The sequence below is a fragment of the Streptomyces sp. NBC_00663 genome (assembly GCF_036226885.1).
In the GTDB taxonomy this organism is placed as follows: domain Bacteria; phylum Actinomycetota; class Actinomycetes; order Streptomycetales; family Streptomycetaceae; genus Streptomyces.
In genome coordinates, this window is the sequence record NZ_CP109027.1 from 9351506 (window position 1) to 9409176 (window position 57671).

General features: G+C 70.1%; 47 protein-coding genes and 1 pseudogene (2 of these 48 running past the window's edge). 26 read left to right on the top strand and 22 right to left on the bottom strand.

Annotated features, from left to right (window positions below; translation table 11 throughout):
- The 14 genes from OG866_RS42445 to OG866_RS42510 all read left to right on the top strand — a co-directional run.
- Positions 1-1301: the 3' portion of an MMPL family transporter gene (locus tag OG866_RS42445; RefSeq protein ID WP_329343165.1), read on the top strand. Its footprint begins 925 nt before the window's first position; 1301 of the gene's 2226 nt are visible here — the last part of the coding sequence; the start codon falls outside the window, past its left edge; its stop codon occupies positions 1299-1301.
- An 89-nt stretch (positions 1302-1390) separates the two neighbouring features.
- Complete coding sequence (locus OG866_RS42450; protein ID WP_329343166.1) at positions 1391-2572, top strand: sensor histidine kinase; 1182 nt, start codon at positions 1391-1393, stop codon at positions 2570-2572.
- Entirely contained in the window at positions 2569-3252 is a 684-nt protein-coding gene (locus OG866_RS42455) for a response regulator transcription factor (RefSeq protein ID WP_329343167.1), read from the top strand. Before OG866_RS42450 ends, OG866_RS42455 begins: the two co-directional genes overlap by 4 nt.
- Before the next feature lie 180 nt (positions 3253-3432).
- Entirely contained in the window at positions 3433-3897 is a 465-nt protein-coding gene (locus tag OG866_RS42460; RefSeq protein ID WP_329343169.1) for a phosphatase PAP2 family protein, read from the top strand.
- Positions 3898-4215: 318 nt separating this feature from the next.
- On the top strand, positions 4216-5904 hold the full coding sequence (locus OG866_RS42465; RefSeq protein WP_329343170.1) for an FAD-dependent oxidoreductase: 1689 nt from the start codon (positions 4216-4218) through the stop codon (positions 5902-5904).
- 231 nt (positions 5905-6135) lie between these two features.
- Positions 6136-6645: a hypothetical protein gene (locus tag OG866_RS42470; protein WP_329343172.1), complete on the top strand. Its 510-nt coding sequence runs from the start codon at positions 6136-6138 to the stop codon at positions 6643-6645.
- A gap of 119 nt (positions 6646-6764) precedes the next feature.
- Positions 6765-7418, top strand: a complete 654-nt coding sequence (locus tag OG866_RS42475) for a class F sortase (RefSeq protein ID WP_329343174.1) — start codon at positions 6765-6767, stop codon at positions 7416-7418.
- Positions 7419-7580: 162 nt separating this feature from the next.
- Positions 7581-8732 (top strand): SchA/CurD-like domain-containing protein, encoded by a 1152-nt coding sequence (locus tag OG866_RS42480; protein WP_329343175.1) that lies wholly within the window; start codon positions 7581-7583, stop codon positions 8730-8732.
- A gap of 92 nt (positions 8733-8824) precedes the next feature.
- On the top strand, positions 8825-9262 hold the full coding sequence (locus OG866_RS42485; RefSeq protein ID WP_329344555.1) for a cupin domain-containing protein: 438 nt from the start codon (positions 8825-8827) through the stop codon (positions 9260-9262).
- Positions 9259-10527 (top strand): beta-ketoacyl-[acyl-carrier-protein] synthase family protein, encoded by a 1269-nt coding sequence (locus tag OG866_RS42490; protein ID WP_329343177.1) that lies wholly within the window; start codon positions 9259-9261, stop codon positions 10525-10527. Before OG866_RS42485 ends, OG866_RS42490 begins: the two co-directional genes overlap by 4 nt.
- On the top strand, positions 10524-11771 hold the full coding sequence (locus tag OG866_RS42495) for a beta-ketoacyl synthase N-terminal-like domain-containing protein (RefSeq protein WP_329343178.1): 1248 nt from the start codon (positions 10524-10526) through the stop codon (positions 11769-11771). Before OG866_RS42490 ends, OG866_RS42495 begins: the two co-directional genes overlap by 4 nt.
- A gap of 56 nt (positions 11772-11827) precedes the next feature.
- Positions 11828-12085, top strand: a complete 258-nt coding sequence (locus OG866_RS42500; RefSeq protein ID WP_329343180.1) for an acyl carrier protein — start codon at positions 11828-11830, stop codon at positions 12083-12085.
- Position 12086: 1 nt separating this feature from the next.
- Positions 12087-12566, top strand: a complete 480-nt coding sequence (locus OG866_RS42505; RefSeq protein WP_329343182.1) for an SRPBCC family protein — start codon at positions 12087-12089, stop codon at positions 12564-12566.
- 20 nt (positions 12567-12586) lie between these two features.
- Positions 12587-12919: a TcmI family type II polyketide cyclase gene (locus OG866_RS42510; RefSeq protein WP_329343184.1), complete on the top strand. Its 333-nt coding sequence runs from the start codon at positions 12587-12589 to the stop codon at positions 12917-12919.
- Positions 12920-13008: 89 nt separating this feature from the next.
- Here the strand turns inward: OG866_RS42510 and OG866_RS42515 are convergent, their stop codons facing one another.
- Positions 13009-14079, bottom strand: a complete 1071-nt coding sequence (locus OG866_RS42515) for a methyltransferase (RefSeq protein WP_329343186.1) — start codon at positions 14077-14079, stop codon at positions 13009-13011.
- Between the two features lie 42 nt (positions 14080-14121).
- Positions 14122-15183, bottom strand: a complete 1062-nt coding sequence (locus OG866_RS42520; RefSeq protein ID WP_329343188.1) for a right-handed parallel beta-helix repeat-containing protein — start codon at positions 15181-15183, stop codon at positions 14122-14124.
- A 297-nt stretch (positions 15184-15480) separates the two neighbouring features.
- Here OG866_RS42520 and OG866_RS42525 point away from each other — a divergent pair, with 297 nt between their 5' ends.
- The gene (locus tag OG866_RS42525; RefSeq protein ID WP_329343190.1) at positions 15481-18675 is read left to right on the top strand and encodes a glycosyl hydrolase family 95 catalytic domain-containing protein; all 3195 of its coding nucleotides are present in this window, start codon (positions 15481-15483) and stop codon (positions 18673-18675) included.
- Here the strand turns inward: OG866_RS42525 and OG866_RS42530 are convergent.
- A pseudogene (locus OG866_RS42530) lies at positions 18639-19130 on the bottom strand (cholesterol oxidase); the annotation flags it as partial. The gene OG866_RS42525 and the pseudogene OG866_RS42530 sit on opposite strands and share 37 nt — an antisense overlap.
- Before the next feature lie 417 nt (positions 19131-19547).
- Here OG866_RS42530 and OG866_RS42535 point away from each other — a divergent pair.
- On the top strand, positions 19548-21602 hold the full coding sequence (locus OG866_RS42535; protein ID WP_329343191.1) for an alpha-L-fucosidase: 2055 nt from the start codon (positions 19548-19550) through the stop codon (positions 21600-21602).
- Positions 21603-21722: 120 nt separating this feature from the next.
- Here the strand turns inward: OG866_RS42535 and OG866_RS42540 are convergent, their stop codons facing one another.
- The 9 genes from OG866_RS42540 to OG866_RS42580 are packed head-to-tail and all read right to left on the bottom strand — an operon-like array spanning position 21723 to position 29727.
- Entirely contained in the window at positions 21723-22358 is a 636-nt protein-coding gene (locus OG866_RS42540; protein WP_329343192.1) for a LutC/YkgG family protein, read from the bottom strand.
- Entirely contained in the window at positions 22355-23869 is a 1515-nt protein-coding gene (locus OG866_RS42545) for a LutB/LldF family L-lactate oxidation iron-sulfur protein (RefSeq protein ID WP_329343194.1), read from the bottom strand. Before OG866_RS42545 ends, OG866_RS42540 begins: the two co-directional genes overlap by 4 nt.
- Complete coding sequence (locus tag OG866_RS42550; RefSeq protein ID WP_329343196.1) at positions 23866-24606, bottom strand: (Fe-S)-binding protein; 741 nt, start codon at positions 24604-24606, stop codon at positions 23866-23868. The genes OG866_RS42545 and OG866_RS42550 overlap by 4 nt, the downstream gene beginning before the upstream one ends.
- Positions 24597-25445, bottom strand: coding sequence for an amidohydrolase family protein (locus tag OG866_RS42555; protein ID WP_329343197.1), 849 nt, complete (start codon positions 25443-25445; stop codon positions 24597-24599). Before OG866_RS42555 ends, OG866_RS42550 begins: the two co-directional genes overlap by 10 nt.
- Positions 25442-25756 carry an L-rhamnose mutarotase gene (locus OG866_RS42560; RefSeq protein ID WP_329343199.1) on the bottom strand — a complete coding sequence of 105 codons (315 nt, stop codon included), beginning with the start codon at positions 25754-25756 and terminating at the stop codon, positions 25442-25444. The genes OG866_RS42555 and OG866_RS42560 overlap by 4 nt, the downstream gene beginning before the upstream one ends.
- Complete coding sequence (locus OG866_RS42565; RefSeq protein WP_329343200.1) at positions 25753-26763, bottom strand: aldo/keto reductase; 1011 nt, start codon at positions 26761-26763, stop codon at positions 25753-25755. The genes OG866_RS42560 and OG866_RS42565 overlap by 4 nt, the downstream gene beginning before the upstream one ends.
- Positions 26760-27518, bottom strand: a complete 759-nt coding sequence (locus OG866_RS42570; RefSeq protein WP_329343202.1) for an SDR family NAD(P)-dependent oxidoreductase — start codon at positions 27516-27518, stop codon at positions 26760-26762. The genes OG866_RS42565 and OG866_RS42570 overlap by 4 nt, the downstream gene beginning before the upstream one ends.
- Positions 27515-28864 (bottom strand): L-fuconate dehydratase, encoded by a 1350-nt coding sequence (locus OG866_RS42575; protein WP_329343204.1) that lies wholly within the window; start codon positions 28862-28864, stop codon positions 27515-27517. Before OG866_RS42575 ends, OG866_RS42570 begins: the two co-directional genes overlap by 4 nt.
- A gap of 11 nt (positions 28865-28875) precedes the next feature.
- Complete coding sequence (locus OG866_RS42580; protein WP_329343206.1) at positions 28876-29727, bottom strand: fumarylacetoacetate hydrolase family protein; 852 nt, start codon at positions 29725-29727, stop codon at positions 28876-28878.
- A 798-nt stretch (positions 29728-30525) separates the two neighbouring features.
- Between OG866_RS42580 and OG866_RS42585 the strand changes: the two genes are divergently transcribed.
- From OG866_RS42585 to OG866_RS42600, 4 genes are all read left to right on the top strand, one after another.
- Entirely contained in the window at positions 30526-31575 is a 1050-nt protein-coding gene (locus OG866_RS42585) for a sugar ABC transporter substrate-binding protein (protein WP_329343208.1), read from the top strand.
- Between the two features lie 104 nt (positions 31576-31679).
- Positions 31680-33260: a sugar ABC transporter ATP-binding protein gene (locus OG866_RS42590; protein ID WP_329343210.1), complete on the top strand. Its 1581-nt coding sequence runs from the start codon at positions 31680-31682 to the stop codon at positions 33258-33260.
- A 2-nt stretch (positions 33261-33262) separates the two neighbouring features.
- Complete coding sequence (locus tag OG866_RS42595) at positions 33263-34309, top strand: ABC transporter permease (RefSeq protein WP_329343211.1); 1047 nt, start codon at positions 33263-33265, stop codon at positions 34307-34309.
- Positions 34310-34391: 82 nt separating this feature from the next.
- A complete protein-coding gene (locus OG866_RS42600) occupies positions 34392-35093 on the top strand; it encodes a FadR/GntR family transcriptional regulator (protein ID WP_329343213.1) in 702 nt (233 codons plus the stop codon).
- Between the two features lie 257 nt (positions 35094-35350).
- Here OG866_RS42600 and OG866_RS42605 read toward each other — a convergent pair whose 3' ends face one another.
- Both OG866_RS42605 and katG read right to left on the bottom strand, forming a co-directional pair.
- Positions 35351-37096 carry an esterase gene (locus tag OG866_RS42605; RefSeq protein WP_329343215.1) on the bottom strand — a complete coding sequence of 582 codons (1746 nt, stop codon included), beginning with the start codon at positions 37094-37096 and terminating at the stop codon, positions 35351-35353.
- Between the two features lie 241 nt (positions 37097-37337).
- On the bottom strand, positions 37338-39530 hold the full coding sequence (gene katG, locus OG866_RS42610) for a catalase/peroxidase HPI (RefSeq protein ID WP_329343216.1): 2193 nt from the start codon (positions 39528-39530) through the stop codon (positions 37338-37340).
- Positions 39531-39832: 302 nt separating this feature from the next.
- Between katG and OG866_RS42615 the strand changes: the two genes are divergently transcribed.
- Complete coding sequence (locus OG866_RS42615; RefSeq protein WP_329343218.1) at positions 39833-40624, top strand: class I SAM-dependent methyltransferase; 792 nt, start codon at positions 39833-39835, stop codon at positions 40622-40624.
- 66 nt (positions 40625-40690) lie between these two features.
- Here the strand turns inward: OG866_RS42615 and OG866_RS42620 are convergent, their stop codons facing one another.
- A complete protein-coding gene (locus OG866_RS42620) occupies positions 40691-41437 on the bottom strand; it encodes a phosphotransferase family protein (protein ID WP_329343219.1) in 747 nt (248 codons plus the stop codon).
- Here OG866_RS42620 and OG866_RS42625 point away from each other — a divergent pair.
- Entirely contained in the window at positions 41408-46312 is a 4905-nt protein-coding gene (locus OG866_RS42625; protein ID WP_329343220.1) for a DUF4062 domain-containing protein, read from the top strand. The two genes, OG866_RS42620 and OG866_RS42625, sit on opposite strands and share 30 nt — an antisense overlap.
- 29 nt (positions 46313-46341) lie before the next feature.
- Here the strand turns inward: OG866_RS42625 and OG866_RS42630 are convergent, their stop codons facing one another.
- Positions 46342-47988 (bottom strand): ADP-ribosylglycohydrolase family protein, encoded by a 1647-nt coding sequence (locus OG866_RS42630; protein WP_329344557.1) that lies wholly within the window; start codon positions 47986-47988, stop codon positions 46342-46344.
- An 80-nt stretch (positions 47989-48068) separates the two neighbouring features.
- Between OG866_RS42630 and OG866_RS42635 the strand changes: the two genes are divergently transcribed.
- A complete protein-coding gene (locus tag OG866_RS42635; RefSeq protein WP_329343222.1) occupies positions 48069-48803 on the top strand; it encodes an SDR family oxidoreductase in 735 nt (244 codons plus the stop codon).
- A gap of 7 nt (positions 48804-48810) precedes the next feature.
- Here OG866_RS42635 and OG866_RS42640 read toward each other — a convergent pair whose 3' ends face one another.
- Positions 48811-49932, bottom strand: a complete 1122-nt coding sequence (locus tag OG866_RS42640) for a bifunctional class I SAM-dependent methyltransferase/NUDIX hydrolase (RefSeq protein ID WP_329343224.1) — start codon at positions 49930-49932, stop codon at positions 48811-48813.
- A gap of 94 nt (positions 49933-50026) precedes the next feature.
- Positions 50027-50878 carry a LysR family transcriptional regulator gene (locus OG866_RS42645; protein ID WP_329343227.1) on the bottom strand — a complete coding sequence of 284 codons (852 nt, stop codon included), beginning with the start codon at positions 50876-50878 and terminating at the stop codon, positions 50027-50029.
- 81 nt (positions 50879-50959) lie between these two features.
- Between OG866_RS42645 and OG866_RS42650 the strand changes: the two genes are divergently transcribed.
- The 3 genes from OG866_RS42650 (at position 50960) to OG866_RS42660 (ending at position 53041) form a co-directional block, all read left to right on the top strand.
- Positions 50960-51454, top strand: a complete 495-nt coding sequence (locus OG866_RS42650; RefSeq protein ID WP_329343229.1) for a cupin domain-containing protein — start codon at positions 50960-50962, stop codon at positions 51452-51454.
- Positions 51455-51496: 42 nt separating this feature from the next.
- On the top strand, positions 51497-51856 hold the full coding sequence (locus tag OG866_RS42655; RefSeq protein ID WP_329343231.1) for a DoxX family protein: 360 nt from the start codon (positions 51497-51499) through the stop codon (positions 51854-51856).
- Positions 51857-52051: 195 nt separating this feature from the next.
- Positions 52052-53041 carry an aldo/keto reductase gene (locus OG866_RS42660; RefSeq protein ID WP_329343233.1) on the top strand — a complete coding sequence of 330 codons (990 nt, stop codon included), beginning with the start codon at positions 52052-52054 and terminating at the stop codon, positions 53039-53041.
- A 157-nt stretch (positions 53042-53198) separates the two neighbouring features.
- Here OG866_RS42660 and OG866_RS42665 read toward each other — a convergent pair whose 3' ends face one another.
- The 4 genes from OG866_RS42665 to OG866_RS42680 all read right to left on the bottom strand — a co-directional run.
- Positions 53199-54467, bottom strand: a complete 1269-nt coding sequence (locus tag OG866_RS42665; protein ID WP_329343235.1) for a diaminobutyrate--2-oxoglutarate transaminase — start codon at positions 54465-54467, stop codon at positions 53199-53201.
- Positions 54468-54544: 77 nt separating this feature from the next.
- Positions 54545-55546, bottom strand: a complete 1002-nt coding sequence (locus OG866_RS42670; protein WP_329343237.1) for a TauD/TfdA family dioxygenase — start codon at positions 55544-55546, stop codon at positions 54545-54547.
- A 50-nt stretch (positions 55547-55596) separates the two neighbouring features.
- Positions 55597-55806 carry an MbtH family protein gene (locus OG866_RS42675; protein ID WP_329343239.1) on the bottom strand — a complete coding sequence of 70 codons (210 nt, stop codon included), beginning with the start codon at positions 55804-55806 and terminating at the stop codon, positions 55597-55599.
- 81 nt (positions 55807-55887) lie between these two features.
- Positions 55888-57671, bottom strand: the final stretch of a protein-coding gene (locus tag OG866_RS42680) for a non-ribosomal peptide synthetase (protein WP_329343241.1). It continues 14563 nt past the right edge of the window; 1784 of the gene's 16347 nt are visible here — the last part of the coding sequence; its start codon lies off the right edge, out of view; the stop codon is at positions 55888-55890.

The following is a 57671-nucleotide window of genomic DNA, read 5'->3' on the forward strand; positions in this document are numbered from 1 at the left end:
CCGCGGGCGCCGTGGTCGTCGCGGTCCTGGTCGCCCTGACCCTGGTACCCGCCCTGCTCGGCCTGTGGCCGAACGCGGTGCTCTCCCGCGCTGCCCGCAAGCGCGGCCGGCTGAACCGGCCCACGGACAACGCTGGTTCACGCTGGGCGCGCTTCGTGCTGCGCCGCCCGGTGACCGTCCTGGTCGCGAGCGTCGTGGGCCTGGGCGTGCTCGCGCTGCCCGCCGCGCAGCTGGAGATGGGCATGCCGGGAGCCGAGTCCAAGCCGGTCTCGTCGACGGAACGGCGCGCCTACGACGCGCTCGCGGAGGGCTTCGGCGCGGGCTTCAACGGACCCCTCACCGTCGTCGCGGACGTCAAGGGCGTGGACGACCCCGAGGCCGCCCTCGCCCGGATCACCGACGCGATCGGCGACACCGAAGGCGTCGTGTCCGTGTCCGCGGCCCGGCTGAACCCGGCAGGCGACGCCGCGTTGTTCTCGGTGGTCCCCGCCACCGGTCCGAACGACGAGAGGACCAAGGACGTCGTCCAGACGATCCGTCAGGAACGCGCCGGACTGGAGCGGGAGACCGGGGCGACCTTCGACGTCACCGGCAGCACCGCGATGAACATCGACATCGCGCGGGCCCTCCAGGACGCGCTCGTGCCCTACCTGGGCGTCATCGTGATCCTCGCCCTCCTCCTGCTGCTGGTCGTCTTCCGTTCCCTGCTGGTGCCCGTCAAGGCGGCCTTCGGATTCCTGCTGTCCGTGCTGGCCGCTCTGGGCGCGGTCGTCGCGGTCTTCCAGTGGGGCTGGGGCGCCGAACTGCTGGGCGTGGAACAGCCGGGGCCGATCATGAGCCTGATGCCGATCTTCCTGGTGGGCATCGTGTTCGGCCTGGCCATGGACTACGAGGTGTTCCTCGTCGCCCGGATGCGGGAGGCGTACGTCCACGGGGACAGCGCCCCGCAGGCGGTCGTCACCGGTTTCCGGCACAGCGCCCGCGTGGTGGTCGCCGCGGCGGTCATCATGATCGCGGTCTTCTCCGGATTCATGAGCGCGGGGGAGGCGATGATCAAGACGATCGGCTTCGGGCTCGCCGTGGCGGTTCTGTTCGACGCGTTCGTCGTCCGCATGGCGCTCGTGCCCGCGGTCCTGGCGCTCCTGGGTGACAAGGCATGGTGGCTGCCGAAATGGCTCGACCGGCTGCTGCCCCACGTCGACGTCGAAGGCGCCGGGCTCACCACGGCTCACGTGCCGGATGCGCGGATGGCGGACGGCACGGCCGGGACGCCCGGCACACAGGAGCCGGCGCGCCTCTGATGCGTGGCCGCGGTCCGCGGGGTCGGCCTTCGGGCCCCGCGGACCGCGGTATGTGACGATGTCTGCCCTTGTACTTCCCTCGGAGCGAGATGAACACGAGCTGGCGGCGCTGGGCGGCGAGCCGTCCCACAGCGGCTGAAGCCGTGACGCTGGTCCTGCTGTTCGCGATCACGACGGCCAGTGTCCTGGTGACGTGGGCCGTCTTGTCCGATGCCGCCCTGTGGCCGGGTGTCGCGCTCACGGTCGTCGGCTGCGCCGCCCTGCGCTGGCGACGGACACGGACCGTTCCCGTGATGGCGGTGACCCTGCTGTGTGTCCTGGCCGAAGGGGCGTTCGGCTACCTTCTGACTCCCGGCGTGATGGCGCCGTTGCTGGTCGCGCAGTACCACCTGAGCGTCCAGAGCCGCCGCCGAACGACGTGGAACAGCGCGTGCGTCGCCGTGGCCGGCATCGTGGCGACCGGGTTCTTCGTCGCCCCGTTTCACGACTCGCCCGTACTCGTCGTCGTCAATCCGACGGCATGGGTGCTGCTGTCCGCCGCCCTGGGCAGCTATGTCCGCGTGCGCCGCGAGTACGGGGCGGCCCGTGCCGAGCATGCCGTCCGGGAACGCGAGGCCGAGGCACATCGCCGGGTGATCCAGGAACGTATGCGCATCGCGCGCGAACTTCATGACGTGGTCGCCCACCACCTGACCCTGGCCGACGCTCAGGCCGGCACCGCCGCCCATCTCGCACGCACCCATCCCGACCAGGCGCTCGACATGATCGCCAGGCTGCCGCAGACGACGTCGGCCGCGCTGCGCGAGCTGAAGGCGACCGTCGGACTGCTGCGCCAGGAGTCCGATCCGGAGGACGGCCTGGCCCCCGCGCCGGGACTGCGGGACCTGTCAGAGCTGGTCGACACATGCGCCGCGGCCGGTCTGGCGGTGACCGTCACCGTCGACGGCGATGCGCGGCGACTCCCTCCCGTGCTCGACCTGACGGCCTATCGGATCATCCAGGAGGCGCTGACCAATGTCAGCAAGCACGCGGCCACGCGCTCGGCCGCGGTGCGCCTGGCCTACACCCCGCACTACGTGACGCTTACCGTCACCAACGACGCGTCACCGGCCGCCTCATCCGATTCCACGGGCGGCTTCGGCCTGCTGACGATGCGTGAACGTGCCACAGCCGTAGGCGGCACCTTCCACGCGGGCCACCGTCCGCAGGGCGGCTTCGAGGTCGCCTGCACCCTGCCGCTCGAAAGCCCCGACGAAGGCTCCGCCCCATGACGATCCGTGTCCTGCTCGCTGACGATCAGGCCCTGCTGCGCGCCACCTTCCGCATCCTCATCGACTCCGTCGAGGACATGACCGTGGTCGGCGAGGCCGCCGATGGACGGGAAGCCGTCGACCTCGCCGCCGAGTACCGTCCCGACGTCGTGGTCATGGACCTCCGCATGCCGGGCGTCGACGGAGTGGCCGCCACTGCGGCGATCTGCGCCCGGCCGGAGCTCTCACAGGTCCATGTACTCGTCCTCACCACCTTCGAGAACGACGAGAACGTGGCCAGAGCCCTGCGCGCCGGCGCGAGCGGGTTTCTCGGCAAGGGCGTCAGCCCCGAGGTCCTGCTGTCGGGCATCCGCACCGTCGCGGCGGGCGAGGCCCTCCTGTCGCCCACCGCCACCAGGGCCCTCATCACCCGGTTCCTCACCACCCCCGACACCGATGACCTCCTCGACCTGCCCGACGACGTCAAAACCCTCACCGACCGCGAACGCGAGGTCATGGCGCTGGCCGCGCTGGGGAAGTCCAACACCGCGATCGCCGAGCACCTCGTCCTGAGCCCGATGACCGTACGCAGCCACATCCAGCGAGCGATGACGAAACTCCACGCCCGCGACCGAGCGCAACTCGTCGTCATCGCCTACCAGAGCGGCCTGGTGAAACCACACCCAGGTCCGCAGGCCTGAGAGGAAGCCGGTGGCGAAGAGGCTCGTCCTCGGGGGCCGAGCCATACGGGTTCCCGTGCCGGGCATGATCGGTGATCTGAGGGATACTCGCAGGCCATGGACGTGATGGCGGGGGCTCGGGAGACAGACCGGAGGGTGACCAGGCGGCTCGCTGTCAGTGTTCCGCCCCCCCTTCACCGGATGCTGTCCGCGGTGGAGGAAGCGGCGGAGGGAACCAAGCTGTGGTGCGGCGCGGCCGTGGCGATGGCCTGGACGGGCGGCCGTCGTGGCCGCAGGGCTGCCGCCGCGGGCCTGGCCGCCGTTGCCCTGGCACAACTGGTGTCCAACGCCCTGTGCAAGCAACTCGCCGACCGTCCCCGGCCCCCCAAGGAGTGGTTCCCGCACGACGAGGCCGAGGACCGTCCGGACTCCTCCTCGTTCCCCTCCGGGCACACCGCCGCCGCCGTCGCCTTCACTGCCGCGGTTGCCCCGGCGTGGCCTCCGGCCGGCGTGCTGTGCACGGTGCCGGCTGCCATGGTCGCCTTCGAACGCGTGCAAAGCGGCGCCCACTACCCCAGCGACGTCGCCGCCGGCGCCACCATCGGCCTGGCCAGCGCCTGGTTCACCCGCCGCGCCCCGCGCCTGTTGTTGCGCGCTTGGGCATAGGGCCTGTCCGGCGGATCATGCCGCGGACGCGGGGGCCGGCACGTCGGCCTGCCGCGTTGTCGTGGTGAGTACGCCCATGAGGTCACACCTGTGGGCGCGGAGCCGGCGGCGTCCGGGGCCGCGTACCCCGAAGGAGTCTTCCGGCGACGTACCGCGGTGGTTGTCCGTGGGACACGGACCGTGGACGTGTCCGCTGACTCGGCGAACCCGGCGCGTTGAGTGGGTGAAGCTTGGGCCCGCGCTGATGCCGGGGGGCATGCATGAGGCTCGCGGCCGAATCAGGCCGGGTCGACAGACACCACGAGCTGGAGGCGGGTCATGGACCGAAGAACGGAACGAAGCGACGACCAGACCGACCACACCATTCATCACGTCCCTGTCCTCATCGTCGGCGGTTCTCTCGTCGGCCTCTCGACCTCGTTGTTCCTGAGCCGGTTGGGCGTACGGCACACGCTGGTGGAACGCCACACCGGCACCTCCATCCACCCGCGTGGGCGGGGCAACAACGTGCGGACGATGGAGCTGTTCCGGGCGGCCGGAGCCGAGCCGGGGATCCGGGAGGCCGCCGCCACACTGGACGACAACCACGGGATCCTCCAGACGCCCACCCTGGTGGGCGACGAGGGCGAGTGGCTCTTCAAGGAGATCGACGCGGGCGGGGCACTGGCCCGCTTCAGCCCCAGCTCATGGTGTCTGTGCAGCCAGAACGACCTGGAGCCGGTGCTGCTCGACCATGCCGAGCGGCTCGGTGGCGATCTGCGTTACGGCACCGAACTGCTGTCGTTCGAGACCGACCCCGACGGCGTCACCGCGGTGGTCAAGAGTCGCGAGACCGGCGAGCACACCACCATCCGCGCGGACTACCTCGTCGCCGCCGACGGCCCCCGCAGCCCCGTGCGCGAGCAACTGGGCATCGCCCAGAACGGTCCCGGTGACCTGTTCAGCAACGTCAGCATCACCTTCCGGTCCCGCCGCCTCGCCGATGTCGTGGGCGAGCGCCGCTTCATCGTCTGCTATCTGACGAACCCGGAGGCCGACGGGGCACTGCTGCCGGTAGACAACCGGGAGAACTGGGTCTTCCACGCTCCCTGGCACCCCGAACACGGCGAGACGCTGGAGGAGTTCACCGACGAGCGGTGTGCCGAGCACATCCGGCGCGCGGTCGGCGTGGCCGACCTCGACGTACAGGTCACGGGCAAGGCTCCCTGGAACGCCGCCGAGCGCGTCGCCCGCAGCTACCGGGCGGGACGGGTCTTCCTGGCCGGCGACTCGGCCCACGAGATGTCGCCCACCGGGGCCTTCGGCTCCAACACCGGTATCCAGGACGCGCACAACCTCGCCTGGAAACTCGCCGCGGTACTCGGCGGATGGGCGGGGGAGGCGCTCCTGGACACCTACGACGCCGAGCGGCGCCCGGTCGCGGAGGCGACCAGTGCCCGCGCCTCCGCACGGTCCGTGGAGCACAGCCACCCCGGCTTCGCCCCGCCACCCGGCATGGGCGGCGGGGGCGGTGGCGGCGGTGGTGGCCCGCAGCGCGGCATCCTCAACGTGGTCCTCGGCTACCGCTATCCGCGGGGCGCCGTCATCGGCACCGACCCCGAGGCTCCGGTCGTACCGGAACGCTTCGACCTGTCCGGGGAACCCGGCAGCAGGGCGCCGCACTTGGCGGTCCGGCACCGAGGCGAGCGGATCTCCACCCTGGATCTCTACGAACGGTCGTTCGTCCTGCTCAGCGACGCCGATCACCCAAGTGGCTGGCACGAGGCGGCCATCCGTGTCGCCGCCTCGATGTCCGTCCCTCTGGCCTCGTACCGGGTGGGCAGCGCCTCCGACGCCGAGCTGACGCCCGAGGGCGAGACGGACTGGTCGGCCGTCCATGGAACGACGCCGGGAGGCGCCGTACTTGTCCGGCCCGACGGGTTCGTGGCCTGGCGGGCCACAGCGCCCGAGCCTGACGCCGAATCAGCGCTCCGCCGAGCCCTGACCACGCTGCTGGCAACGGTCTGACCTCGGCAGACGCGGCCGACCAGCCCCCTCGACGGGGCTGGTCGGCCGCGTCATGAGGGCGGGATCTCGCTCCCGTCCGGCGGAGGGTGTGTTCACCCGAGCGATCGTCCCGAGTGGTGCGAGGAGCCGTGCGCACTGACGGTGGATCATGTCGAGGACGGGTCACCTCAGCTGACGAAGCGCCAGCTGTCCGCTCCTCGGCGGAGGGAATGTCAGATGCACTCTGCTCGCATGCTCCTTGCCACCGCGGCGGCTTCGACCGTCCTCGTTCTCGGCGCACCCGGCGCCCACGCGGCCGGGAACGACTGGGAGGACCACTCGGACTCCGGCTACAGCAAGGAGCAGGACAAGGACTCCGGTTACAGCAAGGAGCACGACAAGGACAGTGGCCAGGACTCGCCGCGCGGTGGCATGCACACCGGTGGTGGAGCCCTGACCGCGGTGAACCCGGACGGTTCGGACACCGCGAAGGACCCCAAGTTCGACCCGGAGACGTACAAGGACAAGGAGCACGGCAAGGACTCCGGCAGCGGTAAGCAGGAGGAGGACTCCTCCTGGGGCGGGAAGCAGGACGGCGACGAGTGGAGTGGCCGCGAGGAGAAGCCGAGCGGCGGAATGCACACCGGAGGCGGCGCGTTGGCCTCGCCGGCCGTGACCGCGGGTGGCCTGGCCGCCCTGGCGGTCGCCGGTACCGGTCTGTACGCGGCGCGCCGTAAGAAGACCGCCGGAAGCATGGCCTGAGCCATGCCGGATGCGATAGCCGCTGCGGCCGCCACGCGCGTGTCGCGTGGCGGCCCGGCCGGTCCCCCCGTGCAGTCCCTCGTCCGAACTTCCGCCACGCCCCGGTGAGGTAGCACCCGATGGCAGCCCGTCCCTCTTCCCTCGCAGACAACGAGCCCCGCACCAAAGCGCTGGTGGTGGGCGCGGTAGCGGCCCTGGTGCTGGCCATGGCCCTGTTCGGCGGCAACGACACCGCGCCGTCCGACGCCTCCCGCCCGCCCCAGGCCCCTCACACCGACGCCGCGGCGGCTCCGCCGGCCGGGCGGACCGCAGGGAAGCATCTGCCGCGAGCGAGACCCGTACGCCTGCTCATTCCGAAGATCTCCGTCGACGCCCCGTTCACGGAACTCGCCATCGGCCGCACCGGTCAGCTCCAGCCGCCCCCGGCCGACGACACCAATCTCGTCGGCTGGTTCGCCAAGGGAGCCTCCCCGGGCGAGGCGGGCACATCGATCATCGCCGGTCACGTCGACACGATGACCTCGGCGGCCGTCTTCGCGGACCTCGGGGAACTGAAGAAGGGCGATGCCTTCCAGGTGAGACGAGCCGACGGGCGCACGGCGTCCTTCGTGGTCGACACCGTGGAGACGTTCGAGAAGGACAACTTCCCGAGCCGGCGTGTCTATGCCGACACGGACCAGGCACAGGTCCGGCTCATCACCTGTGCGGGTGACTACGACCGCACGGTCAGGGACTACACGGACAACCTGGTGGTCTTCGCCCACCTGGTCTGAGAGGGCCCGGTCCGCCGGGGTCCGGGGTCGCCCGCCCAGGGGCGTACGAGTCGCGCGCTTTCGGCAGCGGGCTCAGGATCGAGGGGATCGAGCACGTCGGAGGCACACGTCGACGTGAGCGAGACCCGTCCGGTTCCTTCCCGTCAAGGAGATGTGCGCAGGATGACCACCACATCCGAACGTGTTTCGGAATCCCTCATGCGAGAGGCGTCGCAGCGCGTCTCTCAGTCCGTGTTCGACGGTTCCCGGCTGCGTGTCGTCCTGCTGGTGGACGTCTACGACGGTGCCCAGCAGCAGTTCCTGGAGGCGTACGAGCAGCTGTGCAACCAGGTCGCGTCGGTCCCCGGGCATGTCAGCGACCAGCTGTGCCAGTCCATCGAGAATCCCTCGCAATGGCTCATCACCAGCGAGTGGGAGAGTGCTCCGCCCTTCCTCACCTGGGTGAACAGTGAGGACCACGTACGGATGGTGGAGCCACTGCACAGCTGCGTCCGTGACACCCGGTCACTTCGCTTCCACGTCGTCCGTGAGACCGGCGGGCCCGCGGCGGCCGTCGAGCCCGGCGCCCGTGGGCTCCAGGCGTCGCCGAGGATCGGTGACGGTCTGGTCCGGCACGCGCTCACCTTCACCGTCAAGCCGGGCAGCGAGGAGACCGTGGCCCAGATCCTGGCCGGGTACGCCTCGCCGGAGTCACGGGTCGACGACACCACCCAGCTGTGCCGCACCTCCCTGTTCATGCACGGCAACCGGGTCGTCCGGGCCATCGAGGTGCGGGGCGACCTGCTCGCCGCACTGCGGCATGTCGCCAAGCAGCCCGAGGTACGTGCCGTCGAGGAGGCCATCAACCCCTACCTGGAGCAGGACAGGGACCTCGACGACCCCGAGGCCGCCCGGCTCTTCTTCACCCGCGCGGCGCTGCCCGCCGTACACCATGTGACATCGGGCCAGGACGGTGCGGGCGCCGTGCGGCAGGCGCTGTACTACCCGGCCCGTGAAGGGTGCGGCATGCGCCTGGCCGAGCTGCTCGCCCGTCAGGACGTGGCGGCGGCCAACGCTCCGCACACGCCGCTGCTGCGCAGCACGATCTTCCAGCGCGACGACGTCGTGGTGCGGCTCGTGGACGTGCGGGACGGTCTCGACAACGTTGCCATGCTGGGTCTGACGGACCCTGGCCAGGCGACCGAGGTCACGGAACTCCTGGACGCGGAAGCCCTCGACGGCGACGGCGCGGCGCTGACGGACGGCGTCCCCGCTCACCCCCTGAGCGTCCCCCGCATGGCACTTGTCACCGACCGCCAGGCGCCCGACGCCTGATTCGGCACGTCGGCATCGGGGCCGTGGCATCCACGCCCCGTGCCGGTGCAACACATGTTCGGAGGAACGTCGTGAACAACCTTCCTGGAATCGTGGACCTGAGCGAGGTCGAGCCCAACACCCGGCGCGGCGGGGACCTGCGTGCCATGCTCACCCCCGCCACCGTCGGCTCCACCAGCGGTTTCATGGGCGTGGCCATCGTGCAGCCCGGCGACCGCATCGCCGAGCACTACCACCCCTACTCCGAGGAGTTCATCTACGTCCTCTGCGGGCAGCTGGAGGTGGACCTGGACGGGGAGACCCACCCGCTCCAGCCCGAGCAAGGGCTGCTGATCCCCGCCTACATGCGGCACCGCTTCCGCAACGTCGGCAAGGTGGAGGCCCGCATGGTCTTCCACCTCGGCCCGCTCGCCCCGAGCCCGCCGCTCGGCCATGTCGACACCGAGGACGCGGACGGCGTGCCGATCGCGGTGGAACCGGCCCACTCGAGTGCGGGGCGGGTGGCCGAGCGACCTCAGGTCCGTTCATGACCAGGCGCGTGGCGGTCACCGGCATGGGCGTCGTCGCCCCCGACGGCATCGGAGTTCCGGCCTTCTGGGACCTGTTGTCCCACGGGCGTACGGCGACGCGGGGCATCACCTTCTTCGACCCGGCCGGACTGCGTTCGCGGATCGCCGCCGAGTGCGACTTCGACCCGGCGGCCCACGGCCTGGACCCGGAGCAGATCGCACGGTGCGACCGGTACATCCAGTTCGCCCTGGCGGCCGGGGAGGAGGCGGTACGGGACTCGGGCCTCGACCTCGCTACGGAGAATCCGTGGCGCGTGGCGGTCTCCCTGGGCACCGCGGTCGGCGGAACCACCCGACTGGAGCACGACTACGTGCTGGTCAGCGAGCGAGGCAAGCGCTGGGACGTGGACCACCGGCAGGCCGGCCCGCAGCTGCACCGGGCCTTCGCGCCGAGCACGCTCGCCTCGACGGTGGCGGAGCGGTTCGAGGCCCGCGGCCCGGTGCAGACGGTCTCCACCGGCTGCACCTCGGGCCTGGACGCGGTCGGATACGCCTTCCACACGATCGAGGAGGGCCGGGCCGACATCTGCATAACCGGGGCGTCGGACTCGCCGATCTCACCGATCACCATGGCCTGCTTCGACGCGATCAAGGCGACCTCCCCGAACAACGACGACCCCGCCCACGCCTCGCGCCCCTTCGACGCGGACCGCAACGGCTTCGTCATGGGGGAGGGCGGCGCGGTCCTCGTCCTGGAGGAGCTGGAACACGCCCGGGCCCGCGGCGCCCACGTGTACTGCGAGATCGGCGGCTATGCCACGTTCGGCAACGCCTACCACATGACCGGTCTGACCGGCGAGGGCCTGGAGATGGCCCGGGCCATTGAGGACGCCCTGAGCCAGGCCCGGCTGGACCGTACGGCGATCGACTACGTCAACGCGCACGGCTCGGGCACCCTCCAGAACGACCGGCACGAGACGGCGGCGGTCAAACGGGCCCTGGGCGCGCACGCCTACGACACGCCCATGAGTTCCATCAAGTCCATGGTGGGCCACTCCCTCGGCGCGATCGGAGCGATCGAACTCGTCGCCTGCGCGCTGTCCCTGACCCACCAGGTCGTCCCGCCCACCGCGAACTACGAGACGCCGGACCCCGAGTGCGATCTGGACTACGTCCCGCGCGTCGCCCGTGAGCGAAGGCTGAACAGTGTTCTCTCCGTGGGCAGCGGATTCGGTGGCTTCCAGTCCGCGGTGGTCCTGACCCTGCCGAGGGAGAAGAGACGATGAGCGGACATCCTCGGCGCGCGGCCCTCACCGGCATCGGCGTGGTCGCGCCCAACGGAACCACTACCGAGACCTTCTGGAAGTCGACCAAGGAGGGCATCTGCGTCCTGGACCGGATCACCCGTGAGGGATGCGGGCACCTGCCGCTGCGGGTGGGCGGCGAGGTCCGGGACTTCGACCCGCCGACGCTGGTCGAGGAGCGCTACCTCGTCCAGACCGACCGGTTCACCCACTTCGCGATGGCCGCGGCCGACCAGGCGCTCGACGACGCCGGCCTCGGCCGCAGCGACACGGACGCGGCGCCGTTCTCCGTGGGTGTGGTGACCGCGGCGGGTTCCGGTGGCGGCGAGTTCGGGCAGCGGGAACTTCAGCAGCTGTGGGACAAGGGCAGCCGTTTCGTCGGGCCGTACCAGTCCATCGCCTGGTTCTACGCCGCGAGCACCGGCCAGATCTCCATCCGCCGTGGTTTCAAGGGCCCGTGCGGTGTGGTCGCGGCCGACGAGGCCGGCGGCCTCGACGCCGTGGCGCACGCGGCCCGGGCCGTCCGGCGTGGCACCGACGTGCTCGTGGCCGGCGCGACCGAGGCGCCGCTCGCCCCCTACTCGATGGTCTGCCAGCTCGGTTACGAGGAGCTGAGCACCGTCGACGAACCCGAGCGGGCCTACCGCCCCTTCACCGCGGGGGCCTGCGGATTCGTGCCCGCCGAGGGCGGCGCCATGCTCGTCGTGGAGAGCGAGGACTCGGCCCGGGAACGGGGCGCGAACGTGCGCGCCACGGTGGCGGGCCACGCGGCCACGTTCACGGGCGCCTCCCGCTGGGAGCAGTCCCGGCAAGGGCTCGTCCAGGCCGTCCTGGGCGCCTTGGAGGAGGCGGACTGCGCGCCCGAGGAGATCGACGTGGTGTTCGCCGACGCCCTCGGTGTACCGGAGGCGGACCGTGCCGAGGCGCTCGCGATCGTCGACGCCCTGGGCACGCACGGCAGGCGCGTCCCCGTCACGGCGCCCAAGACCGGCATCGGCCGGAGCTACTCGGCGGCGCCCGTCCTGGACGTCGCCGCGGCGGTGCTCGCGATGGAGCACGGTCTGATCCCGCCCACCCCCAACGTCTTCGACGCCTGCCACGACCTCGACCTTGTGACCTCGCGCGCCCGTGCGGCCGAACTGCGCACGGCGCTCGTCCTCAGCCGAGGACTCATGGGGTCGAACTCGGCGCTCGTGCTCCGGCGCGGCGCAGGCGACGCCTCGTGACGAGGCATCGCCGGCACTCATCACACAGCACCCCACACAGCAGGGAGACAAACCGCATGAGTGACCGCATCACCGTGGAGGAGCTCAGCGAGCTCATGAAGAAGTCCGCCGGAGTCACCGTCCCGCCGGACGACCTCCGACAGCGCTACGACACCGGCTTCGACACCTTCGGGATCGACTCCCTCGCCCTGCTCGGCATCGTGGGCGAGCTGGAGAACCGGTACGGCACGCCCATGCCTCCCGACGCGGAGAAGAGCAAGACCCCGCAGCAGTTCCTCGAACTGGTCAACAGCGTCCTACTGGCGGGAGCCTGACATGGCCGGGCACACCCAGAACGAGATCACCATCGGCGCGCCGCTCGACCTGGTCTGGGACATGACCAACGACGTCGCGAGCTGGCCGCAGCTGTTCAGCGAGTACGCCTCCGCCGAGATCCTCTCCCAGGAGGGGAACCGGACCACCTTCCGGCTGACCATGCACCCCGACGACAACGGGAAGGTGTGGAGCTGGGTGTCGGAACGCGAGCCGGACCGTGACACGCTCACGGTACGGGCCCGCCGTGTCGAGACCGGGCCCTTCGCCTACATGAACATCGTGTGGCAGTACGAGAAGGTGCTCGAGGGCACCCGGATGGTGTGGACCCAGGACTTCGCGATGAAGCCGGACGCACCGGTCGACGACGCCTGGATGACCGACAACATCAACCGGAACTCCAAGGTGCAGATGGCCCTGATCCGGGACCGGATCGAGCAGGCAGCCACGGAGCGCCGGCCCGCGCCGGTGCTGTCCGACTGATCCGGACGGAGAACAGGACGATGCACCAATCCCTGATCATCGCCCGCATGGCGCCGGAGTCGGCCGTCGACATCGCCAAGGTGTTTGAGGAGTCGGACCGGGGAGAGCTGCCCCACCTCGTGGGAGTCGCCCGCCGCAGCCTCTTCCAGTTCGGCGACGTCTATCTGCACCTCATCGAGTCGGAGCGGGACCCCGGACCCGCCATCGCCAAGGTGGCCGGGCATCCCGAGTTCCGGGACGTCAGCGAACGGCTGTCGGCGTACGTCACCGCGTACGATCCGGCGACCTGGCGTTCACCGAAGGACGCCATGGCGCGCTGCTTCTACCGCTGGGAGCGGGACGCCCCCTCCTGAAGCACCCGAATGAACCGCCGGTCGCCGGGCACGCGAGGGTTGCGTGCCCGGCGACCGGCGGTTGGTGAGGGTTTCGCCGGGGGATTTGATCACTCGGGGACGGTGCAGTCGAACGCGTGCAGATAGGGGTTGACCGGGCGAACGTCGTCGATGACCAGGCCCGCGGTGGTCAGCCGGTCGATCATGCTGGCGCTCGTGTGCTTGGCGCCGCCCACGTTCAGGAGCAGCAGCAGGTCCATGGCGGTGCTGAACCGCATCGAGGGAGTGTCGTCGACGAGGTTCTCGATGACCACGACCCGCGTTCCCGGGCCGCCCGCCTGGATGACGTTGCGCAGAGTACGGGTCGTACTGTCGTCGTCCCACTCCAGGATGTTCTTGATGACGTACACGTCGGCCTTGACCGGGACGTCCTCACGGCAGTCTCCGGGTACCAGGCGCATCCGGTCGGCGAGCGTGCCTCCCGCGCGCAGCCGTGCATCGGCGTTCTCCACCACACGCGGCAGGTCGAGCAGGGTGCCGTGCAGTGCCGGGTACTTCTCCAGCAGGCTCGCCACCACATGCCCCTGACCGCCCCCGATGTCGGCGACCGAGGTGGCTGTCGACAGATCGAGGAACCGCGCGACATCGCGCGCGGACTGCACGCTGGAGGTGGTCATGGCCCGGTTGAAGACGTCGGCCGACTCCGGGGCGTCTTCGTTGAGGTAGGGGAAGAACTCCTTGCCGTACAGCTCCTGTACGACGTTACGGCCGGAGCGCACCGCCTCGTCCAGCCGCGGCCACGCGTCCCAGGTCCACGGCTCGGTGCACCACAGCACGATGTCGCGCAGGCTGTGCGGGTCGTCCACGCGCAACTGGCGGGACATGTCGGTGTGGGTGAACGTCCCGTCCGGCTGCTCGGCGAAGACGCCGTAGCAGGACAGGGCCCGCAACAGCCGTCGTAGCGGCTTGGGTTCGGTCCGTACCACGGCCGCGAGTTCCTCCGCGGTCAGGGGGCTGTCACCGAGGGCGTCGGCGACGTTCAGCCGGGTGGCCGCGCGGAGGGCGGCTGCGCATGCCGCTCCGAACGCGAGTTCCCTGAGCCGCATGGGCGGCGGGGCGGCCGACGGGGTCGACGGGGGCAGTGAAGTCGGTGAGGTCTGTGCGGTCTGTGCGGTCGTCATGGGCCGCCCTCCTTCTGGGAGTTCATGAGCGTCCTGCGGCCGTCAGCACAGTCCTGCGGGCCGGGACGCCCGGCAGGTGTTGCCCTGGAAGGTGTTGCCCTCGCCGGTGTCCGCGTTGACGAGATCCGCCGGGGCGTTGCCCTCCAGCACGTTGCCGGTGATCCGGTTCCGGTCATTGGCGGTGCCCACGAAGCTCTTGAACAGGACGATGCCGCCCGACATCGAGGAGTCGCCGACGTTGTCCGTGACACGGTTCTTCGTCACCAAGGTGTCCTCGGCGCCGGTGAGCACGATGCCGGAGCCCTGGATCGCGTCGAGCCGCGCGGTCTTGGGGCAGGACTTGTTGTTCTCCGCGATGCGGTTGTCGCGCACGGTCAGGGCGCCGGCCCTCGGCTTGTTCTCGTCGCCCACGACGAAGACGCCCGCGCAGTTGCCGGTGATGCGGTTGTGCGCGACGGTGAGGTCGCGCAGGCGCCGGACGGTGACACCGATCCGGTTGCCTTGCAGGACGTTTCCCTCGACCACGGTTCCCTCGGTGTCCGCGGCGCCCTCCTCGGCTCTGATCGTGTTCGCGAGGAACAGTCCGGCGTCCCCGTTGTCCCGGGCGGTGTTGTGGCGCAACACGCTGCGGACCGAACGCTCTTGCGCGATCCCCCACACCCCGTTCTTCACCGCGGTCACGTTCCGCACGGTCAGGTTGTCGGTCCCCACCCCGATGACCCCGGCCTTGGCGAAGCCGGTCACGGTCAGGGAGGCGATGGTGACGCCTTCGATGTTCTTGTCCTTGGTGCCGACCACGCAGATGCCGTTGCCGTTCTCACCACAGCTCTCGGCGGCCTTGGTCTTGGCCGGCTCGAGGACGGTCCCGCGGCCCATGCCGCGCAGGGTGAGGCCGGGCGTGGTCACTTTGACGCTCTGGCGGTAGATGCCGGGGGTCAGCAGAACGGTGTCTCCCGGCTCTGCGGCGTCCACGGCCTTCTGGATCGACTCGCCAGGAAAGACCAGGTGCGTCATGTGCTCCGCGGCGACCGCCGGCCCGGCGCCGAGCGCCGCCCCGGTGAGTGCTGCGGCACATGCCAGGTAGGTGACATGAGTTTTCATCATATTCGGCACGTTATGACCAGAAGATCGGTGAAGGGTCCCGATAGGCCGTCCGGCGGCGTGTCACGGCACTGGCTCCCGGCCCCGGTCGGGGCCTGGCCCGGAGTAGGCACTGGTAGCACCGACATCCGATGTATAAGGCTGCTCTCTTGCTTAATGAGGCTCTCTTACCGGATCGGACAGTGCTGCACACCCCTAGACATCCGATCTATCACCCGGCAAAGATGACGTGCCCCTCCCCATTCGGGCGAGCGGTCGCTTTCACCTGTGTCAGCACACCGATGGCTGGGAGACCTTGCCGTGACTCATGCGTCCCAACCGCAGCGAAGAAGCATCCTGAAGTTCGGTGGTGCCCTCGCCCTCGCGCCTCTGGTCACTCAACTGACCGGCACAACCCCCGCGGGACAGGCCGTCGCCGCCGTCTCCGCCGCGTCGGCGGACGTCCAATGGCCGACCCTGTCGCGCAGGGCCCTGAAGTATCCCGTCCCCGCCACGGACTGGCAGTCGCAGGCTCTGCCCATCGGTAACGGCCGGCTCGGCGCCATGCTCTTCGCCGACCCCGACCAGGAGCGCATCCAGCTCAACGAACAGAGCCTGTGGGGCGGCGTCAACAACTACGACAACGCCCTCGCGGGCAAGCCGGACAGCGCCTTCGACACCGGCATGACCGGGTTCGGCTCGTACCGGAACTTCGGTGACCTGGTCGTCACCTTCGCCGCCCGCCCGAAGGTCACGGCGCCCGGAGGGCCGTACAACACCTCCTCGTCGGAAGGTGTCGACAAGTCGTACGACGGCAACTCGAGCACCAAGTGGTGCATCGTGGGGCCCGGTTCGAAGGTGCGGTGGCAGGTCGAACTCGCCGACCCCGTCGAGGTGGCGTCCTACCGTCTGACGAGTGCCAACGACGTGCCGCAGCGCGACCCGCAGGAGTGGACGCTCTCCGGTTCCGCCGACGGCGCCACCTGGACCACGCTCGACGACCGCACCCTGGGCGCTCCCTTCGAGAGCCGCTTCCAGACCAAGGAATTCACCTGCGCCGACACCGGGGCCTACCGCTTCTACCGCTTCGACTTCGTCCCCAAAGCGGGGGTCAGCCACTTCCAGGTGAGCGAGATCGCTCTGTCCGGCGTCGATCTCACGGGCGGCGCCGTCTACCTGTCGTCGCCGACCAAGCACTCCGAGGGATCCGGCACCGGGTCCCGGACCGCGGACATCTCACGTTCGGTGGACCGCGATCCGGCCACGGTGTGGCGGGTCGACGCCGCCGCACCGGCGATCGCCTGGCAGGCCGAGCTGTCCCGCGCGGTCGCCGTCACCTCGTACGCGCTGACAGCGGCCCCGGACCGTCCGCAGGACGACCCACGGCGATGGGCTCTTGAGGCGTCCCAGGACGGGCAGACCTGGGTGACCCTCGACACGCAGCACCCCGGCGCGCCCTTTGCCGACCGCGGTGAGACCAGGACCTTCCGGATCACCAACAGCACCGCCTACCGCACCTACCGGCTCACCTTCACCCCCGGCGAGACGTCCACCGGCTTCCAGATCGCCGAGGTCGCCCTCGCGGGCACGGGCTTCGACACGCGCACGCAGCGCACGGTCGTCGACTACCAGCGTGCGCTGGACTTCGTGCAGGGCGTCCACGTCACCCGGTTCGGCGGACCGGGACGGCGCGTTGTGAGGGAGGCCTTCGTCAGCCGGCCCGCGGACGTCATGGTCTTCCGGTACACGTCGGACAGCGACCGGGGACTCTCCGGAACCATCTCCCTGACGTCCGGACAGGACGGGGCTCCGGCGACCGCCGAAGCCGACGGCCGGCGGATCGCCTTCCGCGGTGTCATGGGCAACGGGCTCACACACGCGTGCACCGTCCAGGTCGTGGACGCCGACGGCGACTTCGATGTCGACGGGTCGGTGCTCCGGTTCACCGGTTGTACGACCCTGACGCTGCTCCTCGACGCCCGCACCGACTACAAGCTCGACGCCGCAGCGGGGTGGCGCGGCGCCGATCCCGGACCGGTCATCGCCGGTGCGCTCGCCAAGGCGGCGGCCCGGTCCTACGACGAGCTGCGCGACGAGCACACCGCCGCGATGCGCGCGCTCATGAACCGCGTCGCCGTCAGCTGGGGCACCTCCGACGAGGCCGTCCTCGCCCTGCCGACCAGCGCCCGGCTGGCCCGGTACGCGTCCGGACAGCAGGACCCGACCCTCGAACAGGCGATGTTCGACTACGGCCGGTACCTGCTGATCAGCTCCTCCCGTCCGAAGGGCCTGCCGGCCAACCTCCAGGGTCTGTGGAACGACAGCAACGCGCCGGCCTGGGCCTCCGACTACCACACCAACATCAACATCCAGATGAACTACTGGGCGGCCGAGACGACGAACCTGACCGAGTGCCATGAGGCCCTCGTCGGGTTCATCAAGGAGGTCGCGGTCCCCAGCCGCGTGGCGACCCGCAACGCCTTCGGCGACGACACGCGCGGCTGGACCGCCCGCACCAGCCAGAGCGTCTTCGGCGGCAACGCGTGGGAGTGGAACACCGTAGCGAGCGCCTGGTACGCCCAACACCTGTACGAGCACTGGGCGTTCACCCAGGACATGAGGTATCTCCGTACCGTCGCCTACCCGATGATCAAGGAGATCTGCGAGTTCTGGGAGGACCAGCTCAAGGAGCGCGAGGACGGACTCCTCGTCTCACCGAACGGCTGGTCGCCCGAACACGGGCCGCGCGAGGACGGCGTGATGTACGACCAGCAGATCATCTGGGACCTGTTCCAGAACTACCTCGACTGCGAGGCGGCGCTCGAGGCCGACCCCGTCTACCGGGCCAAGGTCGTGGACATGCAGGCGCGCCTGGCGCCGAACAAGATCGGCAAGTGGGGTCAGTTGCAGGAGTGGCAGGAGGACATCGACAGCCCCACCGACATCCACCGCCACACCTCCCACCTCTTCGCCGTCTATCCGGGCCGCCAGATCACCCCGAAGACACCCGACTTCGCGGAAGCGGCGCTCGTCTCGCTCAAGGCGCGATGCGGGGAGAAGGAAGGCGTGCCGTTCACGGCCGGAACGGTGTCGGGTGACAGCCGCCGCTCATGGACCTGGCCCTGGAGGGCGGCCCTCTTCGCCCGCCTCGGCGACGGCCCACGCGCCCAGATCATGCTGCGCGGACTGCTCACCTACAACACGCTGCCCAACCTGTTCTGCAACCACCCTCCGTTCCAGATGGACGGCAACTTCGGCATCTCGGCCGCCGTGGCGGAGATGCTCCTCCAGAGCCACGAGGGCGTCATCCACCTGCTGCCCGCTCTGCCCGACGACTGGAAGGCCAAGGGTTCCTTCACCGGACTCCGCGCCCGCGGTGGGTACGAGGTCAGCTGCGAGTGGCGGGACGGCAAGGTCACGTCGTACAAGATCGTGGCCGATCGGGCCCGGAACCAAGGGCACGTCACCGTGCGGGTGAACGGAGTTGACGAGAAGGTCAAGCCGATCAAGCCCTGACGGCGGCGCCGCACAGGCAGCGGCCGCGGTTCCTGCCGCGACCGCTGCCCACGAACACCGACCCGGCCTTGGCCGTGCACTCGTTGTCGGGGCCAGTACGACATGGCCCGCCCGGCCTGGGCGGTGATCGTCAGTGACGGGTTGACACCTAGGTTGGCGGAGACCGCGGCGCCCATCGGTTCGCCGACGTTGGAGCCGGGGAAGCCGTTGATCTCCGCGGCGATCGCGGAGGCGGCCTGCGAAGCGGCTCTGATCTGTTTGGGGTTGGGGGCTCCGTGACCCTGGCGGGCGGTGAGCAGGCCCTTGCCCACGCCGTCCGGTTTCAGGTACGTGGTCAGGGAGTTGACGGGGTAACGGGCGGCGTTCGCCAGCCAGCCCAGGACCCTCGACGAGCTCTCGGCGTAGGGGACTTGGAGGATTGCACCCGACCGTACGGGGACCAGATCGGGCGACTGTCTTCGGTCGCCACGTCTTCGCCGCAGCCCGAGGCGCCGTTTCACTTCGCCGCCCCCTCTGGGCACCACCGGGCTCGGCGCCTTGGACGTCACCGACGACGGACAGCTGCCGACGGAGACAGCGCCCGGTGTGACCTCCGACGAGCACACCGCGGGCCTACCTGGCCACGGTCCCGGGCTGGTCTCTGATGCAGACAGTAGCCCTCAAGAGATCCGATGTATAGGCGACGGGGTTCGTGAGGGCGGGCCCCGTACTCAGGCTGGCACCCCGTAACCGCCAGTAAAGCTCCATGCTTTGGGCGAATCTCGTCCCACCTGTAGACGCGGCAGGTGTCAGCCTCCTATAAATCCATCCGATGTCTACTGCCGGGCGACGCACCTATCGCCCTGCTCTCCCCACACACATGGAGCCGCACCATGTCCTCTGCCTCCCTCAGCAGACGCTCTCTGATGAAGGCCGTCGCCCTTGCCGGAGGAGTGGCGGCCTTCGGGCTGCCGCAGGCCCTGTGGCCCTCCGCCGCCGAGGCGTACACCGTCCCCTCGAAGATGGACTGGTGGTACCAGGCCCGGTTCGGGATGTTCATCCACTTCGGGTCCTACTCGCAGCTCGGCCAGGGCGAGTGGGCGTTCGACGGTCAGAACTGGAGCAAGTCGGACTACCAGACCCAGGTCACCGAGCACTTCAACCCGACCCAGTTCAACGCCGCCGCCATCGCCGAACTGGCCGAGAACGCCGGCATGAAGTACCTCGTGATCACCTCCAAGCACCACGAGGGCTACGCGATGTGGAACTCCGACGTGGCGGGCTTCACCGACAGCACCGGCTCCAAGCAGTACAACCTGCACGACTTCGGTGGCGTCCAGACCGACCTGCTCATGGACCTCAAGACGGAGTGCGAGAGCCGGGGCATCAAGTTCTGCCTCTACTACTCGATCCTCGACTGGAACCACCCGTCCCAGACCGACCGTCACGAGAGCGGTCTCACCACGATGTCGTCGCAGGCCGCCCGCACCGCCTACATCGCCGACATGAAGGCGCAGCTCCAGGAGTTGCTGGACCGCTACGACCCGGCGCTGCTCTGGTTCGACGGAGACTGGTTCGCCGAGCCTTCCAGCCCCACCCTGGAGGACTGGTGGCTGACAGCGGACGGCGTCGACCTCTACAACTGGCTGATCGCCCGCAAGCCCGGCCTCATCGTCAACGAGCGGGTCAAGCGGGACCACGGTCTCGGTGACTACGCGTGCGCGGAGTTCGGCATACCCGCCATGCCGATGAGCCGGCCCTGGGAGCGGTGCGCCACCATGAACGGCGCCTGGGGATACGACGCGTCGAAGGAGAACTCCTACAGATCCGTGAAGGACATCGTCCAAGAGCTCGTCACGGTGGTCTCCCGGGACGGCAACCTCCTGTTGAACATCGGCCCCAAGGGCGACGGCTCGGTCACCGCCGGTTCCCAGACGGTCCTCAACGGCGTGGCCTCATGGATGTCGACGTACAGCGACAGCATCCACGGCACGAGCGGCAGCCCGTTCGTCACCGAACCGTCGTGGGGGAAGATCACCAAGAAGAGCGGCAAGCTCTTCGCCCATGTCTTCACCTGGCCCACGAACGGCCAGCTCCGGATTCCGCGGCTCGACAACACGATCAGCCGCGTCTACCTGCTGAACAACCCCTCGGTCTCGCTCTCCTACACCGTCACCGACCAGATCAACGTCACCGTGCCGACCAGTGCGCCCAACGCCAGTGACTCCGTGGTGTGCGTCGAGGTCCAGGGCATGCCGGTGCGGGTCTCACCGACGGTGTTCCAGAACGTCAACTATCAAGGCTCCCGCGCCGTTCTCGCGCTGGGCGGCTACACGTCCGCCCAGCTGTCCGCCGCCGGCCTGGGGCCCGCCATGACCTCCTCCATCCTGGTGCCCGACGGCTTCCAGGTCACCGGCTACTCCGGCGACAACTTCACCGGCACCGCCTGGACGTTCACGTCGAACGCCGCCGACCTTCGGCAGACCGACAACAACGACGTCATCGCCTCGCTCAAGGTGACCTTCAACCCGGCCACGTACTTCCGCCTGGCCAACGTCACGAACGGCCTCGTACTGGACAGCGGCGGCAACGTCGCCAGCGGCTCCAACCTGAAGCAGTGGGAACCGATAAGCAGCGGCAATCTTCAGTGGCAGGCGATCGACCTCGGCAACGGCTACTACAGGCTCGTCAACCGCACCAACGGGATGGTCGCCGATGGCTGGGGTTCCACCGCCAACGGTGCTCCGGCCCGGCAGGCGGCCTGGAACGGCGGCAACAACCAGCAGTGGCAGATCACCCACCGCGGCGACGGTCGGTACTCGATCGCCAACCGCACCACGGGACTGGTCCTCGACGGCGGCGGCACGGTCGCCGCGGGGGCCACGACCAAGCAGTGGACGTGGCAGCAGAGCAACAACCTGCTGTGGACGTTCAGCGCGGCCGGCTGACGGTCGTAGAGCTTCGTGAACGCGCTGCGGGCGCCTACCGACCGGCAGGCGCCCGCAGCGGAATCCACTGGGCGGCGTTGCGGCTCGCGCGAGCCGCAACCAGCCCCCGGCGGCGGGCCGTTACGCGTCGTCGAGCACGACGATGTCCAGGACACGAGGGCCGTGCACGCCTTCCACCCGGTCCAGTTCGATGTCACTGGTGGCCGAGGGCCCAGAGATGAGCGTCAGCGGCCGGTACGGGTCCAGCAGACTCAGCGCCTCGGGCACGTCGGGAGCGATCTGACTGGCCAGAACCACGCAGACGTGCTGGTCCGGCAGCAGGGTCAGGGCCCTGCGCCCCTGCCCGGGGCCGTGGTCGAGGATGACGGTCCCGATCACGGCGATGGCCACCGCGACAGTGGTGATCACGGCACTCACCCCGTCGAGTTGGTCCACCGTCAGCGGCGGGACGTCCTCCAGCGGCGACCAGGGCCCCTCGGGGACGAGGTCCTCGGGCAGGCCCGGTGGCAGAACCACCGACCGCGCCCCGGTGCGTGCCAACGCGCGCCCGACGGCGACCGCCGCGTCAGCCGCCGGCACCCGGACCACCGTGGCGCGGTATTCCGCGGCGCGCTGGGTGAACAGCCCGATGATGTCCGGCCCCGCGTGGTCCGCGCGACGACCCGGCGCAACCGGTACGTCGTCGGGGCTCTCGGAGCCCGGTACATCTCCCAGAGCCGACCTCACCGCGTCGAGGACTGTCTCGCGGCCGCTCATCGTGACCCCTTCTCTTCCGCCGTCGTACGGCCTTCGTCCCGGGTCGTCGTCCTGGTACGGCGCCACCACGCACGCAGCGACTCCCGGGCCGGCGCCGGCGTGTCCCGGGTGCCGGCCCAGCGGGCGAGCGGACCCGGCAGGGAGCCGATCCGGCCGTCCCGGGCGAGCAGGCGGCCCCCGAGGGCGGCGAGCTTCTGCGCGGCCGCCAGGCGCTTCGGGGAGGAGAGCACCATCGCCGCGGCCTTCATGGCCAGGGCCTCGGGCGTGGGCAGCAGTCCGTCCCGGCGCTTGCTCTCCACGGCCTCGGCACGCAGATGGACCAGCACCTCAGGGATGTTGATCTTCACGGGGCAGGCGTCGTAGCAGGCGCCGCACAGGGTGGAGGCGAAGGGCAGCGAGGCCGCGTTCTCGACGCCGACGAGCTGCGGGGTGAGGACGGCGCCGATGGGTCCGGGGTAGACCGAGCCGTAGGCGTGGCCGCCGGTGCGCTCGTACACGGGGCACACGTTCAGACAGGCCGAGCAGCGGATGCAGTTCAGCGCCTGGCGGCCCACCTCGTCGGCCAGGGTGGCGGTGCGGCCGTTGTCGAGGAGCACCAGGTGGAAGTCCTGGGGTCCGTCGCCCTCGGTGACACCGGTCCACAGGGAGGTGTACGGGTTCATGCGCTCGCCGGTCGACGAGCGGGGGAGGAGCTGGAGGAAGACGTCCAGGTCGGCGAAGGACGGCAGGACCTTCTCGATGCCCATGACGGTGATCAGGGTCTCCGGCAGGGTCAGGCACATCCGCCCGTTGCCCTCCGACTCCACGACCACCACGGTGCCGGTGTCGGCGGCGGCGAAGTTGGCGCCGGAGACGGCCACCTTGGCCCGGAGGAACTTCTCCCGCAGATGGAGCCGGGCCGCTTCGGCCAACTCGGCCGGATCGTCGGTGAGTTGCTCGGGGGCCGGCCGGCCCCACTCGCCCATCTGCCGCAGGAAGATCTCCCGGATCTCGGAGCGGCCCCGGTGGATGGCCGGTACGAGGATGTGGGAGGGCCGGTCCTCACCCAACTGCACGATGAGTTCGGCGAGGTCGGTCTCGTAGGCGCGGATGCCCGCGTCGGCGAGCGCCTCGTTGAGGCCGATCTCCTGGGTCGCCATGGACTTGACCTTGACGACCTCACGCTTGTCCATGTCACTGCCGCCGGTCGCCTTCACCAGGTCGGTGACGATGCGGTTGGCCTCGGCGGCGTCCGTCGCCCAGTGCACGGTGCCGCCCGCGGCGGTCACCGCCTTCTCCAGCCGCAGGAGATGGTGGTCGAGGTGGCGCAGGGTGTGCCGTTTGATCGTCGCGGCCCTCTCCCGCAACTCCTCCCAGTCGTCCAGCTCGGCGGCGACCGCCAGCCGCTTGTCGCGGATGGTGCCGGTGGCCCGGCGCAGGTTCGTCCGCATCCGGGTGTCGGCGAGCGCGGTGCGCGCGGCCTCCGGGAAGGCGGGGGTGCCCAGCCATACGACGTTGTCGGCGCCGCTCACCTTGTGTCCCCTTCCGTGGAGGCCAGGATCTCGGCCAGGTGCATGGTCCCGACGCCGGTACGGAGGCGGGACAGGCCGCCGCCGATGTGCATCAGGCAGGAGTTGTCGCCCGCGGTCAGGACCTCGGCGCCGGTGTTCTGCACGTGGCGCATCTTGTCGGCCAGCATCGCGTTGGAGACGTCGGCGTTCTTCAGCGCGAAGGTGCCGCCGAAGCCGCAGCAGGACTCGGCGTCGGGCAGTTCGACGAGGTCGATGCCCTTCACCGCGCGCAGCAGCTGGAGCGGCCGGTCGCCCACGCGCAGCATGCGCAGTGAGTGACAGGTCGGGTGGTAGGTGACCCGGTGCGGGAAGTACGCGCCGACATCGGTGATCCCGAGGACGTCGACCAGCAGTTCCGACAGCTCGTACACCTTCGGCACCACCCGCTCGACCGCCTCGGCGAGACCGTCGTCCCCGTACTGGGCGGCCAGGACCGGGTGGTTCTCGCGCACCATGCCGGCGCAGGAGCCGGACGGGGTGACCACGGCGTCGTAACCCGCGAAGACCTCCGCGAAACGGCGCACCATGGGCATGGCCTCGGGGCGGTAGCCGGTGTTGAAGTGCATCTGGCCGCAGCACGTCTGGTCCTGCGGGAACTCGACGGTGTGGCCGAGGCGTTCCAGGAGTGTGATCACCGCCCGGCCGGTGCTCGGGAACATGGTGTCGTTGAAGCAGGTGATGAAGAGAGCTATGCGCATGGGTGGTTCCTAGTCAGCCCGTACGTCCGCACGGCGGTGCCCCCGAAGAACTCCGCGCGGTCGCGGGCGTCGGTCAACTGGTGTGCGGCGTCCAGGACTTCGCCGTAGCTGGCCGCGAGTGTGCACACGGGCCAGTCGGAGCCGAACATGAGGCGCCGGGGGCCGAAGGCGTGCAGCACCGTGTCGGCGTACGGCTTGAGGTGCTCGATGGTCCAGGAGCCCCAGTCGGCTTCGGTGACCATGCCGGAGAGTTTGCAGACGGTGTTGGGGAGGGCGGCGAGGGCGCGGACGCCGGACGCCCAGGGTTCCAGGGCGCCAGAGGCGATGGGCGGCTTGCCCAAGTGGTCCAGGACGAAGGTGAGTTCGGGCAGCGAGGCCGCCGCTTTGACGCAGGCCGGGAGTTGGTGGGGCAGGACGACGAGGTCGTAGACCAGGCCCGCGTCGGCCACGGCGGTCAGGCCCCGGAGTACGTCCGGACGCAGCAGCCACTCCGGGTCCAGCTCACCCTGGACCTGGTGGCGGATGCCCTTGAGGTAGACGCCGCCTGGGAGTTCGCGCAGCCGGGCCAGTTCGTCGGCGACGTCCGGGCGGGTGAGGTCGGTCCAGCCGACGACACCCGCGATCAGGTCGTGCCGCGCCGCGAGGGCGAGGAACTCCGGGGTTTCCTCCGGCACGGTGATCGTCTGGACGAGGACCGTGCGCTCGACTCCGACCGCGCGCGCCTCGGCGGTGAGGTCCTCGATCGTGAAGTCCCGTCGCAGCGGGCTGTCTTCGTCGATCCAGTCCTGGTCCCGCACCGACAGGTCCCATAGGTGGTGGTGCGCGTCCACGAGGGTCATGGCAGTTCCCATACGACGGGCAGGCCGGCGTCGGCGCCCTCGGTGGAGTAGTCGTGGACGATGTCCAGCAGCTCGCCCATCCGCGCCTGCCAGACCATGTTGACCGGGAGCTTCTCCAGTTCGGCGAGCATCGCCGGGTAGTCCTCGACCTCCAGGACATGGAAGAGGTCGGTGCCGCTGCGCCAGATCGTCCAGGAAGTGGCCCCGGCGGCGCGGATCGCGTCGGTGAGTTCGACGGGCACCTCGCGGTGCGCCGCCTCGTACTCCTCGACTCGGTCCGCGCGGACCTTGGTGTGCAGGGCGATCCTCATGACGGCTCCATCGACGACGTGGCCACGGGAACGGGGGTGCCCGAGGCCAGCAGCCCCTCGGCGCGCAGCTCCTCCCACAGCGCGTCCGGGATCTGATGCCTCAGCTGTTCCACGGTGTCGCGCACCTCCCCGGGGGAGCGGGCGCCCGTCAGGACGCTCGCGACCGCGGGGTGACCGAAGGGGAACCGCAGGGCGGCGGCGCGCAGCGGGACACCGTGGCGCTCGGTGACCTCCAGCAGGCGCAGCGCACGGTCCAGCACCGGCCGGGGCGCCGGAGCGTAGTCGTACATGGCACCCGGCTGCGGGGCGATCAGCAGCCCGGAGTTGAAGACGCCGCCGATGACGACGCTCCGGCCGCGGGCCGCGGCCTCCGGCAGCAGCTCGGCGAGGCCGTCCTGGTCCAGCAGGGTGTAGCGGCCGGCCAGCAGCACCACGTCGATGTCGGTCTCGCGCAGGAAGCGGGCGGGCAGCGCCGACTGGTTCATGCCGACGCCGATGGCCCCCACCACGCCTTCCGCGCGCAGCCGCTCCAGCGCTGGGTACGCCTCGCGCAGGGCCTGCTCGGCGTGGTCGTCCGGGTCGTGCAGCAGGGCCACGTCGATCCGGTCGAGGCCGAGGCGGTCCAGGCTCGCCTCCAGGGAGCGCAGCACCCCGTCTGCGCTGAAGTCCCAGACACGGCGCTGTGTCGCCGGTACGGCGAAGCCGTGGGCGAGGTCGTCGCCGGAGCCGCCCTCCGGGTTCGGCACGAGCAGCCGGCCCACCTTGGTGGAGACGGTGTACGTGTCCCGGGGGCGGCCGCGCAGCGCGGCGCCGAGCCGTCGTTCCGACAGGCCGAGCCCGTAGTGGGGCGCGGTGTCGAAGGTGCGGATCCCGGCGTCCCAGGCTGCCTCGACGGTGGCGAGGGCGGTCTCGTCGGCGACCGGCTGGTAGAGGTTGCCGAGGCCCGCGCAGCCGAGCGCGAGTGGGGTGACCTCGACCGCGCTGCCACCCAGCGGGGTGGTCCTCACGACTGGCCCGCCGGGCGCAGCCGCAGCCCCTGCATGCCGCCGTCCACCGCGAGCGCGGTGCCGGTGACGGACGCCGCGGCGGGGCTCGCGAGGTAGACGATGGCGGCGGCGACCTCGTCGGCGCTCACCAGACGGCCCATGGGCTGGCGGGCGTTGAGGGCGGCGCGCTCGGCCTCGGGATCGTCGGCGGCGTCCAGCAGCCGGCCCACCCAGGGGGTGTCGGCGGTGCCCGGGTTGACGCAGTTGACGCGGATGCCCTCACGCACGTGGTCCGCGGCCATCGCCAGGGTGAGCGACTGCACGGCGCCCTTGCTGGCGGAGTACAGGGCGCGCTGGGGCAGACCGGCGGTGGCCGCGATGGAGCACGTGTTGACCACCGCAGCGTGTGCGGACCGGCGCAGATGGGGCAGGGCCGCCCGGGTGGTGCGGACCATGCCGAGGACGTTGACGTCCAGGACGCGGTGCCACTGCTCGTCGGGGTTGTCCTCGACGGTGCCCTGGGCGCCGATGCCGGCGTTGTTGACGAGGATGTCGATGCCGCCGAGCCTCTCAGCCGCGGCCTCCACGCCGCCGCGTACCGAGGCGTCGTCGCTGACGTCGGTCTTGAGAGCGAGCAACGGCCGTGGCACACCGGCGGGTTCGAGGTCGAGCACGGCGACCACCGCGCCCTGCGCGACCAGTGCGCGGACCGTGGCCAGGCCGATGCCGGCGGCACCTCCGGTGACGACGGCCCTCAGCCCTGTCAGGTCGGTCATGCCACATCCTCCTGCTGTCCGGAGCCTTCGGCGCGGTCGGCGACCCAGAACGTGCCGTCCGGGAAGCGGTACTCGGCGAGGGACTCCTGCCGCATGGTCGCGGAGAAGCCCGGGGCGAGCGGAGCGGTGTAGTGACCTTCACGCATCACCACGGGCTCGATGAAGTGCTGGTGGAGGTGGTCGACGTATTCGATGACCCGGTTCTCCGTCGTGCCGGACAGCGCCAGGAAGTCGAACATCGACAGGTGCTGGACCAGTTCGCACAGCCCGACCCCGCCGGCGTGCGGGCACACCGGCACCCCGAACTTGGCGGCGAGCAGCAGGATGGCGAGGTTCTCGTTGACCCCGCCGACCCGGGCCGCGTCGATCTGGAGGACGTCGATGGCGTCGGCCTGGAGGAGCTGCTTGAAGATGACGCGGTTGTGCACATGCTCGCCGGTGGCGACCTTCACCGGCGCCACTGCCTGGCGTACGGAGGCGTGGCCGAGGATGTCGTCGGGGCTGGTGGGCTCCTCGATCCAGTACGGGTCGAATTCGGCGAGTGCGCGGGTCCAGTCGATCGCCTCGCCCACGTTCCAGCGCTGGTTGGCGTCGATGGCGATGCGGATGCCGTCGCCGACGGCGGCACGGGCGGCGCGCATGCGTCGGATGTCGTCGTCGAGGTCGGCGCCGACCTTGAGCTTGATCTGGGTGAAGCCGTCGGCGACGGCCTGCTTGGCGAGCCGGGTGAGCTTGTCGTCGGAGTAGCCGAGCCAGCCGGGGGAGGTGGTGTAACCCGGGTAGCCGCGCGCCAGCAGTACCGCCTCGCGCTCGGCGAGTCCCGCTCGGCCCTCGCGCAGCAGGGTGAGGGCGTCCTCGGGGGTGAGGGCGTCGGCGATGTAGCGGAAGTCGACCTGGGACACCAGCCATTCCGGCGAGGCGTGGGCGAGCAGCTGCCACAGCGGCTTGCCCTCCCGCTTGGCGGTGAGGTCCCACACGGCGTTCAGCACGGCTCCGATCGCCATGTGCATCACGCCCTTCTCGGGGCCGAGCCAGCGCAGCTGGCTGTCGCCGATCAGGTCCCGGCTGAGCGAGCCCGGGTCGGCGCACAGCTCCGTCACGGACCGTCCCAGCACATGGGGGCGCAGTGCGTTGATCGCGGCGACCTGGACGTCGTTGCCGCGTCCGATGGTGAAGGTGAAGCCGTGGCCTTCGAGCCCGTCGCCGGCGTCGGTGCGCAGCACGACGTAGGCGGCGGAGTAGTCGGGGTCCGGGTTCATCGCGTCCGAGCCGTCCAGTTCCCGTGAGGTCGGGAAGCGGACGTCGTAGGTGTCGACCGCGATGATCCGGGCGGAGGTTGCAGTCAAGGTCGTGCCTTTCACGCTTGGCCGAAGGTCTGGCGCTGGCTGCCGAGCCCGTCCACGGACAGCTCGACGGTGTCGCCGGGACGCAGATACGGGGTGCCGGGCAGGCCGAGGGCCACGCCCGCGGGCGTACCGGTGTTGATCACGTCGCCCGGTTCCAGAACCATGTACTGGCTCAGGTACGACACGATGTGGTCGACCGGGAAGATCATGTCGCTGGTGTGGCCGTCCTGCCGCTTCACGCCGTTGACGCTCAGGTGCAGTCCGAGGTTCTGCGGGTCGCCGGCCTCGTCGGCGGTGACCAGCCAGGGGCCGAGGGGATTGAACGTCTCGCACGACTTGCCGAGGTCCCACTGGGGTGAGTACTCCAGCTGGAACTCGCGCTCCGAGACGTCGTGGCTGACCGCGTAGCCGGCGATCACGTCCCGCGCGGCGGCCGGTCCGTCGAGGTAGCGGGCCCGGCGGCCGATGACGACCGCGAGCTCTACCTCCCAGTCGGTCTTCACCGAGCCGCGGGGGATCAGCACCTCGTCGTACGGGCCGACGACCGTGCCCGGGTCCTTCATGAACACCACCGGACGCGGAGGGATCTGCGCGCCGGTCTCGGCGGCGTGGTCCCGGTAGTTCAGACCGACGCAGACGATCTTCCCCGGGCGGGCGATCGGAGCGCCGATCCGCAGACCGTCGGTGTCCAGTTCGGGCAGCTCGCCCGCCACGACCGCGGCACGGGCCCGCTGGACACCGTCCCCGGCGAGGAAGGCGCCGTCGATGTCGGAGGCCAAGGAGGACAGGTCCAGCAGCCGCCCGTCGTCGGTGCGGACGGCGGGCCGTTCCTCGCCGGGGGGCCCGACTCGTAGCAGTTTCACTGGGCAACTCCCTTGCCATGGGTGTTCATCAGGGGGATCGGCCGCTCGACTCAGTCATCGGAGGATTGGCGGCAGGGTGACCTTAAGCCCAGGGAGGGGCGACTGACAACGGAGACCTCGGATGTATTTTCCGCTCGATGACGTCACCGCGGCCAAAGCCTGGTCGATAGATCCATTTTTCCTTCCCGTGGGGACGGGAAGAGGCACCTTCCTCCGATGAATGTCTGCTGTGCTCTCGTCATCGTTTCCCCTGCTGAGAGCGCAACGCCTCACGAGAACCACCAGGGAGTCGAGGGCTGGGGTGCCGCCTCTCGCCCGCCCCGGCCCCGCCTCTGCCTGCGGTACGGGGACGCCTTTGCCGAATCGTGAACTGTCGTCGCCTGGCGCCACATCTGCCGGAGATTGATAAAAGACCAGGTGGCTGCCGGTCTGTGGCAGGTGACCCAGGAGTTTCAGGTCGGTCGGTGATGTCGTGAGACCCCACGCGACGTAAATCGGTGCGGGCTGGCTCTTGTCAACGTCGGCAACACCGTCGTAACGTCTCGGCGTCCGAGAGACATCGGAGGACTGGCCCCGCACGGTCGCGGTGCCCGCACTCGACCCGCACAGTGCGTCCGTCCGGCCTCCCTGTCCTTCGGACTGACCCTCCCTCACGCCCTCGTCGGGCGCGGTCCACAACTGCCCTGTGCCGGATCCGCAGCCTGCCCGGCCGGCGGCCTCGTCCTCCCCCGCAGGCGAGTCGCCACCCTTCACCGTCGCCCGGCGGCTCCCCGCCCTGCCTGAAGAGAGAACACGGTCATGAAGCTCCCTCGCCCCCGCTCCACCGCCGCAGCCGTCACCGCCGTCCTCGCTGCCATGTCGCTCGCCACCGCGTGCAACCGGGAGAGTTCCGACGCGGTCGGCGCCGGCAGCGACAAGCCGGCCATCGGCATCGACCTGCCGCGCTCCGACTCCGACTTCTGGAACTCCTACGCGCAGTACGTGAAGACGGACATCAAGACCGACGGCATCCACGCCCTGCCGCTGAGCAACTCGCAGAACGACGTCACCAAGCTGGTCGCCAACGTCCAGGTGTTCGAGAACACCGGCGCCAAGGCCGTCGTCATGGCCCCGCAGGACACCGGCGCCATCGCCTCCACCCTCGACACCCTGGCCTCGAAGAAGATCCCCGTGGTCAGCGTCGACACCCGGCCCGACAAGGGCGACGTCTACATGGTGGTCCGCGCCGACAACCGCGCGTACGGCACCAAGGCGTGCGAGTACCTCGGCAAGCAGCTGGGCGGCGAGGGCAAGGTCGCCGAGTTGCAGGGCGCCCTGGACTCCATCAACGGACGCGACCGGTCCGAGGCGTTCGCGGAGTGCATGAAGACCAAGTTCCCCAAGATCAAGATCTTTGAGCTGCCCACCGACTGGAAGGGCGACGTCGCCTCCGCCAAGCTCCAGTCGCTGCTCGCCCAGCACCCGGACCTGAACGGCGTCTACATGCAGGCCGGCGGTGTCTTCCTCCAGCCCACCCTCGCCCTCCTGGAGCAGAAGAAGCTGCTCAAGCCGGCCGGCGAGAAGGGCCACATCACGATCATCTCCAACGACGGCATCCCGCAGGAGTTCGACGCCATCCGCAAGGGCCAGATCGACGCCACGATCTCCCAGCCCGCCGACCTGTACGCGAAGTACGCGCTGTACTACGCCCAGGCCGCGGCCGACGGAAAGACCTTCAAGCCGGGCAAGACCGACCACGACTCCACGATCGTCAAGATCCCCAACGGTCTGGAGGACCAGCTGCCCGCGCCGCTGGTGACCAAGGACAACGTGGACGACAAGACCCTGTGGGGCAACAACGTCGGCTGACGACGGCGACACACGACCGCGATGAGGAGGGACGGGCGGCCTCCTCCCTCCTCGCCGCTTCCCACGCTCCTTGGCCCCTCCGCACACGAAGGACGGAAACCGATATGGCGGACACCGCGACCGCCCCGAGCACCGGCCCCGGGCATCCGGCCCCGGTGGCCGAGGCGACCGGGATCAGCAAACGATTCGGCGCGACCGTCGCGCTGCGCGACGCCCGCATCAGCATCGCCGCGGGCGAGTCGCACGCCCTGGTGGGACGCAACGGCGCCGGCAAGTCGACCCTCGTGTCGATCCTCACCGGCATCCAGCAGCCCGACACCGGATCACTGCGTTTCTCCGGCGAGCCGGCGCCCGCCTTCGGCGACATCGACGCCTGGCGCTCCCGCGTCGCCTGCGTCTACCAGCGCTCCACGATCATCGGTGAACTGACCGTCGCCGAGAACCTCTTTCTGAACCGGCAGAGCGGCGGCGCGGTACAGCCCATCCGCTGGAAGCAACTCCGGGCGCGCGCCGCTGAGTTGCTCGGCGAGTACGGTGTGGCCGTCGACCCCGGCGCGCGGGCCAAGGACCTGACCGTCGAGCAGCGGCAGTTCGTCGAGATCGCCCGGGCGCTGTCCTTCGGCGCCCGCTTCATCATCCTCGACGAGCCGACCGCCAAGCTCGACGCCCGCGGCATCGGCCGCCTCTTCGACAAGCTCCGCGCCCTTCAGGAGCAGGGCGTCGCCTTCCTCTTCATCTCCCACCATCTGCAAGAGGTGTACGACCTCTGTAGCACCGTCACCGTCTACCGCGACGCGGCCCACGTCCTCACCGCGCCGGTCGCCGAACTCGGCCACCGCGAACTGGTGGAGGCCATGACGGGGGAGTCCGCCGCCTCGGACACCGCGGCCGTCGGCGGCCCCCGCACGGCACCCACGGGTTCCGAAGTGCTCGCCGTCGACGGCCTCACGCTGCCGGGCGCCTGCCAGGAGCTGTCCCTGTCGGTGCGCTCCGGTGAGGTCGTCGGCCTCGCCGGAGCGGCGGCGAGCGGCAATGTGCAGGTGGGCGAGGCGATCGCCGGACTGCACCGCGCCGAGGACGGCAGGATCTCGGTGGGCGACCTGACCGTGCGCACCGGCAGTGTGCCGTCCGCCCTCGCCGCCGGCGTCGGCTTCGTCCCCGAGGACCGCCACCTCCAGGGGCTGGTCAACAATCGCAGCGTGGCGGAGAACGCGACGCTCACCGTCACCGACCAGCTCGGCCCGTTCGGCACGGTGCTGCCCTCCCGGACCAGGGCCTTCGCCGGCCGCATGATCAGGGACCTGGACATCAAGACCCCGGGCGCCGCCACCCCGGTCTCCGCTCTCTCCGGCGGCAACCAGCAGAAGGTCGTCATCGCCCGCGCCCTGGCCACCGACCCCCGCGTCCTGGTCGCCATCAGGCCCACCAACGGCGTCGACGTCAAGTCCAAGGAGTTCCTGCTCGGCAGGATCCGGCAGGTCGCCGACGGCGGCAAGGCGGCGCTGATCGTCTCCGACGAACTCGACGACCTCAAGGTGTGCGACCGCGTCGTCGTCATGTTCCACGGCCGGACGGTCGCCGAGTTCGAGCGCGGCTGGAAGGACGAGGACGTCGTCGCCGCCATGGAGGGCGTCGGCACCACCCCAGCATCCACCGCATCCGGCACCGACAAGCACGGAAGGTAGTCATGTCCGCCACCACAGAGCTCACCGAGCCCACAGCCAGCCCGGCGGGACCGGCCGCCCCCGCGGACACCGCCCGTCGCCGGATCGACCTCGGCCGCTTCCGCGAACTGTCCCTGGTCCCGGCCATCCTCGTGCTGATGCTGATCGGGTTCATCGTCTCGCCGGCGTTCCTCACCTCGGACAACCTCATCGGCGTACTGCAACAGTCCACCGAACTGAGCCTGCTGGTCCTCGCCACGACGTTCATCCTGATCTGCGGGCGGATGGACCTCTCCCTGGAGTCCACCATCGGTGTGGCTCCCGTCATCGCCGTCTGGCTGGTCCTGCCCACCAGCGGCGGCCGGTTCAACGGCCTCGGGCTCTTCCCGGAATGGACGGCCGTCCCGCTCTGTCTGCTGGTCGGCGCGGTGATCGGTGCCGTCAACGGCTTCCTGATCCTCAAGCTGCGCCTGAACGGCTTCATCGTCACGCTCGGCGCCCTGACCATGCTGCGCGGCCTTCAGGTCGCCCTGTCCGAGGGCCAGTCCATCGTCGAACTGCCCTCCTCCTTCACCTACTTGGGAAAGGCGTCCTGGCTGGGTGCACCCGCCGCCATCTGGGTGTGCGGGGTGCTCTTCGCGATCGGCGGCGGCGCCCTGGCCTGGCTGCGGCACGGCCGCGCGCTGTACGCGATCGGCGGCAACGCCGAGGCGGCCCGCACGGCCGGTATCCGCGTCGACCGGATCGTGTGGATCGTCCTCATCATCGGCAGCGTGCTCGCCGCGTTCGCCGGCATCCTCTACAGCGGCCACTACGGCTCCATCTCCGCCACCCAGGGCAGTGGCTGGATCTTCCAGGTCTTCGCCGCGACCGTCATCGGCGGGGTCAGCCTCAACGGCGGCAAGGGCTCCGTCTTCGGCGCCCTGACCGGTGTCCTCACCCTCCAACTCGTCGTCAACGTCATGACGTTGGCCGGCGTGCCGCCGCTGTGGAACCAGTTCCTCAACGGCGCGATCATCATCGTCGCGCTGATCATCTCCCGCTTCGCCTCGGGCGAGAAGCAAGAATGACCACGCCGCGTACGGCTCCGCCCGTCTGCTCCCCACCACGGGCGGAGCCGCACGCATTGCACCTGCACGGAGAGGCACCCCCATGGCACTGACCGACGAGGCCATCGACAGGATCAAGAACATGATCGTCGCGGGCGAACTCGCGCCGGGCTCCCGTCTGCCCAGGGAAGAGGTGCTGGCCGGGCAGCTCGGGCTGTCCCGCAACTCGCTGCGCGAAGCCGTCCGCGCGCTGACCGCCATGCGCATCCTGATCAGCCGGCAGGGCGACGGCACCTATGTCTCCAGCCTGGAGCCGCACCTCCTGCTCGAAAGCCTGTCCTTCGCCGCGGACGTCTCCCAGGGACACAACGCCCTGCAACTGCTCCAGGTCCGCAGGCTGCTCGAACCACAGGCGACCGGACTGGCCGCGGCGCTGCTGCGGCCGGAGGACCTCCAGGAGCTGCGTGACCTCCTGGACCAGTGCCGCTCGGCCGCCAGCGTCGAGGAGTTCGTCGCGCACGACATCGCCTTCCACCTCAGGATCGTGGAGGCCGTCGGCAATCCGGTGCTGTCCATGCTGCTGAGCGTGCTCTCCACCCGCACCCAGCGCGTCCGCATCATCCGAGGCAGCCACATCCGCCAGGCCCTGGACAACGCCCACCAGGACCACGAGGCGATCCTGCGCGCGCTGGAGTCGCGTGACGCCCTGCTGGCCGTCTCCGCCGCGACCGTCCACATCACCGCCGTCGAACAGTGGCTGGCGACGAGCCTGAACGACGACTCACTCCCGGCGATCGACGGCTGACAGCCCGCACCAGAACGATGAAGCATCCCTCGCGCGCGGCGGGACGCGGAAGCCCGACAGCGTCTGATCGACGTGGTTGCGCTGGTCTGCGAGCCGAACCGGGCGCACCGGGCGCGGAGCGGGGACTTGCCGGGTCGGCGGGTCAGTCAGGAGAGACCTGCGTCGCCACGTCTTCTGGCCCGGCTCGGCCGAGGCGTCGGCGCCGGGCGCCTCACCGACCGACGTCGGTCAGGCGCCCGGACCCTTCGCAGTGGCCGTCATTTCTTGGTGATGGACTCCACCCAGCTGATGAAGTTCGTCGTCGAGTCGCCGGTGCGCTCGGCCATGGTGTGCCCCTGGGCCCACACGGTGGCGAAGTCGACGTCGTGGATGCCGTAGTTGTGCAGGGCCAGCATGAGGTTGATCTCGGTCGTGTTGCCGGTGTCGCCCTGCATGATGCCGGTGCGGATGCGCCAGTGGCGTGCCACCTGCGAGCGGCGGTGGCCGGCGAAGGCGGGCGAGAGGTAGTACAGGGGGTTGTACGCGTCGGCCCGCCAGGCCATGTCCTTGCCGACGCTGTCCTTCTGCGCGAAGTCGCTGTCGTACGCCGAGGAGCCGTAGTCGGCGTTCCAGTCGGAGTACGTCGCGTACGTCGACTCGTTCGCCTTGATGACGTCACGGGTGAGCGGCGCGAAGTGTGACGGGGCGTTGAGCCCCATCGCGAACACACCGTTCTCGGTCTGCGCGCGCGAGTACCCGTCGAACGCGCCGACCGGCTTGCTCGCCGTCTTCTGGCTCTTGACGAAGCCCTCGAGGCCGGACACCGTCGCGGTGTTGGTCGTGGAGTCGTAAGTGACCCAGGTGCTGCTGGTGTTGAGGTAGGCGATGTAGTCGGCGACCGTCTCGTACGTGGTGGTGGTCCCCGTCGAGCCGGATCCGGGCGGGCCGGTCCTCGTCGTGACGGTGTACGGGAAGGTGGTGTCGGCCAGGAAGTGGTTGAGCGAGGTGGTGATCACCTCGATCAGGTGGTCGTAGTAGCTGCCGGCCAGGTGGATGCCGCTGCTGGACTCGGTCAGCCGCAGGCGCCTGCCGTGCTCGTCGCGCAGCCCCAGTCGGTTGAGGTACGACGGCCAGGCCTTCGCGAGGTCCGTCGAATAGGCGCTGGTCCAGGTGCCGGACGCGCGGGTGCCGGTCGAGGCGAACTGGCCCATGTTCCACTCGTACGACAGGTTGGCCTCGTGCAGGCTGGTGATCGGGCACCAGGCCATGACACCGGCGACCGCGTCGCTGAGGGGCCGGCCCTTGGCATCCCGCATCGCGGCACCGATCGAGCGCAGGTAGGGCTCGTACAGGGCGCTGTCACCGGACGCGCCCGCCACGGTGTCCTGGGCGCCGCCGCCGCTCATGCCGAACAGGACGATGTCGTCCGTGCTGCCGGGCAGGACGCTCCGGTTGTACCGCAGGAAGCGGATCGCGGCCTTGAGGTCGGTCACGCCCCAGGGGGCCGCGTCGGAGCGGGTGCTGGTCGAGCTGTCCCGGCCGCGCATGCCGGGCCACACATAGATGTGACCGGCCTCAAGGTACTTCGACACGCTGCTGTAGCTGTAGGACGTGGCCGGCTTCTGCCCGGCGTAGCCAGGGGTGTTGACCGGTATCACGATCGGCGCCGTGCGTCCCGAGTGGGCGCCGACGGTGCCCTTCGCGTTGACGGTCGCGGTGTACGTGGTCCCGTCACTGTTCGCGGTGGCCGTCAGATAGGCGCCCGGTACGTAGATCGACAGGTTCTCGTAGTCCGTCGCGGCCGGGTCAGTGACGTACACCTTTCCGATCTGGTAGTACACGTCGTTGGCCGAGTCGTACGACCAGGCGGTGGAGTCGAACTCCAGCGAGTACGCGGAGGACGCGCTCGAGGTGCCGGCCGACGACGCGGTACTGGCAGAGGCTTCACCTGCCGCGCCCTCGGCCATTCCGATCGCGGCTACCGCCGCGGCCCCCCGGATGACGGTCCTGCGATTGATGTCCACCCGTAGATCTCCTTGCGCAGCGGGATACGTGGTCACAGCCGTACCTGCGCCTCTGGTGGCACCGCGGGCGGGTGGGGCTGTGCGGCTCGTTCGCGTTCCAGACTGTAGGCAAGGAGCGGCAGGATTGTTGACAATGTTGATGATAATTATGTTAGAAGTTCATGATCGAAAGACCCGATGGACCCGGGCCCTCGGGTCAGGAGCTCAGGGAACTCCTGACCCGAGGGGCCCTGGAGCTGTCTCAGCGCCGGACGTCGTACCGGTCGAGGTTCATCACCTTGTCCCAGGCGGCGACGAAGTCCCGTACGAACTTCGCGTCGGCGTCATGGGAGGCGTAGACCTCGCTGAGGGCGCGGAGTTGGGAGTGCGAGCCGAAGACGAGGTCGACGGCGGTCGCGGTCCACTTCACCTCGCCGGTCTCGCGGTCCCGGCCTTCGTACACGTTCTCGTCCGTGGCCGAGGTGGACCATTGCGTGCGCATGTCGAGGAGGTTGATGAAGAAGTCGTTGGTCAGGGTCTGGGGCCGGTCGGTGAGAGCGCCGTGCGCGGTGCCCTTGTAGGCGGTGCCGAGGGCGCGCATGCCGCCGATCAGGACGGTCATTTCGGGGGCAGTGAGGTTGAGCATGTTCGCGCGGTCGAGCAGGAGGGTCTCGGGGGAGAGCTTCTCGCCCGCCCTGAGGTAGTTGCGGAACGCGTCCGCCTTGGGTTCGAGTACGGCGAACGACTCGACGTCGGTCTGATCCTGTGTGGCGTCCGTGCGCCCCGGTGTGAAGGGGACGGTCAGCTCGTGCCCGGCGTCGGCCGCGGACTTCTCGATGGCCGCGCAGCCGCCCAGGACGATCAGGTCGGCGAGGGAGACCCTCGTCCCGCCGGTCTGTGAGCCGTTGAAGTCCTGCTGGATCTGCTCAAGTGCCCGTACCGTCTCGGTCACTTCGGGCAGGTTGTTGACCTCCCAGTCCTTCTGCGGTGCCAGCCGGATGCGTGCTCCGTTGGCGCCGCCGCGCTTGTCGGTGCCGCGGAAGCTGGCGGCCGAGGCCCAGGCGGTGGTGACGAGCTGGGAGACGGACCGGCCTGAGGCGAGGATGGTCGCCTTGAGGGCGGCGATGTCGGTGTCGGTGATCAGGTCGTGGTCGACCGGGGGGACCGGGTCCTGCCACAGCTGCGGCTCGGGAATCCACGGGCCGAGGTAGCGGGAGCGGGGGCCCATGTCGCGGTGCAGGAGTTTGAACCACGCTTTGGCGAACGCCAGCGCGAACTGGTCCGGGTTCTCGTGGAAGCGCCGGGCGATCGGGCCGTAGACCGGGTCCATCTTCAGCGAGAGGTCCGTCGTCAGCATGATCGGGGCGTGCCGCTTGGACGGGTCATGGGCGTCGGGCACCTTGTCCCGGGCGGAGGGGTCGGTGGGAGTCCACTGGTGGGCGCCGGCCGGGCTCGTGGTGAGTTCCCAGTCGTAGCCGAACAGGTTGTCGAGGAACCCGTTGTCCCACTTCGTCGGCTCGAACGTCCACGCTCCTTCGAGCCCGCTGGTCAGCGCGTCGCCGCCGACTCCGCTGCCGTGGGTGTTCCGCCAGCCCAGACCCTGCTGCTCGATGGGGGCGCCCTCGGGCTCGGGGCCGACGTAGCTGGGGTCGACCGCCCCGTGACACTTGCCGAACGTGTGGCCGCCGGCGATGAGCGCCACCGTCTCCTCGTCGTTCATCGCCATCCGCCCGAACGTCTCACGGATGTCCCGGGCGGCGGCCAGCGGATCCGGGGTGCCGTTGGGGCCTTCCGGGTTGACGTAGATCAGCCCCATCTGCACGGCGCCGAACGGACCGGCCAGATCCCGGTCCCCGCTGTAGCGCTCATCCCCGAGCCAGGTGTCCTCGGGTCCCCAGAAGATCTCCTCCGGCTCCCACTGGTCCTCCCGCCCGAAGCCGAACCCGAACGTCTTGAACCCCATGGACTCCATGGCGCAGTTCCCGGCGAAGACCAGCAGGTCCGCCCAGGAGATCTGCTGCCCGTACTTCTGCTTGACCGGCCACAGCAGACGGCGCGCCTTGTCCAGGCTCGCGTTGTCCGGCCAGCTGTTCAGCGGAGCGAACCGCTGTGCGCCGGCACCGCCGCCGCCCCGGCCGTCCGCCGTCCGGTACGTTCCCGCGGAGTGCCAGCTCATCCGGATGAAGAGCGGACCGTAGTGACCGTAGTCGGCCGGCCACCAGTCCTGCGATGTGGTCATCACCTCGAAGACGTCGCGCTTGAGCGCTTCCACGTCGAGGGTCGCGAACTCCTTGGCGTAGTCGAAGCCCTCGTCCATCGGATTCGATCGCGACGAATGCTGATGGAGAACCTGAAGGTCCAGCTGATCGGGCCACCAGTCCCGGTTCGTCCGCGGCCGGCTCGCCGTGGGGGTGGGGGAGGGGATTGCCGGGTTCTCGCTCTCACTGCCGGGCATGCGTCAACCTGCTTCCTGCTCGGATATGTCCCTTTGCCGGTTGTTGCTCCTGACGTTGTTCGCTTTACCGGAGTCGGGCAATCCGACACGCGCGCGGAGGCAGTCATCGGGCCCACAGGATGGAAACCTCGGCGCGCGAGCGTGGACCGCGACGGGCCACGGTGCCCTGTCGGCGGCGCTCGCCGTGGACACCTCGACGCCCGCTAATTTCGTTGAGTCCGCACCCTGCCATCGTGTTGGCTGGCGGCACCGACCTGTCAGTACCGCAGGTGCCCGCTTGGCCGTAGCAAGGAGAGTTGAACGTGCAGGACATGGGTGTCGACCCGGTTGCCCACAATCGGGCGGCCTGGGACAAGTACGTCCAAGAGGGCAACGAGTGGTCGAGGCCGGTGAGTACTGAGGATGTCGAGCGCGCCCGCACGGGCGACTGGTCGATCGTTCTCATCGGGCATGAGCCGGTCGACCGCTCCTGGCTGCCGACGGACCTGACCGGCAAGGACGTGTTGTGCCTGGCCTCCGGCGGTGGCCAGCAGGGTCCGATCCTCGCCGCCGCGGGGGCGCGGGTCACCGTGTTCGACAACTCACCCCGCCAACTCGGCCAGGACCGGATGGTGGCGGCACGCGACGGCCTCGAACTGCACACCGTCCTGGGCGACATGCGCGACCTCAGTGCCTTCGGCGATGCGGCGTTCGACGTCGTGTTCCACCCGGTCTCGAACCTGTTCGCACCGGACCTGGCGCCGGTGTGGCGCGAGTGCTTCCGCGTCCTGCGGCCGGGCGGAACCCTGCTCGCGGGCTTCCTCAACCCTGATACGTACCTGTTCGACCACGAGGCGCTCGACGAGCGCGGCGAGCTGATCGTCGTGCACAAACTGCCCTACAGCGATGTCACGCGGTACTCCGCCGAGGAACGCGCCACAAAGTTCGGCGCGGATGCCGCTCTTGAGTACAGCCACACCCTCACCGACCAGATCGGCGGGCAACTCGCCGCGGGGTTCGTCCTCACCGGCTTCGCGGAAGCACCACACCACTCCAACGCATCCGCGCAATTCATGTCGAGCTATTTCGCGACGCTGGCGGTCAAGCCGGGCTGACGGACCTGTGCAGCGACCGGGCTTGTGGGCTCCGGACGCATATATGGCGGTCTGCGCCTCGCGGCCTCACATCCGGGATCTCAGTACGTCGACCTCACAGCCCGGCGCGAAGGGGTCGAAGCCCTGCTCGATCAGCGGGCGAACTGCCAGCAGGCTGCGCAACGACGACCACGCGTGGATCACGTCGAGGTCGATGTCGGTGCCGTAGCCGGCGATGACGTCGGCGAGGTGCTCCTCGTGTCCGAGCACGAAGGTGGCGAGGTCGTACAGGGCATCGCCCTGGCCCGCCTCGGACCAGTCGATGATGCCGGTGACCTCGTCGCCGTCGACGAAGACGTGCGCGATCTGTAGATCGCCGTGGGTGAAGGCCGGGGTCCATGGCCGCAGCGCGGCCTCGGCGACCCGGCGGTTGCGGGTGACCAGGTCGGTGGGCAGGACGCCGTGCGTCACGAGCGCCTCGCACTCGTCGTCGAGTTCCTTTGTCAACGCGTCGATGCTTCGGCCGGCCCGGCCCGGCCGGGGCGGCAGGGGCGCGTCGTGCAGCTTGCGGATCGCGGCGCCCGCCGCGGCCCACGCCGCCGGTGACCCGGTCGACGGCCCGCCGAGGCGTGCGAGTGTGGTCCCCGGGAGTGCGGCGGTGGCGAGCACGGGCGGCTTGCGCCACAGGATCTTCGGGGTCGGGACCGGTGCGAGGGACATCGCCTCGACCTCGATGTCGATGCGCGCCTGATCGGCGTCCACCTTCAGGAACACATCGCCGACGCGCAGAGTCGCGCGCTCGGAATGGGCGACGACGACTTTGACCTCATCCATGGGCGACCAGTATCCCGGCCCGGATCGCCGACGTCGCCAGGTTTTTGGAGCGCGAGGCCGCTGGGTGGCGGGACACGGTCAGCCGCGTCATCGCACAAGCTCGTTCGTGCCGTGATACCAGGTCACCCAGCTCTCGGTCTGCGGTACCTTGGGCCGGTGGGTGTTGCGCCGCGCAAGGTTTTCGTCAGCCACACATCCGAATTCAGCGCGTACCCGGCCGCGCGGACATTTATCGACGCCGCTCGTGACGCGGTTCTCAAGTCGGGCGATATCCCGGTCGAGATGTCACAGTTCGCCGCACGCGACGAGGCGCCGGCGTCCTATTGCGAACGTCAAGTCGCCGAGTCGGACATCTACGTCGGCATCATCGGCTTCCGGTACGGCTCGCCCGTGGTCGACCGCCCGAATGTCTCGTACACCGAATTAGAGTATTCAACCGCTCGGGCCCACAACATTCCCACGCTGATCTTCATGCTCAGCGAACACGCTCTCGTCCCTGTGGGCACGTTCGCCGATCTCGTCCATCCCGCCCGACAGGCGGTGTTCCGGCAGGCGTTGCTCACGTCCGAGATCGTCTGTGCCACGTTCGAGTCACCCTCGGACCTCAGCGGTCAGATCTACCAGGCGCTCACCGAGCTCCGCGCCGCCACCGTCGTCCCGCCTCCCGAACAGCCGCGCGGTCGCATCTGGATGGTTCCGCCGGTCACGGTGGCTCCGGTCCCGCGCGACCTCCAGGCCCGGGAACTGCTCACGCTCCTCGGCCAGAGGGAACCAGGCCGGGTGGCCATCACCACGGCACTGCGCGGCGCGGGCGGCTTCGGCAAGACCACGCTCGCCGTCGCCACCTGCCTCGCGCCCGAGACCGGCACCCGATTCCCGGACGGCGTCCTGTGGGTGACCGTGGGGGAGGAGACCACGACCGGACGCCTGGCGGAGAAACTGAACGACCTCTCGGAGATGGTTTCGGGAACGCGCCCCACCCTTTCGGATCCCGATGTCGCAGGAATTCGCCTCGGCGAACTCATCGGCTCCCGCCGGTTCCTCATCGTCATCGACGACGTATGGACTCGATCCCAACTCCGACCTTTCCTGAGCGGAGCCGAGAACTGCGCCCGGCTGATCACCACACGCGTCAGCAGCATTCTTCCCGCGGATTCCGTGTCGGTGGTCGTCGGAGCGATGACGGACGACGAGGCGCTCACCCTGTTGTCGCGCGGACTGCCCGAACTGCCCATGCACATCGCCCACCGGCTGTTCGCCCGCACCGGCCGCTGGCCCGTGCTCCTCTCCCTCGTCAACAAGGCGCTGCGGCGCTATGTCGCGGCCGGTGAGTCAGCCGCCGTAGCCGGTGAACGCATTGACGAACGGCTGCGCGCCAAAGGCCCGACCGCGCTGGACGTCCGGCGCTCGGAGGACCGCGCGGACGCCGTGGCGGCCACGGTCGAGGCGAGCCTCGACAGTCTCTCCGGCGACGACCTGGCCAGATTCCTGGAGCTCGCAGTGTTTCCCGAGGACCAGGACATCCCGGCATCCACGGTGCAGACCTTCTGGTCGGCGACCGGGGACCTCTCGCCCCTTGAGGCCGACCTGCTCTGCGAGGACCTGGTCGATCTCTCCCTGGCGCTGCCGTCCGCCACCGGCCGGGGCGTCCGGCTGCACGACGTCATCCGGGACTATCTCCGCACGAGGGTGGGCGCGGCAGGCCTGACGGAACTCAACGGGCAGCTCCTGGCGGCGGTCATCGCGAAGGCGATGGAAGGCGTCGACGGCACGGACGGCTTCCACGACGCCTGGGGCGCCGGCGAGCGTCCGCGTCCCTGGTGGCGGCTGCCCGCGGACGACACCTACATGTGGCGCAATCTCGGCTACCACCTGCCCGAAGCCGGCGCGACCCATGAGTTCGAGGAACTCTGCCGTCACCTGGGGTACTTGACCGAGAAGCTCAAGGTGCTCGGACCGGTCGCCGTCGAGGAGGATCTGGCGCGGGCGACGTCCCCCGAAGCGCGAGCACTGCATCGCGCCATCGGCCGCAGCGCGCACCTGCTGACCGGCACCCGACCCGAACACGCCCTCACCTCTGTCTTCCTCAGCCGCCTGGAAAGAACCTCGGACCTCGAACCAGGCATCTCCGCCTTCGAGTCGGGCCTGACCGTGCCCCGGCTGCGTCCGGCGTGGCCGCCCGCCGACCTCCCGCACGCGGCCCTGCGACGCACGCTGACCGGCCACACGTCAGGGATCTGGGCCTGCGCCGCGAGCCAGGACGGACAGCTCCTGGCCAGCACCGGCGGAGACGGCGTCGTGCGGATCTGGGACGTGCGCACCGGCCACGTCCAGCATGTCTTCGCCGACGGGGCCGGCAGGGGCATGAACTGGGCTTGTCCCGTCGACCCGTTGGGCCGGTGGGTGGCCAGCGCCGGCGACGACGCCACCATCACCGTCCGGTCGCTGCGCGGGGAAGGAGACGTCACCAGGACGATGACGGGCCACACCGGGGCCGTGCGCGCCGCCGCGGTCAGCCCGCGCGGCGACTGGCTGGCCAGCGCAGGGGCCGACCGTCTCATCCGCCTGTGGGACGTCAAGTCGGGCACCGTACGCCTGACGCTGACCGGCCACACCGGGTGGATCAGGGCCTGTGCCGCGGGACCGGACGGATCGTGGCTCGCGACCGGCGGCGACGACGGCACCGTCCGGCTGTGGCACGCCGGAGACGGTGTGCTGCTCAGAACGCTCCGCGGCCACACCGGCCCGGTGCGTGCCCTCGCCGTCGATCCGCGCGGACGATGGCTGGCGAGCGGCGGCGCTGACGGCAGCGCCCGCGTGTGGGACGTCGAGACCGGGGAGATGCGCCTGCTCCTCAACGGGCACACCGGGTGGATCCGCACCTGCGCCGCGGCCGCCGACGGAACCTGGCTCGCGACGGCCGGCGACGACCGGACCGTGCGCGTATGGGGAGTTGAGGGTGAAGACACCGGGCTGCGGGCGGAGCTGCTCGGGCACCGGGGCGCGATCTGGGCGAGCGCGGCGGGCAGCGACGGCGAGGAAGCCTGGCTCGCTACCGCGGACGTCGACGGCACCATCCTGCTCTGGGATCCCGCGAGGTTCGACCAACCGCCGCCCGAGACGGGCGGGCCGAGCGGCGCCGTGAAGGCATGCGCCGTCGAACCCGGCGGCCGGTGGATGGTCGGAGCGGGCGAGGACCGGCGCACGCGGCTCTGGGACCTGGCCACCGGGGCCTTTCTCGGTGCGCTCCCCGCCGAGCGCGCAACGGTACGCGCCTGCGCCGTGAGCCCCGATGCCCGACTCGTCGCGACCGCGGACGACAACCACCTCGTACAGATCTGGGACGCCACCCACCGCACGGCCCTCGCCGCACTGGCCGGACACGCCGCGCCGGTGCGCACCTGCGCCTTCAGCCCCGACTCCGCACGCCTGGCCAGCGGCAGCGACGACCACACCGTCAAGATCTGGGACGTGCCGACCGGCGAACTGCTGATGACGCTCACCGGTCACACCGGAGCCGTCCGGGCCTGTGTCTACGGCCCCGACGGGCAGTGGATCGCGTCCGCGGGCGGCGATCGCACGGTACGGCTGTGGAACACGACCGACGGATCCGAGCGCGCCGTCCTGCGGGGACACAGCGGGTACGTCCGCGCACTGTGCCCCGGCCCGGGCGACCACACGCTGGTCAGCGTCGGCGACGACCGGCTGGTGCGGATCTGGGACCTTCGGACGGGCACGCAGTCCGCCGCACTCGAAGGACACACGGGCGCGATCTGGGCCTGCGCCCTCGACCGCGACAGCGGCCTGGTCTCCACGGCGGGCGATGACCCGGAGGTGCGACTGTGGGATCCCTCCGCGGGACTGTCGACCGTGCTGGGCCACCACCCGTCAGGGGTACGGACGATGGCGACCGGTTCCGCCGGCCTGCTGGTGACCTCAGGCGGCGACGAGAGCGTGCGCGTGTGGGACATCGGGCGGCGACGGCTGCGCGCCGTCATCGAGACGGACGTGTCCCACTGGCGTGACTGCGCCGTCTCCGCCGACGGCCGGCGCATCGCCGCGGCGAGCTCCAGTGGGGCGATTCGTGTGCAGTCCGCGGCCGGCGACACCGTACGCCTCATCGACGCCCATGACGGAGCGACCACTTCCGTCGCCGTCGACGCCTCCGGAACCTGGCTGTTGAGCAGCGGAGACGACGGCCGCCTCCGACGCTGGGACGCGCACAGCGGCGCGCTCCTCGCCGACCTCCTCGGCGAGGCACGGCGCAGCGTTCTCGCGACAGCCCTTTCCCCTGACGGCTCATGGATCGCCGCCGCCTCCAGCGACGGGCGGGTCACCGTCCTCGACCTGGAAGGCCGTCTCCTCCACGACGCTCACTGCCACGAGGGATGGGCCCGGACCTGCGCGTTCTCGCCCGACGGCCGGTTGGTCGTCAGCACCGGCGACGACGGGATGCTGTGCTTCACCGAACTCCACGGCGAAGCGAGGCGGGAACCGAGGAGATACCCCTGCGAGCACACCGGCTGGGTCACCGCCTGTGACGTGGCACAGGCGGGCGGCCTCATCGCCACCGGCGGGCAGGACAGGGTCATCCGCCTGTGGCGCAGTGAGCCGCCCACCGTCGTGGCCGACCTGACGGGACACGCGGGAACGGTACGGTCAGTGGCCTTCGACCCCACCGGCAGCCTGCTCGCCAGCGTCGACGAGGCCGGGGAACTACGCGTGTGGGACGTACACGAGGGCGTCTGCCTGACCATGATCCGCGTAGCGCACCCGCTCCGCGCCTGTGCCTGGTTCACCAACGAGACGCGCATCTGTGCCGCGGGCCACGGCGGCGTCTTCACCTTCGACCTCCTGCACGGGGAGACGCGGTGAAGTGATCGACCGGGCTCGGCACCCACCCCTCAAGCACCAGCGTTGATCGTTTCCGTACGCACGGCATCCACCATCCGCGCCTCCACGGCCAGATTGCGGGCGGTCCTCGCCTCGATCCGGGAAACCCACTTCGCCGGGACCTCGGCCGGTCGTACGGCCCCCGCGAGCGCCAGATAGATCGCGGCCGTCGAATCGAGATCCCAACTCCCGCGCCGGCGCAGCAGCAGACCGGTCGTGGTCGCCATCGGATGGTCCGCCACCGCGAGAGCGATGGCCGCGATCACCGACGACCTGGCCTCCACAGCCATCCCGAACTCGTCCTCGATCTGGTCCACCACGTCGGCGGGCCGCCGGTCACCAGGTACGAGAGCCGCCGCATGCAAGGCCTCCAGTACGGCGTCACCGCCCCGCGCGAGGCGCCTGAGGTGCTCCGCCACGCGAAACGGCAACTCCAGCGCGACATCCGGGGCTTCACCGCGAAGCAATCCCGACAGGAGCAAGGTGAACACCAACGCGGCCATCATCGAATCCGGCGAGAAATGCGTCACCGAAACCAACTTGTGGACCTCGGACGCCAGATCACCGCAGGATTCCGGCCCGTACAGATACGCCAGCGGTACGCACCGCGAGATGCAGCCGTTGGTCACCCCGTCATCGGCGACGCTGAAGAGGTCCCGCCGTGCTCTGAGTTTGTAGACCTGCCGCCCGCCCAGCGGGTTGATCCGGCGCAGCATCGCCTCGAACGCGTCCCGAGACATGCGCCGGTGCGCGCGAAGGACGTCGAGTGAGGCGAACAGCAGCGCCGTCTCGTCGGTGACCCGCCCGGTGAAACCCGCCGGCGGCTCCCGTCCCGAGGTCAGGTCGGCCAGAAGTTCCTCGGTTTCCCGATCCAGTCGCGACGCCGGCCGCTTGTCGACGAGCTTCCCCACACTGTCACCGAGGGCCAGACCCGCCAGACTTCCCCACAGCCTCTCGCGCTGCGGCGCGGTCGTCCCGCCCAGGCCCGTATCGCTGTCGTACAGCGAATCGAGAGCTGCCGGCAGACTCATGAACCGCGGCTGCACCAGCGTCACGCCGGGCCCCGGCTCGACCAGGTACGACGAGAACTTGTTCGCGACCGCCAGGCACCGCGCCCCGCGCTCATGGAACAGCTCGATGAGCCAAGGGGATCCGCTGACCAAGGTGACCGGACTCGGCCGGCGGCGGATGTCCGCGCCCCGTCGTCCCGGCGCCATCGCGAGGACCTCGTCGAAGTCGCCCGGCACGACCAACTCACCCCAGCCCAACCGGTGCAGGCTCTCCTCGACCAGGGCGGGACAGGTGACGCTGAAGGCGACGCAGCGCATCCCGATCCGCGCGGCCTGGCGCAGCCACTCCCGTACGCCGTCCTGCGCGGTGCCCTGGCGGATCAGCGGTTCGTACGCCGTCGCCGCGACGGCGTCCAGCTCTTCCCTGCCCTGCAAGCCGCTGTCGCGGCACCCGCCCCGGGAACTCAGGAGGTCCCTTGCCACCACACCCACCGACGACCCCGAGGACACCGACCGCGCCAGGACCCCAGCCCAGTCGTCACTGGTCAGCAGCTTGCCCCGGGCCGTGAACACCGACCGCCAGATCCGGTACCCCGCAGACACGGCGTCAACGACCGCCGTCTCCAGCTCCAACGCCAGCACGTCCATGGAGATCACCCCCCGGACATTGGAACATGGGGCAACGGCACGACGACCGCGCACGACGACGGGACGGGAGCACCTTGCGTATGCGCACGTTGAACGGAAGACGCGTTCTGGTCACGGGGGCATCGGCCGGCATCGGACTGGCCATCGCGGAGGCCCTCTCGACCGCCGGAGCCGTGCCGCTCCTGCTCGCTCGTCCCGGCGCGCGGCTGGCCGACGCCGTAGCCCGCACGGGCGGGCTACCCGTGCCGGCGGATCTGCGTTCCGCGTCCGCGACCGCCGAGGCGATCAGCGAGATCGGCGCCCAGGTGGGCGCGTTCGACGCCCTGGTCAACAATGCCGGCATCATTCGTCTGGACACCGTCGCGGACGGTGAACGCGAACAATGGCAGGAACTTCTCGACGTCAACGTACTCGGGCTGCTCGACGTCACCAGAGCCGCGCTGCCCTTCCTCACCCGCGGTGAGGCCAGCCAGATCATCAACATCAGCTCACTGGCGGGCCAACGGGTCCGGCACGCGGCACAGTCGGTCTACGCGGCCTCCAAGGCAGCCGTCGACAGAATCAGTTCCGGACTGCGCCTCGAACTGGCAGCGGCCGGCGTGCGCGTCACCACCGTCTCGCCCGGATTCACGTTGACCAACGAAGGCGCCGGCATAACGCAACCGGAACTCAGGAAGCGCATCGCCGAAGGGCAGCGGCAGAAGGGTCTGCGAGCGGCGGACGTCGCGGACCAGGTGGTGCAGGTGCTGGTGGCACCGGCCCACGTTCATGTCCTCGAAGTGTCTCTCCAGTCGATCAACCAGGAGTACTCCTGACGCCGGATCACCGGTCGGACGTCGTCTGCCGCAACTCGTCGGCCCTGGCGGTCTGTTCGGCGGGCGCGGGGGTTGCGGCAGACGTGATCGGATAGCGATGGACGGGCGGCAGGCCGGGCAGCAGACCGGGCCAGGCAGTGTCGATGACGTGCGCGCTCGGTGTGAACAGCGGCTGGGCCAGGTGGGGCAGGTCGGCGGGCTCCATCCACTCCCACCGCCGGATCAAGTCCGGTTCACGCACGGCCGGTTCACCACTGAAGGCGCGGACGCGGACGGCGGCCGTCAGCCGGGGCATGCCATGGACGGAGTCCATCAGCAAGGCCAGCAGCTGCGCATCCTCCGGTTCAGCGACCAGCCCGGTCTCCTCCTCCAACTCCCGCACAGCCGCGGCTACGAAGTCCTCATCGGCGTCGTTCTTGCCCCCGGGGAGTTCCCACACCTCGCGGCGGGCCGACCAGCCGAGCAGGATCCGCCCCCTGGAGTCGGTGACGACGACGCCGGCACCGGTCAGGGCATGCGGGGAGGGCCGCCCCTTGGCGGCGCACTGGACCGCAAGCGCGATCGGCTCTCGCAGAACGAGGAACGCCAGGCCGTCCGCGTCGTGGCATTCGGCGACCTTCCAGCCCGTGGACAGCAGGCTGATCTCCTCCTCGTCCAGGGCGATGGCGCGCTTGTCGTCCGGGACGGCGGAGGGGACGGGCGTGATGATGCACAGGGTGCCACCGGGGCGCAGGCGTTCGCGCAGCCGGTTCATCACGCGGGTGCGGTCATGGATGAACGCCCAGCTCAGACGGCAGGTGATCAGGTCGTATGCGGGGTGGGGCAGTTCGTCGGTGCCGTCGTGCTCGATGTCGTACAGCAGATAGGTGACGGGTGTGCCGGGGGCGGTGTCGGCTTGGGCGCGGGTGAGGGCGGTGCCGGAGTGGTCCACGGCATCGACGGTGTATCCGCTGTCGGCCAGATGACGGGCCAACTCCCCGAGCCCGCAGCCGACATCCAGGGCGAGGGCGGCGCCCTCCGGGGCGGGCGCGTGCTGGGCGAGCAGGCGTCGTTCCGCGTCACCGAGCCGGCGGAAGGCACCGCCGTCGGCGTAGTGACCGTTCCACTTGTCGGGCGTGATGTGGGCCACCGGGGGCTCCTTGCCGGATAGACGGAGATAGGCGGGTATGGACGTGAGTGGACTCGGGGAGGAACGTGTGGGCGCGCAGGCAGTGTGCCGGTGCTCAGTTGCGGTACGCGGCTGTCGCGATCTCGACGAAGGACCGGATCAACGGATTGGTGTCACCTTCGTTCCACACCGCCACCACTCGGCTCGGGACCATGCCGACCAGCGGTACCACGGCCAGCTCCGCGGGCAGGTCGTGCCCGAGCGGGGCCAGGCCGACCGTGCCGTTCCACAGCACGGCCTGGAGGCATTCCTGAACGGCGCGCACGATCGGCCCCTCGCGCGGCTTGCCGCCGTTCCAGTACGACTGCCAGGCGGGGTCGGTGCCTCGCGGGAACTGGAACCAGCGGCGGTCGTCCAGGTCGGCCGGCCGCAACCGGTCGTGGCGGGCCAGCGGATCGTCGGCGCGCAGGACCACGCCGACCGGATCGGCCCGCAGTGCCCGCACCGTCAGCGCGGTCTCGTCGAACGGCGCCCGGGTCAGAGCGACGTCGACCAGCCCGGCGCGCAGCCCGCACGTCGGATCGGTCAGGTCGGTGTCGCGGATGCGGACATCGATGCCGGGGTGCTTTCGCCGGTAGGCGGCGGCCAGCCTGGACGCACCCGGGTCGGTGCCGTCGCCCAGGATGCCGACGGTGATGGATGCGGCGCCGGCCGCCGCGCTGACGCGTACACGGACGCGGTCGGCCTGGTCGAGCAGGGCACGCGCCTCGTCGAGCAGCACCGTGCCCACCGGCGTGAGCGTGACGCCGGTGGGCGAGCGGGCGAAGAGCAGGGCCCCGACGTCGGCCTCCAACTGCTTGATCGCCCGGCTCAGCGGCGGCTGACTCATGTGCAGTCGGGTGGCGGCCCGGCCGAAGTGGAGTTCCTCGGCGACCGCCACGAAGTAGCGCAAGGTTCGTAGCTCCACGCTGCAACGATACCCACGGGGTATCGGCGCCGCGGGACGGGTCTTGGACACGGGCAGGCTGGCGGCGGTGCACTCGTGAGCATGACCGAACAAGCGAAGAGCAGTGAGCCGCAAGCCGGTCCCGCCCTGTCGGTGGTGGGTCCCGGCGACGGTGAGACGATCGTTCTGGGGACCACGCGCATGCGCGTTCTGGAGGACGGCAGCCATACCGGGCACCGCCTCGCGATCGCCGAGTCCGTGCTCGCCCCACACACCCAGGGACCGCCGCAGCACCGCCACGCCCAGCACGACGAGGGCTTCTACATCCTGTCCGGCACCGTGCGGTTCACAGTCGGAAACGACGACCACGACGCCATGGCAGGCACGCTCGTGATCGTTCCGCCAGGCACCCCGCACACCTTCGCCAACCTGACCGATCAGCCCGCCGTCATGCTCAGCACCTTCACGCCCGACTTGTACGTGCAGTACTTCCGAGACCTCCAGGCCGCGTTCGCCGATGGCCGGCCGCCGACACGACAGGCCGGGATCGACGCGATGAGCCGCTACGCGACCGAGCCCGCCGCCCACCGTGCCTGAACCCGGCGCGACGGAACAGCGCCTCCACGGAGAACGGAAACGATGAACATCGCCTACTGGATCGTCGCGGGACTGCTCGCCCTCTTCTACTGCTACGCAGGCACGCTGAAGGTGGTCCGTAGCCGCGATCAGCTCCGCCCGATGATGGCCTGGGTCGATCGCATACCCTTGCCCGCCCTCAGGGCGCTGGGGACAGTCGAGATACTCGGCGCGGTCGGCCTGGTCCTGCCACCGCTGACCGGCATCGCGCCCGCGCTGGCGCCGGCCGCGGCCATCGGCTTCGTCCTCCTTCAGGCCGGTGCGATCGCCGTGCACCTGACTGATGAAGACCGCCGGATCGTGCTCAACATCGGGCTCCTCGCCACCGCTGCCGTGACCGTCTGGCTGGCCATCAGGCGGTGATCGCAGCTGCTCTTGGCAGATCCGGAGCGGGGTGGGGTGCCTGCCCTCAACGCACCGTCGGCCGTGGTGAGTTGGCCGTTCCGGGCGCCGGAGAGGCGCCGGTTGCCGGTCGTGTGCCAAGGGTGTGTCAAAGACGCGTGGGAGTCGGGTTGCGCGCTTGCCTAGAGCGCACTCCACGCGACTAGCGTGCAGTCCATGAAGTACACGCAGCTCGGACGCACGGGGCTCAAGGTCAGCCGGCTCGTACTTGGCACCATGAACTTCGGCCCGCACACCGACGAGACCGACAGTCACGCGATGATGGACGCGGCGCTGGACGCGGGGATCAACTTCTTCGACACGGCGAACGTGTACGGCCGGGGCGAGAACAAGGGCCGTACCGAGGAGATCATCGGCGGCTGGTTCGCGAAGGGCGGCGAGCGGCGCGACAAGGTGGTCCTCGCCACCAAGGTGTACGGCAACATGGGTGCGGACGGCGCGGCGTGGCCCAACCACGACAAGCTGTCGGCGGTGAACATCCGGCGCGCCGTGGAGGCGTCGCTCAAGCGGCTCCAGACCGACCACATCGATGTCTACCAGTTCCACCACGTGGATCGGGACACCCCGTTCGAGGAGATCTGGCAGGCGATCGACGTCCTGGTCCAGCAGGGGAAGATCCTCTACGTCGGGTCCTCCAACTTCCCGGGCTACAAGATCGCGCAGGCCAACGAGACCGCCGCCCGCAGAGGCTCCTACGGCCTGGTCAGCGAGCAGTGCCTCTACAACCTCTACGAGCGTCGTGCCGAGATGGAGGTCATCCCGGCCGCGCAGGAGTACGGCCTCGGCATCATCCCGTGGTCGCCGCTGCACGGCGGTGCGCTGGGCGGCGTACTGAAGAAGGAGGTCGAGGGCGGTCGGCGCAGTGAGGGGCGAGCCGCGGGCGGCATGTCCGGCCCGGAAGTACACGCGAAGATCCAGGCGTACGAGGACCTGATCGACAAGCATGGTCTGGAGCCCGGCGAGGCCGCCCTGGCCTGGCTGCTCACCCGCCCGGGCGTGACGGGCCCGATCGTCGGCCCGCGTACGGCGGAGCAGCTCGCATCGGCCCTGCGTGCCGTGGAGTTGGAGCTGAGCGAGGAGTTGCTGGCCGGGCTGGACGAGATCTTCCCGGGACCGGGAGCGTCCCCGGAGGCCTTCGCCTGGTAGCGGTCGCAGCCGCATGGGGGCGCCCTCGTCCTCGGTAGCGCGACCAGGACGAACGGCCGCCTTCCCGGGGCCGGCAAGCCCCTGGTGATCCATCAACCTCCGTGTCCTGGGGACGGTCGCGGCTGCTCGGCGCGGCCGTCCCCAGGGTGACTGGCGACTACGTCGTAGCGAGGCCCTGGACGGTGTCGCCCAAGGTGTCCGCCACCGTCTTCCACTCGGTGAGGGGGATCGTCAGGGGCGGCAGGAGCTTGAGTACATGTCCCGCCCCTGACGTCTCGGCGACGATGCCGGCGCGGAACAACGCCTCCCGGATCCGCTCGGCCGTTCTCGTGGCTGGGAAGCTCAGGCCGCTCATCGCCCCCTTGCCCACGACTTCGGCGGCACCTGCCGGGAGGGCGTCGGTGATGCTGGTGAGGCTGGTGCGGATGGCGGCGGTCAGTTCGGCGACGTGGTCGGTGAAGTGCGGGTCGCTCCAGTGGTCCAGTGCCGCGGAGCCCGCCACGAACGCGAGGTTGTGGCCGCGGAACGTGCCGTTGTGCTCGCCGGGGGCCCAGCGGTCGATCTCGCGCCGGATCAACAGCGCCGCCATCGGTAGCCCCATCCCGCTGAGGGACTTCGACAGGCAGACCAGGTCGGGGCGGAGCTCGGCGGCGTCCTCGAAGCTGAAGAAGGTACCGGTGCGTCCGCAGCCCGCCTGGATGTCGTCCACGATGACCAACGTGCCGGTGGCGTCCGCGAGTTCACGGATCCGCGCCAGCCAGGCGCGCGGAGCGGTGTGCAGTCCGCCCTCGCCCTGCACCGTCTCCAGCAGGATCGCCGCGGGCGGGGGCGTCATCGCGCCCGGGCCCAGGGCCTGTTCCAGGGCGGCGAACGGATCGGGCTCGGACGCGTCGCCGTACGGGAGGTTCGTGACGTCGGTCAGTGGTACGCCCGCCGCGCCGCGCAGCAGCGGGGAGGTCGTGGCGGCAAGGGCGCCGAGGGAGGCGCCGTGGAAGCCCCCGGTGAAGGAGATCACCTCGGTGCGCCCGGTGACCTTGCGTGCCAGCTTCAGGGCGGCCTCGACGGCGAGTGTTCCGGCCGGGCCGGGGAACTGCACCACGAAGTCCCCCAGTCCACGCGGCTCCAGGACGAGACGGCCGAACCGCTCCAGGAAGTCGGCCTTGGCCGTGGTGTGCAGGTCCAGCGACTGCACGGGTCCGCCGGCCCTGAGGTAGGCCGTCACGCGTTCGACGATCGCGGGCGGGTTGTGGCCGTAGTTGAGCGAGCCGGCCCCGCACAGCAGGTCCACGTAGCGGCGCCCCGAGGTGTCCCAGAGGTGGTGGCCGGCGGCTCGCTCGAAGACCACCGGGAAGTCGCGGCAGTAGCTGCGTACGTTCGACTCGTGACGTCGGAACACGGCGAGGGGTGCCCGGTCGGTCTCGGTCATGTCAGCACGTACCTTTCCTGTCAACGGTTCTCCCAATGCCTCGCGGACCGCCGCCCTTTGACGGTTCACAGGGCGAGTCACTTGACCAGCACCGTTCCGTCACCGGGACGGTGGTCGCGGGAACGGCGCAGGTCGCTGAAGGCGAACGTCCGCTGGAGCCAGCGGTCGCGGCCGTCGTAGCGCGGGGTGAACGCCGAACGGCCGTGCAGGGTGATCCGGTTGTCGACGAGGGCGAGGTCGCCGGGGAGCAGCAGCACCCCGGTGTACGTGCGGTGCGCCACCTCGGCCAGTTCGGCGAGGGCGGCCCGGCCCTTGGGGGTCACCGCCTTGGTGGCCGCCTCGTCGAAGCACCAGTCGGGGTCGTCCGGGTCGCCGCTGAGCACGGCGTGCGCGGTGCCCTCTCCGGGCGGGCCGAAGGACGGCGGTGCCTCGGTGACGTACTCCGGCCTGCCGAGCGCCTCCCGGGTGCCGGGTGTCAGCAGCGGCAGGACGCGTCGGGCGCAGCTGGTGCGCAGTTCGGCCGTGCCCTCGTGGTCGGGTCGCAGGCACAGGAGCATGACGTGGTCGGGGCGGTGGGGGTGGAAGGCGTTCTCGGTGTGGAAGGTGAGCTCGACCGAGCCGACGTTGCCCTGGACCCTCTCCTGACCCGGCACCGGCACGACGTCCTGGACGAGGGCGCCGGACTTCTCCGCCGCGAATGCGGCCGGGTCGCCGAGCCCGGCCGCGAACAGCAGCAGCGTCGCCGCGGACAGGGACGGGACGTGCTGCACCGAACCCTTCACCATCGGAGTCGGCGGCAGGTGTGCGGCACCGATGGGGAGCCCGCGCAGGACGAGGGCGCCGTCGGGGCCCGAATACCTGCGGAACTCCCTGACGGTGCGCCGTATTTCGGCGGGCACGCCCTCCCAGGCGTGCCGGGCCAGGGCCACCCATGCCGGGTCGTCGACCCGGTCGCCCGCGTGGTCCAGCAGTTCCGCTGTCACCTGGCCGAGCCGGGCCCGGGTGCGGGCGCCGTACCGCACCGTCCCGTCGGCGCTCATCGGGGCGTATGGTGCCTGCGCCATGTCGACGCTGCTCACGTGCGTGCTCCCTTTCGTTGGCTGAGTCCGCCCAGTCCGTTGGGTCCGTGTCACTCGCCCATGGCCCGGACGAGGCTCTTGGGGCGCAGGTCGGTCCATTCGCGTTCGACGTACTCCAGGCAGGCGGTGCGACTGTCCGGACCGAAGACGGTGGTCCAGCCGGCGGGCACGGCGGTGAAGTCGGGCCACAGCGAGTGCTGGCCCTCGTCGTTGGCCAGGACCCGGTAGACGCCGTCGGGGTTCTCGAAGGGGTTGGTCATGACAGGTGGTGTTCCTTTCGGGGCGGGGGAGTGGGGGCGCGGCTCGGCCGGGCCCACCGAGGACGCTTCGAGCTCCTCGGTTCAGCGTTCGACGAAGTCCCAGTAGCGGGAGATCGTGGCTTCGTCGAGGTCCGGGATCGGGACCGCCAGGTCCCGCAGCCGCTGAAGCGTCCTGTCGTTGTCGAACTCCAGGAATGGCTCCTGTGGGTCCGGTGCGCTCCTCGCGTGCTCTTCGAGCTGGTCCAGGTAGGGCAGGATCGGCAGGTCCTGGCCGCGTGCGCTCGCGCGCCGCAGACGGTGCAGCCACTCGGTGAGCGGGACCGGTTCGGAGACCGTTCCACGCATCCGGTCGTGCCCGCTCATGAAGGAACCGGCTCCGACCCTGCGCGGGTGGTGGAGATGGTGCACACGAGCGGTTTTGGTCCCGGTCAGGACCAGCTCCACGACGGCGCGGGCCAGGACGTCCACGGGGAGCAGCGCTTCCTCCAGATCCGGTCCGACCGGATGGCAGCCGAGCGCGGCGCAACTGGTGAGCAGCCGGGAGAACATGTCGTCGGCGCTGACGGCACCGGTGGAGGTGTGCGCCCAGATCCGGCCGAGCCGGTGGATGGCGCCGGTGGCCCCCCGCTCGAAGGCGCGCTCCACGAGCCGGTCCGCGACCCATTTGCTGGCCGCGTACCCATTCCCGTACGGGTGCTTCTCACCGCCGATCGGTGAATCCTCCGTGACCAGCCGGGGGCCCTGGCCGGGTCCGAACACACCGAGAGTCGACAGGTGGTGGAACGTCTTCGGCCGGCCCTCGGCGGCCAGGCGCAGCAGGGTCCGGGTGCCCTCCACGTTAGCCGGTTTGAGCCGGGTGTACGGCAAGAGGTGATGGACGTGTGCGCCGCTGTGGACGATCGTGTCGACCCGCTCGCGCAGTGCCGACCAGCCGGCCGCGTCGAGACCGAGGTCCACCGCCGCCAGGTCTCCCCGGACGATGTTCAGGCGCGGGAGGTCCGGCGTCGGCCCGAGGTCGATGCCGTAGCGCCGCATGACCTCGGCCAGCCGTTCGCCCGCCTCGGCGTCGGTCCGGGCGCGGACGAGGCAGTGCACCCGCGCCGATGTCCGGTGCAGCAGTTCGGCCAGGAGGAAGGCGCCGACGAACCCCGTGGCCCCGGTCAGCAGAATCTCCCGGGGGCCATCGGTATGCGGTACTTCGGCGGACGCTCCGGCGGACGCGACGGACGCGAAGCGCAAGGCGGGACTCAGCTCGGCCTCCGAGTCCGGCACCCACGACGCGGCGTGCGGGCCGCCCTCCGTCAGACGGCGGGCCAGGCCCGCCGGGGTCGGCGCTTCGAGCAGCGCCGACAGACCGAAGCGGACCGCCAGCGTCTCACCGATGCGGCCGGCCAGACGGACGGCGAGCAGGGAGTGACCGCCCAGCGCGAAGAAGTCGTCGTCGGCGGAGACTTCGGGGACCCCCAGCACCTCGGCGAACAGCCCGCACAGCAGCGCTTCCTGCTCGGTCCGCGGCGCCCGGCCGGTACCGGCGGCGGTGTCGGGCGGCGCCGGCAGCGCCTTGCGGTCGAGCTTGCCGTTGGCGTTCAGCGGGAGCCCGTCGACCTCGACGAACGCGGACGGTACGAGGTGGGCGGGGAGGACGGCGGCGAGCCGGGCCTTCAACTCCTCGACCGCCGGCAGTGTCTCGGCGACGAGGTACGCCACCAGCCGCTGATCGCCCGGACGGTCCTCGCGGGCGATCACGGCGGCTCGGGCCACCCCGTCGATCGCGGTCAGCGCGGTCTCGATCTCGCCGGGCTCGATCCGGTAGCCCCGGATCTTGACCTGGTCGTCGACGCGTCCGGCGTACTCCAGCACCCCGG

What these genes read in the sequence shown, in the direction of transcription:
- OG866_RS42520 (WP_329343188.1), bottom strand. Translation starts at nt 15,183, where the DNA reads ATGATGAAAACTCATGTCACCTACCTGGCATGTGCCGCAGCACTCACC.
- OG866_RS42455 (WP_329343167.1), top strand. Translation starts at nt 2,569, where the DNA reads ATGACGATCCGTGTCCTGCTCGCTGACGATCAGGCCCTGCTGCGCGCC.
- OG866_RS42540 (WP_329343192.1), bottom strand. Translation starts at nt 22,358, where the DNA reads ATGAGCGGCCGCGAGACAGTCCTCGACGCGGTGAGGTCGGCTCTGGGA.
- OG866_RS42510 (WP_329343184.1), top strand. Translation starts at nt 12,587, where the DNA reads ATGCACCAATCCCTGATCATCGCCCGCATGGCGCCGGAGTCGGCCGTC.
- OG866_RS42655 (WP_329343231.1), top strand. Translation starts at nt 51,497, where the DNA reads ATGAACATCGCCTACTGGATCGTCGCGGGACTGCTCGCCCTCTTCTAC.
- OG866_RS42500 (WP_329343180.1), top strand. Translation starts at nt 11,828, where the DNA reads ATGAGTGACCGCATCACCGTGGAGGAGCTCAGCGAGCTCATGAAGAAG.
- OG866_RS42460 (WP_329343169.1), top strand. Translation starts at nt 3,433, where the DNA reads ATGCTGTCCGCGGTGGAGGAAGCGGCGGAGGGAACCAAGCTGTGGTGC.
- katG (WP_329343216.1), bottom strand. Translation starts at nt 39,530, where the DNA reads ATGCCCGGCAGTGAGAGCGAGAACCCGGCAATCCCCTCCCCCACCCCC.
- OG866_RS42585 (WP_329343208.1), top strand. Translation starts at nt 30,526, where the DNA reads ATGAAGCTCCCTCGCCCCCGCTCCACCGCCGCAGCCGTCACCGCCGTC.
- OG866_RS42505 (WP_329343182.1), top strand. Translation starts at nt 12,087, where the DNA reads ATGGCCGGGCACACCCAGAACGAGATCACCATCGGCGCGCCGCTCGAC.
- OG866_RS42535 (WP_329343191.1), top strand. Translation starts at nt 19,548, where the DNA reads ATGTCCTCTGCCTCCCTCAGCAGACGCTCTCTGATGAAGGCCGTCGCC.
- OG866_RS42650 (WP_329343229.1), top strand. Translation starts at nt 50,960, where the DNA reads ATGACCGAACAAGCGAAGAGCAGTGAGCCGCAAGCCGGTCCCGCCCTG.
- OG866_RS42470 (WP_329343172.1), top strand. Translation starts at nt 6,136, where the DNA reads ATGCTCCTTGCCACCGCGGCGGCTTCGACCGTCCTCGTTCTCGGCGCA.
- OG866_RS42570 (WP_329343202.1), bottom strand. Translation starts at nt 27,518, where the DNA reads ATGACCGACCTGACAGGGCTGAGGGCCGTCGTCACCGGAGGTGCCGCC.
- OG866_RS42450 (WP_329343166.1), top strand. Translation starts at nt 1,391, where the DNA reads ATGAACACGAGCTGGCGGCGCTGGGCGGCGAGCCGTCCCACAGCGGCT.
- OG866_RS42675 (WP_329343239.1), bottom strand. Translation starts at nt 55,806, where the DNA reads ATGACCAACCCCTTCGAGAACCCCGACGGCGTCTACCGGGTCCTGGCC.
- OG866_RS42590 (WP_329343210.1), top strand. Translation starts at nt 31,680, where the DNA reads ATGGCGGACACCGCGACCGCCCCGAGCACCGGCCCCGGGCATCCGGCC.
- OG866_RS42600 (WP_329343213.1), top strand. Translation starts at nt 34,392, where the DNA reads ATGGCACTGACCGACGAGGCCATCGACAGGATCAAGAACATGATCGTC.
- OG866_RS42550 (WP_329343196.1), bottom strand. Translation starts at nt 24,606, where the DNA reads ATGCGCATAGCTCTCTTCATCACCTGCTTCAACGACACCATGTTCCCG.
- OG866_RS42595 (WP_329343211.1), top strand. Translation starts at nt 33,263, where the DNA reads ATGTCCGCCACCACAGAGCTCACCGAGCCCACAGCCAGCCCGGCGGGA.
- OG866_RS42620 (WP_329343219.1), bottom strand. Translation starts at nt 41,437, where the DNA reads ATGGATGAGGTCAAAGTCGTCGTCGCCCATTCCGAGCGCGCGACTCTG.
- OG866_RS42515 (WP_329343186.1), bottom strand. Translation starts at nt 14,079, where the DNA reads ATGACGACCGCACAGACCGCACAGACCTCACCGACTTCACTGCCCCCG.
- OG866_RS42625 (WP_329343220.1), top strand. Translation starts at nt 41,408, where the DNA reads ATGGGCGACGACGACTTTGACCTCATCCATGGGCGACCAGTATCCCGG.
- OG866_RS42480 (WP_329343175.1), top strand. Translation starts at nt 7,581, where the DNA reads ATGACCACCACATCCGAACGTGTTTCGGAATCCCTCATGCGAGAGGCG.
- OG866_RS42475 (WP_329343174.1), top strand. Translation starts at nt 6,765, where the DNA reads ATGGCAGCCCGTCCCTCTTCCCTCGCAGACAACGAGCCCCGCACCAAA.
- OG866_RS42560 (WP_329343199.1), bottom strand. Translation starts at nt 25,756, where the DNA reads ATGAGGATCGCCCTGCACACCAAGGTCCGCGCGGACCGAGTCGAGGAG.
- OG866_RS42490 (WP_329343177.1), top strand. Translation starts at nt 9,259, where the DNA reads ATGACCAGGCGCGTGGCGGTCACCGGCATGGGCGTCGTCGCCCCCGAC.
- OG866_RS42555 (WP_329343197.1), bottom strand. Translation starts at nt 25,445, where the DNA reads ATGACCCTCGTGGACGCGCACCACCACCTATGGGACCTGTCGGTGCGG.
- OG866_RS42665 (WP_329343235.1), bottom strand. Translation starts at nt 54,467, where the DNA reads ATGACCGAGACCGACCGGGCACCCCTCGCCGTGTTCCGACGTCACGAG.
- OG866_RS42495 (WP_329343178.1), top strand. Translation starts at nt 10,524, where the DNA reads ATGAGCGGACATCCTCGGCGCGCGGCCCTCACCGGCATCGGCGTGGTC.
- OG866_RS42635 (WP_329343222.1), top strand. Translation starts at nt 48,069, where the DNA reads ATGCGCACGTTGAACGGAAGACGCGTTCTGGTCACGGGGGCATCGGCC.
- OG866_RS42465 (WP_329343170.1), top strand. Translation starts at nt 4,216, where the DNA reads ATGGACCGAAGAACGGAACGAAGCGACGACCAGACCGACCACACCATT.
- OG866_RS42660 (WP_329343233.1), top strand. Translation starts at nt 52,052, where the DNA reads ATGAAGTACACGCAGCTCGGACGCACGGGGCTCAAGGTCAGCCGGCTC.
- OG866_RS42630 (WP_329344557.1), bottom strand. Translation starts at nt 47,988, where the DNA reads ATGGACGTGCTGGCGTTGGAGCTGGAGACGGCGGTCGTTGACGCCGTG.